The sequence below is a fragment of the Streptomyces aureocirculatus genome, from assembly GCF_000720475.1.
GTDB lineage: Bacteria > Actinomycetota > Actinomycetes > Streptomycetales > Streptomycetaceae > Streptomyces > Streptomyces aureocirculatus.
On the sequence record NZ_JOAP01000059.1, the window covers coordinates 1 to 44,770 of the forward strand.

Below are 44,770 nucleotides of genomic sequence, written 5' to 3' on the forward strand. Positions count from 1 at the left end.
ACTTCCTGCACACCTACAACCACCACCGCTGCCACACCGCACTCGGCGGCAAACCGCCCATCAGCCGTGTGAACAACCCTGCGGGTCAATACACCTAGGCCGCTGTCGCCGCTGCCCGACGCGCCCCCGGCCGTGCGCCTTCGCCCAGGGCGAGGCCCTGCGCGAGGTCCTCCGCGAGCAGCCGCTTGGCGATCGTGTCGACCGCCTCCCACAGCTTCCCGTCGCCCTCGGCCGCGATGTCCTCAAGGGCGCTCCAACCGGCCCCGCCGTCCTCGCGCAACTGCCCGCGCAGCCAGGACGCCCACGCCCCGCCGATCACCTCGGCCTCACGCGCACCCGCGGCCGTGTGCTGGAACATGGTGCCGGTACGGGTCACATAACCCTCCTCGACCATCCGGTCGAAGACCGGCACGAGCACTTCGGGCGGCAACTGACGCCGGGCCGCGATCAGATTCAGATTGGCGTGCCCGACGAGGCGGGTGAACAGCTCCACCTGCATCACCGCCCAGGCGCCCGCCATGTCGAGGCGTGTGTCGGACCCCTGGACCACGGCGCGCGTGGTCCCCGGCCCCTTGGACCGCAGGATGTTGCCGACGGCGAGTTCGAGCAGTTGGGCCGGGTCGCCCGCCTGCGGTGACGCGAAGCCCTCGCCCAGGTCGGACGAGCTCATCCGCGCGCTGTCGCGCAGCTCGATCTGCTTGAGGAACAGGGCCACGACGAACCCGACGAGGGCGACGGGAACCGTCCACAGGAACACCGTCTGCAACGTGTCCGCGTACGCCTTGATCAGAGGCGCCGCGGCCGCGCCCGGCAGGTCGTGCAGCGACTGCGGGCTCTGCGACGCCTTCGCGACGACGTCCGGCGGCGCGGCGCCGGTGCGGTCGGCCGCCGCGACCCCGTCGCGCAGGTTCGGCGCCAGCGTATTGGCGTAGATGGTGCCGAACACGGCCGTCCCGAAGGAACTGCCGAGGGTCCGGAAGAAGGTGACACCGGACGTCGCGGTGCCCAGGTCCGCGTACGCGACGGTGTTCTGCACGGCGATGGTGAGCACCTGCATGGAAAGACCGATGCCGATGCCGAGCACGAACATGTACAGGGACTCCAGCCACGTACTGGTGTCGCCGCCCATCAGCGACAGCAGATACAGGCCGAGCGCCATCACGAGCGAGCCCACGATGGGGAAGATCCGGTAGATGCCGGTCCTGCTGACGACGTTCCCGCTGAAGATCGAGGCGATGAGCAGCCCGACGACCATCGGCAGCGTCCGCACCCCGGAGGTGGTGGCCGAGTCCCCGTCGACGTACTGCAGATAGGTCGGCAGGAACGTCATCGCGCCGAGCATCGCGAAACCCACGACGAAGCTGAGCACCGAGCAGACGGTGAAGACCGGGTTCGCGAAGAGCCGCATCGGCAGCATCGGCTCCGCGGCCCGCGTCTCCACCACACAGAAGGCGGCGAGGGCGAGCAGCCCGCCGACGAACAGACCGATGATGACGCCCGAGCCCCACGCGTACTGGTTGCCGCCCCAGCTCGTGGCCAGGATCAGCGCGCTCGCCCCGCTCGCCACGAGGGCGATGCCCAGATAGTCGATGACGGGCCGCGACGCGGACTTCACGACGGGGATGGTGCGCGCCGCCGCCACGACCACGAGGATCGCGATCGGCACGTTGACATAGAACGCCCAGCGCCAGGTCAGATGATCGGTGAAGAGCCCGCCGAGCAGCGGCCCGATGACCGTCGACACACCGAAGACCGCGCCGATCGCGCCCTGGTACTTGCCGCGCTCACGCAGCGGAATGACGTCGGCGATCAGCGCCATCGCCGTGACCATCAGACCACCCGCGCCGATGCCCTGGAGCGCGCGCCAGGCGATGAGCAGGGTCATGTTCGTGGCGAGACCGCACAGGAACGAGCCGGTGATGAAGACGACCGCAGACACCTGGAACACGATCTTGCGGCCGAACAGGTCGCCGAACTTGCCGACGAGCACCGTCGCCACGGTCTCCGCGAGCAGATACGAGGTGACGACCCACGACATGTGCTCGGCGCCGCCCAGGTCCGACACGATCGTCGGCAGCGCGGTGCCCACGATCGTCTGGTCGAGGGCGGCGAGCAGGACACCCAGCATGATCGTCACGAAGACGACATTGCGTCTGCGCTTGTCGAGGACAGGCGGCCCCTGCTCCGGCCGATCGGGTTGTTCCGCCGCGGCCGCGGGCTGATCGGTAACGGTCACAGCCTCACCCTCACACCGGGTCCGCCGCGGTGCATGCGGGGCAGTCCGGTCCGGTGACAGCCCGAGCCGGTGACAGTCCGGCCCGGCGGGGTGCCGACCGGTCAGCCGTCGGTGGCGCTGGTGTCGCCGCCTCGCCGCAGCAGATACGTGTCCATGATCCAGCCCTTGCGCTCGCGGGCCTCCGCGCGCAGCCGCTGGATGCGCGGGGCGGCCTCGGCGAGCGGGCCCGAGACGAGGATCTCGTCGGGAGTGCCGAGGTAGGCACCCCAGTAGATGTGGAGGCCGAGGCCGTCCCGGCCGTCGGCGAAGCGCAGGAAGGCCTGCCGGGCGTCCAGCATCACCACGACGTCGTCCACCCCGTCCGGGAAGCCCTCCTCGGCGAGGCGGCGGCCGGTGGTGACCTGGAAGGGCCGCGCGACGCGGTTGAGCCCGATGCGGTGGCGCGCGGCCAGCGAGGACACGCTGCTGACGCCGGGGACGACGTCGTACGCGAACGTCACCGCTCCGCGCCCGAGGACCTCCTCCAGGACCGCGATCGTGCTGTCGTACAGCGCCGGGTCGCCCCACACCAGGAACGCCCCGGTCCCGTCGGGGCCCAGCTCGTCGCCGATGAGCCGCTCGAAGACGACGGCGCGGCGGGCACGCCACTCGTCCACGGCGCCCGCGTACCGCGCACCCTCCGCCGCCCGGTCCCGCTCCGGGTCCCGCGCCTCGACGACGCGGTACGCCCCGTCCGGGCGGTGCGCCTCCAGCATCCCCCGGCGCAGCGCCACGAGGTCGTCCTTCTCCTCGCCCTTGCCGACGAGGAAGAACACATCGGTGTCCCCCATGGCCCTGACCGCCTGCAGGGTGAGCTGCTCGGGGTCGCCCGCGCCGATGCCGATGACATGAATCTTTCGCACGGGGTGAGTGTGCCGTACGCGGGGCCGGGGCCGCAGACACGGTGCCCCCCCTCCGGCGCCGCCAACCCTGCCGGTCCCGTCGGATGCGCCCTGCCGATCCCCTCGGCCCCGTGCTCCTGCCGGTCCCGTCAGTCCTGCGCCCTGCCGATCCCCTCGGCCCGTGCTCCTGCCGGTCCCGTCAGTCCTGATCACCAGGGGCGAGGCGCGGGGCGCACGCGGCCGGGTCCAGGGCCTGCTCCGCCCCCGGGTGCGCCTCCCGCTCGATCCGGGCGGCCAACTCCCGCGCCCACGCCACCACTCCCGGAACACCGATCCCGTACGGCCACTGCCGCGCGGGCTCGTCCCCCGCCCAGCCCGAGAGGGCCCCCGCGCCCCGCAACAGCAACCGGGCCCCGCCTTTCGTATTGCCACGGGCGGCGTGCGTGAGCCCGACGGCGACCTGCGCGAGTCCTTGCCACAGCTCGCGCTCCTCCTCGGGCCCCGACTTCCAGGCGTCCTCGAACACCTCGTGCGCGTGGAAGGGCCGCCCGGCGTCGAGCAGCGCCTGGGCCTCCGCGACGGTCTCCCGGGGCGAACGCACCACACCCTCCGGCTGCCGCTCCACCCCGTTGGCGCCGTGCGGCAAGGGCCGCCCGAGCCCGTCACGGGGCCGGGCGTTACGGGCCCGCCCCTCCGCGTCACGATCCCGCCCGGCCTGCTCACGGGCCCTGCCGTCCGGTCCAAGTGCACGACTCATGCCCTGATTCTCGCGCGCCCCGCGCACCGGGGCAGGCCGGGGCATCCACGAGACCCGCTACCGCACCGGACCACCCCGTGACGTGCGGTAGAGTTCTACCTGCGTGATCACGCGGGACACCGCAGGGACACGCACCGGGACGTGGCGCAGCTTGGTAGCGCACTTGACTGGGGGTCAAGGGGTCGCAGGTTCAAATCCTGTCGTCCCGACTGGAGACAGTCGCAGGTCAGGGCCGGTTTCGGAGATATCCGAAACCGGCCCTCGGCCATTGCCGGGCCAGTTTTCAGCCAGTTCGTCCGTGCGGCTACGCGCTGATCTCAGCGTCAGCGATCCAGTTGCCGTGGAACCCGAACGGAACACGTCGCGGCAGGTGTACGCGCGCGACAGGAGGGGCTTCGACGTCGGCGGCGTCGAGCACGACGAGTTCGCTGCGGCGGGTGCCGCCGTCGTACACGACCGACAGGATCCAGCCGTCGTCCTCGGCCTCGGCGCCGGGGCGTGCCACGAAGACGGGCTCCTGTGTCACGCGCCCGGCTCCGAAGTGGTGTACCAGGACCTCGCCGGTCGTGGTGTCGAGTTTGACCAGAGGTCCGGGTTCGAAGCTGCCGCCGCGGTCGCGCTCGACGTCGTCGGAGAGGCGCAGGCTGTGGGGGCCGATCCCGCCGAACCAGCCGTAGCGGTGGGAGCGCCCGGACCACGCGTGGTTGATCCGGGGCCATTCGACGCTGTAGTCGGAAATGATCTGCTCGGACACGGCTCCCCGGCTCGCGGGGATGGTCCACCGGGCCAACGCGGGCAGTCCATCGGCAGGCCCGCGGAACACATCGCGGAACACCGTGTCGTAGCGGATGACGTCCATGACGATCGAGCCGTCCGGGGTGTCGTACGCGTTGAGGACATGGAACACGTAGCACCGAGGGGCGTCGAACCACCTGATCTGTTCCGCCGTGCCCATGCGCGGGAGTACGCCCACCCGCGACGGATGCTCCTCGTTCCAGCGCATCGGGAGTGCGTCGCCGCTCTCCGGCTTCCCCGCCGCCATGCGGCCCGCGGCGTCCGTCGACAGGGTCACCGGCAGGTCGAGCACCACGATCCGGGTGGCGGTCATCGCCATGTCATGGATCATCGGCACCCCGGGGACGGGCAGTTCGGCGGTGTGCGTCGCCTTCCCGGTGGCGTCCAGGACGACGTAGCGCAGAGCATCCGCGCCGGGCCTGATCAAGTAGTTGACGGCATGCATCTCTCCGGTGACCGGATCGATTCTCGGGTGGGCGGTGAAGCCGGCGCGCAACGCTCCGTCGGCGTCCCAGGTCGACATCCGGTCCAGGTCGGGGGCGACCGAAACCGGAGCCCCGCCCCCCTCGACCAGTGCGAGGAGCCGGCCGCCCTGGGCAAGGATGTTGGTGTTGGGCACGTCCTCGGGAGCGTCGCCCTGGACGAACCGGTTTCGGTACCACTCGGCGCGCCCGTCGCGCAGGCGGACGCCGTGCACCATGCCCCGGCCGACGAACCAGTGGTGGGCCGCGCCGGTTTCAACGGGCCCCGTGGGGTTGGGGCCGATCCGCAGATAGCGGCCGGTCAGCTCGGGAGGCAGAGTCCCCGTCACCGGCAGGTCGTTGACGCTCACCTCGTCGGGTACGGGGGCGAAGTTGCCCTCCAGATAGGGATTGCGGACTGTCTTGGTCATGGACAACTCCGGTCGTCGGATCTGAACGTGCAGCCTGTACTGTTCAGATGCTCCGGCTTCGGAGTCGGGCCCGCAACGCTGAGACTCAGACCGTCCGGATCGGGGTATGAGATGCCGACCTTCTCCGCGAGTGCTTACGTCGTGCTTGGACTTCTGGAGCAGTCGGGCTCCGCGACGCCGTATGCACTCGATCGCGAGATCCAGGAAAGCGTCGGACATTTCTGGGACTTTCCGCGGTCTCAGATCTACGCGGAGGCGGCCCGGCTCGTGCGTCACGGACTCGTCCTCGAAGAGCGGGAGGGTTCCGGACGCCGTCGCCGCAGGTTGTCGATCACCCAGGCCGGACGGGACGTGCTCGCCCAGTGGCTCAACGGCCCGGCCGATCACGGCACGCAGATCCGCGACGAAGGTCTGCTGCGGCTCTTCTTCCAGCAGGACGGCTCGTCCGGTGCGGGACAGGTGCGTCAACTCGCCGCGCAGCAACGGGAAGCACACCGCCGCAAGCTCGCCGAGTACGAGGCGATCCTTGCCTCGGCCCCCGGCCCGGGCGGGCCCGCGGCGGACGCTGTCGGGCTCGGCCTGCGGTTCGAGGCCCCGCAGGCGGCCGCGCTGGCATACGGTCTGCGGTTCGAGCAGTTGGCCATCGCCTTCTGGACGGAGATCGTCGAGCACGGCGCCGACGCGGTGGATCCCCGTTCCCTGGCAGCCCCGACAGTGCGGGATGTATGTCCCGAAGGGGACAAGTCGGCTGACGACTGACGTGGTCCGTGGCATTGCTCCACGCGCGGCCGATGAGTTTGTGGCTCCGGGCCGGTCCGAGCTCCTGACACCCTGGGAAAGGACACCACCATGTCAGAGCTTCTCGTCGACTTCATCACCTCCCTCGACGGTTACGCGTCGGGAGAGGGATGGCCCGGCTTCTGGGGCCTCGAAGGCCCGGAGTACCTCGCATGGCTCGGCGAGCAGCCCGAGGCCACCTATCTGATGGGGGCGAACACCTACCGCCTGATGTCGGGTTTCGCCGCAGGCCAGGTCCCGGCCGGCCAGGACGAGTTCAGGCCCGAGGAAGAAGCGTCCGTCGACGAGCTCACGCAGGCGTCCAAGGTGGTCTTCTCCTCCTCACTCGATGAACCACTGACGTGGGCCAACTCCACGCTCGTCCGCGACGACGCCGTCGAGGCGGTCCGCGCCATGAAGGGGAGTGGCTCGGGACTCCTCAGCACGATCGGCAGCCTCAGCCTGTGCCGGTCCCTGCTGCGAGCCGGACTCGTCGACCGCTTCCGAGTCGTGATGTTCCCGGTGATCACCGGGGCCACGGGCGAAGAACGCATCTACGACGGCTATCCGGACGTTGCCCTCGAAATGATCGGGCACCGCACCTTCGACGACCGCATCCAACTGGTCGAGTACAAGCCCCGCGTGCTCGAACACCCGCCGCTCGGCGCCCCTGCGTGACGTCGCCCCGTCCACCGGTCCGGACGGGTGCCAGGACAAGCCCCCCCGGACGGTGGTGATGGCACTTCCGGCGCCCTCCGGCGCACACGCCGCGCCGTGTCGCGCACGTCGCCGCACGCCGGAGCACGCGGCACCCCGCCGCACACCACGCGCCCCCGCGCCGCACCACCGGCCCCTGGAAATGTTTGGCCGGAACTCCCCTGCCGTATAGGCAAGATGCCGCTCGGACAGAACCGGTCACCGGATCGAAAGCTCCGCGCGACGCGCCCGACCACCGGCCGACGGATCGGTGGTGATCACTTGAGGCGCGGGCCGTGCACGTACGGCCCGCGGCACGCCCCCACGTTCGTCTTCGTGCACCACTCAACGGGAGGACCCCCACCCATGCGTCGTCGACTTTCCGCCCTCGCAGTAAGCGCTGCCGCCCTCACCCTCGGGACCGGGCTCGCCGCGTCCCCGGCCGCCGCCGTCCCCGCGGACAAGGGCCGGGTGCTCAGCAGTTGGACCCAGACCGACGCGGGCAGCTACAACGCCTGGGCCGCCGCGAGGAACAACCAGGGCGCGTGGAGCGCGTACCGGTTCAACTGGAGCACCGACTACTGCTCCTCGTCCCCTGACAACCCGTTCGGCTTCCCCTTCGAGATGTCCTGCGCCCGGCACGACTTCGGGTACCGCAACTACAAGGAGGCGGGCTCCTTCGACGCCAACAAGGCGCGCGTCGACAGCGCCTTCCACGCCGACCTCAAGCGGGTGTGCGCCCGCTACACCGGCGTGCAGAAGACCTCGTGCGACGGTCTCGCCTGGACGTACTACCAGGCCGTCGACAAGTTCGGACGCTCCTCCGCCGTCGACGGCCACGCGGCCGCCTAGGTTCCGGCACGGCTCCGGCCGCCACGCGCCGGGGGCCAGGTGTGGTCCCCGGCGCCATAGGGCGATGCCCCGGCCGCTTCTACAGTCCCTCGGCATGACCCTGTCCCTCGGCATGACCCCTGTCCCTCGGCACGACGACTCCGCGCGCGTGTACGTCACCGAGCTCTCCGCGGGCGGCGGCATGACGGCGGTGCTGATGGCGACGTACCCGGAGAAGTTCGCTGCGGGCGGCGTCGTCGCGGGGCTGCCGTACGGGTGCGCGCAGGCCGCCGGTTCGCCGTGGGTGTGCATGAGCGCCGGCGGCGGGCAGAGCCCGCGCCAGTGGGGCGACCGGGTACGTGCCGCGCGTCCCGGGTACGGCGGCCCGTGGCCGCGGCTCACCGTGCTCCACGGCACCGCCGACGCGAAGGCCGGTCCCGTCAACATGACCGGGCTGCGGGACCAGTGGACCGACGTCCACGGTGCCGACCGGACCCCGGACGTGTCCGACACCGTCGCCGGCTTCCCGCACCAGGTCTACCGCTCGCCCGGTGGCGCGCCCGTCGTGGAGACGTACGGCATCACCGGCATGGCACACGGCCAGCCCGTCGACCCCGGCTCCGGCGCCGAGCAGTGCGGCACCGCGGGCGCCCACCTGCTGGACGCGGGGCTGTGCGCCGCGTACCGCCTCGGCTTCGTCTGGGGGCTCGGCGACTGAGGCGGCACGTCTCCCACCCTGTGGCGGCGCTCCCCATGGCGGCGCACACCATGCCATCCGCCCCAGCTATGGCTCCCGCCCACATGGGCACTCCCGCCCGTCGACCCTATGTTTCCCGCCATGACAAGCGCACCCGACCACCCCATCCCTCCGGCGTCCGGCACCGATCTGCGCGGGCGCGTCGCCCTCGTCACCGGCGGCGGCAGCGGCATCGGCCGGGCCTGTGCGCAGGCCCTGGCGGCGGCGGGCGCCGAGACGCACGTCGTGGACATCGACGCCCCGTCGGCCAAGGCCGTCGCCGACGCCGTCGGCGGACACGCGCACGTCGCCGACCTCGCGGACGCCGACGCCGTCGCCGCGCTGCCCACCGGTGTCGACATCCTCGTCAACAGCGCGGGGCTCCAGCACGTCGCCCCGCTCACCGAGTTCCCGCCGGCGCGGTTCGCGCTCATCCAGCAGGTCATGGTGACCGCGCCGTTCCTGCTCCTGAGGCAGAGCCTGCCGCACATGTACGCGCGCGGCTGGGGCCGCGTCGTCAACATCTCATCCGTGCACGGACGGCGTGCCAGCGCCTACAAGAGCGCGTACGTCGCCGCCAAGCACGCCCTGGAGGGGCTCAGCAAGGTCACCGCCGTCGAGGGCGCCCCGCACGGTGTGACCAGCAACTGCGTCAGCCCCGGCTACGTCCGCACCCCGCTCGTTCAGGGCCAGATCCACGACCAGGCCGCCGCCCACCGCATCAGCGACGAAGCGGTCGTCTCCGATGTGCTGCTCGCCCGCTCACCCATGAAGCGGCTCATCGAACCCGAGGAGGTCGCCGCGGCCGCCCTGTGGCTGTGCGGCCCCCACTCCGGCTTCGTGACCGGAACCTCCCTGTCGATGGACGGCGGCTGGGCGGCGAACTGACCGTCCCCACACGCCCGCTCGCCCATCCGTCCGCCCGCTCCGTGAATGAAAACTCCGGCCCACGACCGAGAACACGGTGAACCCCATGGCGCGTCCCCAGCACGGCACCGGCGAACTGCACGGCTCCGGTCGAAAGAACGGCATCGGCCGGATCGTCGGTGCCAGCCTCGTCGGTACCACCATCGAGTGGTACGACTTCTTCCTCTACGGCTCCGCCGCCGCCCTCGTCTTCAACGACCTCTTCTTCCCCACCGCCGACCCGCTCACCGGCACCCTCATCGCTTTCATCACGTACGCGATCGGCTTCCTCGCCCGGCCGCTCGGCGGCGTCGTGTTCGGACACTTCGGCGACAAGGTCGGACGCAAACAGCTCCTCGTGCTCAGCCTGCTCCTGATGGGCGGCGCCACGTTCGCCATGGGACTGCTGCCCACCTACGACGCCATCGGCGTCGGCGCACCCGTGCTCCTGACCGTGCTGCGGCTCGTGCAGGGCTTCGCGCTCGGCGGCGAGTGGGGCGGCGCCGTCCTCATCGTCTCCGAGCACGGCGGCGACAAGCACCGCGGCTTCTGGGCCTCCTGGCCGCAGGCGGGCGCACCCGGCGGCAACCTCCTCGCCACCGGCGTCCTCGCGCTGCTCGCCGCCGTGCAGTCCGAGAGCACCTTCCAGTCCTGGGGCTGGCGCGTGCCGTTCCTGCTCTCCGGCGTCCTGGTCGTGGTCGGCCTGTGGATCCGGCTCTCCGTCTCCGAGTCGCCGGTCTTCCTGGAGGCACAGGCCAAGGCCGAGGCGGCCGCCGCGCGGGGCGAGAGGGAACAGCCGCCCGTCGTGGAGGTGTTCCGCAAGAGCTGGCGGCAGGTCCTCACCGCCATCGGCACCCGTTTCGGCGAGAACATCTCGTACTACATCCTCACCTCCTTCGTCCTGGTGTACGTCACCAAGCACCTGGACCTGCCGAAGAGCACCGCCCTGAACGCCGTCCTCATCGCCTCCGCCGCGCACTTCGCCGCCATCCCGGCCTGGGGCGCGCTCTCCGACCGGGTCGGGCGGCGCCCCGTGACGCTCGTCGGCTCGGTGGGCATGACGCTGTGGGCCTTCGTGTTCTTCGCGCTCGTCGACTCCGAGTCGTTCGCCGTGATCACCGCGGCGGTGACGGTGGGGCTGCTGTTCCACGGAGCCATGTACGGGCCGCAGGCGGCGTTCATCTCCGAGATGTTCGACACCAGGGTCCGTTACTCCGGCGCCTCGATGGGCTCCCAGCTCGCCTCGATCGTCGCGGGCGCGCTCGCCCCGATCATCGCCGTGGAACTCCTGAAGGAGTACGACTCGTCCGTGCCCGTCGCGGTGTATCTGGCCCTGGCCGCCGTGGTGACCACCGTGACCGTGGCCCTGGCCCGCGAGACCCGGGGCCGGGACCTGCGCGCCGCCGCGACGGAGGCCGAAACCCCGGGGCCGGTGGCCTCCGGCGCCCCCACCGCGCGTACGGGTGAAGCGGCAGTACGCTCCGGCGAACCCTCCTGAGCAGCGCGCGAAAGGTGACAGTCCGCATGGCCACCGCCCGCCCCCGCACCGCGCCGCAGGCTCCCGGCGCCACCCCGCAGGCCTCCGGCAGCGCGCCGCAGGCCCCCGGCAGCCCCGCCGTCACCGCCCTGCGGCACCTGCTTGACCTCCTTGGACGGCAGGCACCCGCCGAGGAGTTCACCCGCACCGCCGCCGCGGCCAGGGAGGCGGGGGCGGACCCGGCGGAGCTGGCCTGCGTGGAGGAGGCCACCGAGGCGGCACTCGGCATCCGCCGCACCCTCGACCAGCACCGGCGGCGCGAGGCCGAGCTGTCCGCGCTGTTCGACACCGCGGGCGACCTGGCGGCGCTCAGCGACCTCGACGCGGTCCTGCGCGCCATCGTCCACCGCGCCCGGCTGCTGCTCCGTACCGACGTGGCCTATCTGACGCTCAACGACCCGGCCGCGGGAGACACGTTCATGCGGGTCACCGACGGGTCCACGTCCGCGAGGTTCCAGGAGCTGCGGCTCGGCATGGGGGAGGGGCTCGGCGGTCTCGTCGCCCAGACCGCCCGGCCCTACGCCAGCGCCGACTACCGCAGCGACACCCGCTTCCGGCACACCGCCACCATCGACGCGGGCGTCGGCGAGGAGGGCCTTCGCGGCATCCTCGGGGTGCCGCTGCGCGTCGGCAGCCGCGTCATCGGTGTCCTGTACGCGGCCGACCGGACGCCCCGCGACTTCGCCCCCGACCAGATCGCGCTGCTCGCCTCCCTCGCCGACCACGCGGCCGTCGCCATCGACAGCGCCCGCCTCCTGGAGGAGACCCGGGCCGCCCTGGTGGAACTCAACGCGGCGACGGCCACCGCCCGTGCGCAGAGCGAGGCCATGCGCCGCGCCGCCGAGACCCACGACCGCCTCACCGACCTGGTGCTGCGCGGCGGCGACGTCTTTGACCTGGCCGAAGAGATCGCCGCACTCCTCGACGGAGGCCTGGTCGTCCAGGACGCCGACGGCACCGAACTGGCCCGCGTGGGCGCCACGTCCCCGAACCCGCCCGCGCGCGGTGTGGCGGCGTCCCGCGCCGCGGGGCGTGCCGTGCACGTCGACGGCGTCTGGGTGTCCGCCGTGCTCGCCGGGCCCGAACCACTCGGCTCCCTCGCGCTGAGCGGCCGCCCCGGTCTGCCCGACAGCGACCGCCGCCTCTTCGAACGGGCCAGCAGGGACACGGCGTTGCTCCTTCTCCTGCGCCGCTCGGTGGCCGAGGCGGAGGACCGCGTGCGCGGGGAACTCCTCGACGATCTGCTCACCGCCGCGCACGCCACCGACCCGCGGCGCGGCCCGAGTCTGACCCTGCGCGCCCGCCGCCTCGGCGTCGACCTCGCCGAACCCACGTCCGTCCTCGTCCTGCACTGCGACCCCGGCCTGCGCGGCCGCCTCACGACGGAAGCGGCCCGCCGGGCCCGTACCCTGCGCGGTCTCGCCGGACCCCAGGGCGGCCAGGTCGTCCTGCTCGCCCCCACCGCGGCACCCGGGCCGCTCGCCGAGCGCCTGGCCGCCGACCTCGGCCGGCGCATCGGGGCCCCGGTGACGTGTGGGGCCGCCGGGCCCGCGGCCGCCCCCGCCGGGCTGCCCGCCGTGCACGCCGAGGCCCTCCGCTGCCTGGAGGCGCTCAGGGCCCTCGGCCGCACCGGCCACGGCGCGAGCCTGTCCGACCTCGGCTTCGTCGGTGTGCTCCTCGGCGACCGCGGGGACGTCGACGGCTATGTCCGCCGGGTCCTCGGGCCCGTCATCGACTACGACGAGCGGCGCGGCACCGAACTCGTCCGCACCCTCGACGCCTACTTCGCCGCGGGCGCCGGCCTCGCCCGCGCCAAGGACGCGCTGCACGTACACGTCAACACCGTCGTGCAACGCCTCGATCGCACCGCCCGGCTCCTCGGCCCCGACTGGAACACCCCCGAACGGGCCCTGGAGATCCAGCTCGCGCTGCGGCTCATCCGGTTGTGCCGGCCGCCGGGGACTGGTCCGGCATAGCGTCGCGGGAACGGGTCCGCTGCGTGGGTACGCCGTCCAGGGTGTCCGTGCGGTACTGGTGCGACTGGAGCTCGAACAGGCGCCGGAACAACTGCGGCCCGTCGGCGGACATCAGGGTCGCGAAGTCGCCGTGCTCCACCAGCCTGCCCTCGTCGAGCACATAGATGACGTCGGCCTCCTTCACGCTGTGCAGCCGGTGCGTGACCAGGACGATCGTCTGGTCCTTCGACGCGAGGGCGCGGATCTTCTGGAAGGCGTCGATCTCGGCGGCCGGGTCCATGCTGCTGGTCGGCTCGTCGCAGATGAGGATGTCGGCGTCACGGAAGTAGGCGCGGGCCAGGGCGAGGCGCTGCCACTGCCCGCCGGACAGATCGACGCCGCCCTCGTAGCCCTTCTCGCACAGGGTGTCCCAGCCGTGCGGGAGGTCCGCGAGGACGCTGTGCGCGTCGGCGTATGCGGCGGCGGCGTTCAGGCGGGACGTGTCGTGGATGTCACCGGGCCTGCTGATGGCCACGTTCGCGCGGGCGGTGAACGGCCACTGCTGGAAGTTCTGCAGGACCAGGGAGACATGGGCGAAGACGTCGTCGCGGCACAGCGCGCGCACATCCGTGCCGTCCCAGCCGATGGTGCCCGACGTCGGCAGGTACAGGCCCGCGAGGAGCTTGCTCAGGGTCGTCTTACCCGATCCGTTCGCCCCGACCAGGGCGATGACCTGGCCCTTGCGGACGGTCAGGGACACATTGTCGAGCGCGGGGGCCGTCCGCTCGGGGTAGCGGAACGTCACCCGGTCGAACTCGATGACCTCGGGCGGCTCGGGCACCGGGGCCCCGGTGGTGGGGATGGCACGCCGCCGCGCCTCCTCGCGGGCGCGGATCAGGTCGTTCATGAACAGGCTCTGTTCGTAGAGGTGGTGGATGTGCGTCACCATCCGGCGCAGCCCCGCCGTGCCGCTGGTCAGGGCGAGCGCGGCGGTCGCACCCGCGGCGAGGGGCAGTTGGCCGTGCGTGAGCAGCCAGGCGAGGACGGCGTACGTGGCGCCCGCCGTGAGGCCCGACAGGGCGGACGTGCCAAGGTCGGTGCGGGCCTCCAGGAGCGCGAGGCGGGTCTGCTCGTCCGCGGCCTGCGCCGCCATCTGGTCGAACTGGTCGAGCAGGAACGGACCCGCGCCGTGCACGCGCAGCTCGGGTGCCGCCTTCTGGGAGATGAGCAGGCGGCGCAGCGCCCCTTGCTGACGCACGTGTTCCAGCCAGATCTGCACCGACTCATAGGTGCGGCGCGCCGCCCGGACCGTGCCCCAGGCCTTCGGCACCACCACGGCGACCAGGAGCGGCAGGAGCACCGGGTGCAGCACCGCGAGGACACCGCTGACGGCGATCAGGGCCATGAGGGCCTCGACGATGCCGAGGGTGTGCTCGATGAGTCGGCGGGCGGCGGTCTGGCCGTGCTGGCCCGAGTCCAGGGCCGCGTGGAAGTCGGAGCGCTCGATGTGCTCCATCTCCACGCGGATGACCTGCTCCATCATGGACAGGCCCGCGAGCCGCTCGACCTTGGGCCCGAGGCGCCCCGTGGCCGCGAACGACACGGCGCGCAGCGTGGCGGCGAACGCGCTGGCCGCGGCCACCCACATCAGGGACGGCAGCGCCTCGCGCACCCGGTCGGCGGTCGGGCCCGCGGCGAACAGGGAGACAAGGACGCGGTTGGTGGCGAGCAGCCCGAACGCGGTCGCCGCGGCCTGGCCGAGCTGGGCCGCCGCGACCACCACGAGCGTCCATGGGTCGGCGTGCCAGGCGAGCGACACGGTGTGCCGGAAGAGGGTCGGGATCTGCCGGAGGATCGAGAGGAACGAGGCGTTCAGGCGCGCGCCCTCGTGCGCGGTCCAGCCCCACGAACTGCGCAGCCGCCCGCCGAAGAGCAGTTGTTCGGGCGGCGACGGCGGGGCGTGCCGCCGCTCCTTGGCCGGTGGGGGCTCCGGCGGGGGGCCAGAGGGGCGAGCCGGTGACGGGCCGGGCTCGGCGGGGGGACGGGGTGCCGGTCGGGGATGACGTACCAAAGTTCCTCCCAGGTGACGCCGGCCGTCCGGCACGGTTGCCCGGACGGCCTGTCGCTTCTGTCGATCCTGTCGAGGAGACCGGCGTAACGGTGCAGGGCGGACGAAAATTTCGTACGAATGTCTGAAAGAGCCCTGTATTGACGGTAGTTGATGATGTGGCCGGAATCGTTTCACCGGTCCGTCGACGGGGCTTCCTCGTCCGGTACGAGGACGACCTTGCCCGCGACCGTGCCGGACTCGGCGAGGCGCAGAGCGTCGGCGGCCCGTGAGAGCGGGATGCGCGCGGCGACCTGCGGCTGGATGCTGCCCGCTGCGAGCAGTGCGAACACCTGCCCGAGGTCGGTGCGCAGTTGGGCGCGGAAGGCGTCGGCGTTCCGCAGTCCGGCCCAGATGTTGTAGAAGTGCGCGTGCCGGGAGTTGGGCAGCGCGTTCCACAGCATCAGGCGCGCGAAGAGCTTCAGGACGGGGGCCTTGGCGGACCCGGTGGCGTCCCGGGTGGACGCGGTGCCGTACGACACCAGGGTGCCGCCCGGCGCGAGCAGTTGGAACGAGTCCACGACGCCCTCGCCGCCCACGTGGTCGAAGACCGCGCACACCCCGCCGGGGGCGAGGCCGCGCAGCCGCCCGTGCAGGTCCGGGTCGCGGTAGTCGACGGGGGTGGCGCCGAGGTCGCGCAGTTGGTCGTGGTGGCGCCGCGAAGCCGTGCCGATCACGCGCACCCCGGCGATCCGGGCCAACTGGACGAGGGTGGAGCCGACGCCGCCGTTCGCGCCGAGCACGACGATCGTGTCGCCCGCCTCGACCTTCGCCGTGCGGTGCAGCATCTGCCAGGCCGTGATGCCGTTCACGACCAGCGTCTCGGCGTCGGCCGACGCCACGGACTCAGGCACCTCGACCAGGTCGGCGGCGGACACCACGACGTGGCTCGCCCAGCCGCCGGTCTTCGTCAGGGCCGCGTACCGCCGTCCTCTCAGCGCGGGGTCCACTCCCGGGCCGGTCTCCGTGACCCGTCCGACGAGGTCGTATCCCGGCACGAAAGGGAACGCCGGCTGGTCGTAGTACTTCCCGCGCCGCATCTGCTGCTCGGCGAACGAGACGCCGGTGGCCTCCATCACGAGCAGCACCTCACCGGGGCCGGGGGTGGCGGCGCCCACGTGCCGGACCTCCAGGCCCTCGGGCCCGACGACGCCGGGCAGGACGATCTGGGTCGTGACCGTGGCCGCCCCGCGCTCGCTCACATTCTGGTGCGTGTAGGTCTCTCGCATGACTAACCCTTTCTCGTATGGTTGCTGCTATCGCTCTAGTTAGAGGGTCTAACCAGATCTCACTGGAGCATGCGCCCCCTCGGCGACGCTTGTCAAGGGACCTCTTTCTCAAGTTAGAATCTCTAACCGAAGTGATAGGCGGAGAGTGGAGCAAGGAGCCGGTGCCATGGCAGACGACAGCAGGACCTCCTCACCCCGCCGCCGCTACCGCGACCAGGTGCGCGCCGAGATCAAGGAGGCCGCGCTGGAGCAGATCAGGGCGGGCGGCGCCCCCGCGCTCAGCCTCAACGCCGTGGCCAAGGGGCTCGGCCTCACAGGACCGGCCCTCTACAAGTACTTCCGCAGGCGTGACGACCTCCTCACGGAGCTCATCCGCGACGGCTACGACGCCGCGGCCGCCGCCATGAGCGACGCCGCCGACCACACCGCCGGCGCGCCGCCCCGGGAGCGGCTGCACGCCCTCGCCACCGCCTTCCGCACCTGGGCCACCGGCGCGCCGCACGTCTACCAGCTCCTCGCGGGCACCCCGTCCCCCGGCTACCAGGCGCCGCCCGAGACCGTCGCCCGCGCCCGCGCCGTGCTCGGCCCGCTGCTCGGCGTGCTCGGGCAGGGCGACTGCCGGGGCGCGGCCCTCGCGCTGCGTGCGGAGATGCGGTTCTGGCTGAACGGGAGCCCGCCCGTCGAGGAGTGGGTCAGGAGCTGGGCCCCGGACGCCGACGCGGCCACCGCCCTCGCCGGGACGGTGACGGCCTGGGCCCGGCTGCACGGCGTCGTCGGCCTCGAAGTGCAGGGCCTGTTCCAAGGAATGGGGCACCGCCCCGGCACGCTCCTGCACGCCGAGATGGAGGACCTGGCGGACGCGATGGGACTGCCCGCCGCCTGACGCGGGCGGCTCGATCGGTTCGGTGGACCCGGCGGCCCTCGCCCCGTCCGCACAGGACGGGTGCGGGAGCTCGCCGAGGACAAGGTGTTCGGGGCGACCACGCTGGAACGGGGCTGAGCCCCGGCTCAGGTCACCGTCAGCGTCCCCTTGGCCTTGGCCGTGGAGCTGTTGCCCACGTACAGGTCGAACCTGCCTTCCTCGACGAGGAACTCGCCGTGCGGGTCGTTCGTCCAGAAGCCCAGGTCCTCGGCGCCGACGCGGAAGCGGACGACGGTGGAGCGGCCCGCGCCGAGCGTGACCCGCCGGAAGCCGCGCAGCTTGCGCACCGGCTGCGTGATGCTCGCCGCGAGGTCGTGGACGTACAACTGGACGACCTCGTCGCCCTTGCGGTCGCCGGTGTTGGAGACGGTGACCGACACCTCCAGGGTGTCGCCCGCGCGCAGGGCGCCCGCCGGGACGGAGGTACGGCTGAGCTTCGGCGCGCCGAGCTCGAACGCCGTGTAGCTCAAGCCGTGGCCGAAGGGGAACTGCGGGTCCGGCGGCAGGTCCAGATACTTCGACGAGTACTTGTTGTCGGCGTCGTAGGGGCGCCCGGTCGACTCGTGGTTGTAGTGGACCGGGATCTGGCCGACCGTCCGCGGGAAGGACACGGGCAGCTTGCCACCGGGGTTGACCTTGCCGAACAGCACGTCGGCGATGGCGTTCCCGGCCTCGATGCCGGGGTGCCAGGCCTCGAGGACCGCGGGCGTGTCCGCGAGCCAGCCGCCCATCGTCAGCGGGCGGCCGTTCACGAGGACGACCACGAACGGCCTGCCGGTCCTCGCGATCGCCCGTACGAGCCGCTCCTGCCCGCCCGGCAGGCCGATGTCACTGCGGGCCGCCGCCTCGCCGCTCATCGCGGGCGGCTCGCCCACGACGACGACCGTCACATCGGCGGCCTTCGCCGCGGCGACCGCGGCCGGGATACCACCGGTGTCCCCTCTCTCGGGGCTCTCGGGGCTCTCGGGGCTCTCGGGGCCGACGCCGCGCGCGTACGTCACCCTCGCGTGCGGTGCCGCCCGCCGCACCGCGTCGAGGACCTTCACCGAGGGGTACTTCTCGGCGGCGGCCGGGACCACCCAGGTGCCCAGCAGATCGTCGGAGTTCCCGAACGGGCCGACGACGGCGATCGAGCCGACCGAGGTCTTGAGCGGCAGGGTCCCGCCCTCGTTCTTCAGGAGCACCATCGAGCGGGCCGCGGTGTCGCGGGCGGCCTCGCGGGCGGCGGCGGTCGGCCCGCCGATCGCCTCGTCCTCGTCCACGTACGGGTTCTCGAAGAGACCGAGGGCGAACTTCAGACGCAGGACGCGGGCGACCGCGTCGTCCAGGCGGTGCTCGCTGATCCTCCCCTCGCGCACCAGCTTCCTGCCGTGCTCGCGCAGACTGGTGCTGACCATCTCCATGTCGACGCCCGCGTTCAGTGAGAGCCGGGCCGCCGCCGCGCCGTCCTCGGCGAAGCCGTGCGCGATCAGCTCCTGGACACCGTTCCAGTCGCTGACGACGACGCCGTCGAAACGCCACTCCTCCTTGAGGATGCCGGTCAGGGTGTGGGAGTTGCCGTGCGCGGGGACACCGCCGACGGTGTTGAAGGACGCCATGACCGTGGCAGCGCCCGCGTCCAGGGCCGCCTTGAACGGCGGCAGATAGAGATTGCGCAGCCGTGACTCCGACACGTCGACCGTGTTGTAGTCCCGCCCGCCCTCGGCCCCGCCGTAGGCCACGAAGTGCTTGGCGCAGGCGGCGAGCCGGTCCTTGGCGCCGTACCCGTGCCCCGGGCCCTGGTAGCCCTCGACCTTGGCGGCCGCGAACACGGACGTCAGATACGGGTCCTCGCCCGAACCCTCGGCGATCCGGCCCCAGCGCGGCTCGCGCGTGACGTCCATCATCGGCGAGAACGCCCAGTGCACGCCGTTGGACCTGGCCTCCTTCGCGGACACCTCGGCGTCCTTCCGCGCCACGTCCGGATCGAAGCTCGCGGCCTGCGCCAGCGGGATCGGGAACGTCGTCCAGAAACCGTGGATCACATCGAGGCCGAACAGCAGCGGGATGCCGAGACGGGACTCCTCGACCGCGATGCGCTGCAGGGCGTTGCTGCTCCGCGCGCCGAAGATCGAGAGCACCGAGCCGAGCCGCCCGGCCCGTGCCGCGTCCTCGGCCTCCTTGGTCCCGCCGCCGCCCGGACCGGTGTCCCAGGACCAGGCGAGCTGCTGGAGCTGGCCGAGCTTCTCTTCGACAGTCATACGGTCGAGGAGCCGCCGGACCTTTCGGTCGTACGGGGTCCCGCGGTCCTCGGCGGCGCGGCCCGGAGCCGGAGAAGCGGGTGCGGCCTCGGCGGTCGTGGAGCTCAGGGCACCACCCGCGACGGCGGTGGAGCCCATCGCGGTCAGCAGAGTACGCCTTCGTACATCACGCATGCGTTCGCCTTCTCACGTTCAGGACACGAGTAACCGGAGTGGTGCGCTCAAGAGTTGAAGCGAAAGTACGTGCCGGTTACAGGCGGGTCAACAGACACGACAGAGGTACGGGGGACGGAGGGAACCGGGGAGTGCGATCGGATGGTGTCGTGCTTGACCTCGACATAACTTGAGGTTCTACGGTGCTGCACATGAGCATGGAGACGACAGCCTGGACCCAACTGCACAGCGTCATGAACGCAGAGCAGGAACGCCGACCCTTCGCCCGCGCCACCGTGCGCCGCATCGCCGCCTTCGCCGCCCCGCACCGGCGCCGCATCATCCAGTTCGTCCTGCTGAGCGTCGTGACCGCGCTGCTCGCCGTCGCGACTCCCGTGCTCGCCGGGCGGGTCGTGAACGCGATCGTGTCCGGCGAGCAGTCCTCGACCGTCGTCCGCTACGCGGTGCTCATCGCCGTCATCGCGGTCGCCGAGGCCGGACTCGGGCTGCTCGGCCGCTGGCTGTCGGCCAACCTGGGCGAGGAGTTGATCCTCGACCTGCGCACCGCCGTCTTCGACCACGTACAGCGCATGCCCGTCGCCTTCTTCACCCGCACCCGCACCGGGGCGCTCGTCAGCCGCCTCAACAACGACGTGATCGGCGCGCAGCGGGCGTTCAGCAACACGCTCTCCGGCGTCGTGTCCAACTTCGTCACGCTGCTCCTCACCCTCGGCGTGATGCTCGCCCTCTCCTGGCAGATCACGCTCCTCGCCCTGGTGCTGCTCCCGGTGTTCGTGGTGCCCGCGCGCCGCATGGGCACCCGGATGGCGCAATTGCAGCGTGAGGCCGCGCACCACAACGCGGCCATGGGCACCCGCATGACCGAACGGTTCTCGGCGCCCGGCGCCACGCTCATCAAGCTGTTCGGGCGGCCCGCCGACGAGTCCGCCGAGTTCGCCGCGCGGGCCCGCCGGGTACGGGACATCGGCGTCCGCACAGCCATGGCACAGTCCGCCTTCATCACCGCCCTCACCCTGGTGTCCGCCCTCGCGCTCGCCCTCGTCTACGGCCTCGGCGGCTACTTCGCACTCGAAAACACCCTGGAGCCGGGCGCCGTCGTCGCGCTCGCCCTGCTCCTGACCCGGCTGTACGCGCCGCTGACAGCCCTTGCCGGTGCGCGCGTCGAGGTGATGAGCGCCCTGGTGAGCTTCGAGCGGGTCTTCGAAGTCCTGGACCTGAAGCCGCTGATCGACGAGAAGCCGGACGCGCGCAGGGTGCCCGAGGGGCCGGTCGCCGTGGAGTTCGAGGACGTCCGCTTCGGCTACCCCGCCGCCGACAAGGTCTCCCTCGCCTCCCTGGAGGAGGTCGCAACCCTGGACGGCCGCGGTGGCGCCGAGGTCCTGCACGGCGTCTCCTTCCGGGCCGAGCCCGGCCAGACCGTCGCGCTCGTCGGGTCCTCCGGCGCGGGCAAGTCGACCGTCGCGCAACTCCTTCCGCGCCTCTACGACGCCGACTCCGGTGTCGTGCGCGTCGGCGGACACGACGTACGCGAGCTGGCCGCCGAATCCCTGCGCGACACCATCGGCATGGTCACCCAGGACGGCCACCTCTTCCACGAGTCGGTACGGGCCAACCTGCTCCTCGCCCGCCCCGGCGCGGACGAGGACGAGCTGTGGGACGTGCTGCGCCGGGCCCGCCTCGACGCGCTGGTGCGCTCGCTGCCCGACGGCCTGGACACGGTGGTCGGGGAGCGCGGCTACCGGCTCTCCGGCGGTGAGCGGCAGCGGATGACCATCGCGCGGCTGCTGCTCGCCCGGCAGCGCGTGGTGATCCTCGACGAGGCGACGGCGCACCTCGACAACACCTCCGAGGCCGCGGTGCAGGAAGCCCTCGCCGAGGCGCTCTCGGACCGCACGGCCGTGGTCATCGCACACCGCCTGTCGACGGTGCGCTCCGCCGACCAGATCCTCGTGGTGGAGGAAGGGCGGATCGTGGAGCGCGGCACGCACGAGGAACTGCTCGACGCCGGGGGCCGCTACGAGGAGCTGTACCGGACCCAGTTCGCGGGCAAGGCGGAAGGCCGGGCGGACGGTGACGGGGTGGTGGTCGCCGCGTAGGCCCCCGGGCCGGATGGTGGCGCGGGCGCCGGGTCGGATGGTGGCGCGGGCGCCGGGCCGGATGGTGGCGACGGCGCCCGGCGTGGCACTCTGTTTGCAGTGGTCACATGGCAGTACTGCGGATGAAGTAGCAGAGGGAGAGGACCCCCATGCGGCAGAACCCGGCCCGGCGCACCGCGCTCCTCGACGCCGCCATCGAGGTGCTCGCGCGTGAGGGGTCCCGCGGCCTCACGCTGCGGGCCCTGGACGCGGAGGCCGCGGTGCCCAAGGGCACCGCGAGCAACTACTTCCCGCACCGCGCGGAACTCCTCGCGCAGGTCATGCGGCGCATCCTGGTACGGCTCACGCCGGAGGAGAACGCGCTCGCCGACACCATGCGCGCCCAGGTGTCCACGGAGCTCGTGAGCACGCTCCTCAAGCAGCTCGTGGAGCGCACACGCGCCGACCGCAGCAGCCATCTCGCGCTCCTGGAGCTCCGCCTGGAGGCGACGCGCCGCCCGGAACTGCACGCCGAGCTGACGCGGTTCATGGCCGAGCAGCTCGACGCCAACATCGCGTTCCACCTCGGCGCCGGACTGCCCGGCGACCGCACCGGAGTCGTGCTGCTCTACCTCGCCATGCTGGGCCTGATCGTGGACGACCTCACGGTGCCCGACCTGCTCGCGCCGCACTCGACCGACAAGCTCATCGAGGAACTCGCGCAGCGGGTGCTGCGGTGACCGTCGAGACCAGGGACGAGCGGTCACGGATGACCCTGGCCCTGCTGCACACCTCACCCGTCCACATCCCCGTCTTCGACGCGCTGCGCGACGCGGACCACCCCGGCCTCCGGCTGCGCCACGTCGTCCACGAGGACCTCCTGGCCCGCGCGAGGACCCTCGGCGTGGACGCCGTCGCGGACGACGTCCACGCGGCGCTCGCCGAGGCCGCCACGGGCGCCGACGCCGTGCTGTGCACCTGCTCGACCATCGGCGGCGTCGCCGAGTCGGGGGCTGTTGCCGGGGTGCCCGTGCTGCGCGTCGACCGTCCCATGGCGGCAGCCGCGGTGCGGGCGGGGCCTGCCGTCGCCGTCGTCGCCACGGTCGCCTCCACCCTGGAGCCGACCGCCGCCCTGGTCGCGGAGGAGGCCGCCCGCGCGGGGCACCCCGGTGACCGGCTCGACCTGCGCACCGTTCTGGTCGAGGGCGCCTGGGAGCGGTTCGCTGCGGGGGACCGCGAGGGGCATCTGCGGCTCGTCGCCGACGCCGTCGAGCGCGTCGCGGGAACGGTCGACGCGGTGGTCCTCGCCCAGGCGTCCATGGCCGACGCGGCCGACCGCGTGTCCGTCGCCGTACCAGTGCTTGCCAGCCCCCGTACGGGACTCGCGGCGGCGGCCCGGCTCAGCGGCTGAACCCGGGCCGGGACACCCGCCCACCGCCCGCCACCCGGCCCAGGCCCTAGGGTGCGACCATGACCACATCCGGAGAAGCCGTGCTCAGCCCGACGGGCTGGGTGGCCCAGCAGGCCCGTCGCTACGAGGAGTCGGGCGGGACCGAGGGCACCACCATCCAGGGTGCCCCCTGCCTGCTGCTCGACTACAAGGGCCGTCGCACGGGGCAGTGGCGGCGCACCGTCCTCATCTACGGCCGCGACGGTGACGACTACCTGGTCGTGGCGTCCAACGGCGGCGCCGACGAGCACCCCCTGTGGTATCTGAACCTGCGCGACGAACCCGACGTCCGGCTGCGCGTGGACACCGAACGGTTCGACGCCCGCGCGGAAACCCTTTCGGCGCAGGACAAGGAACGCGTCTGGCCGCACCTCGTCGACGTCTTCGCCCCGTACGCCGAGTACCGGCTCAAGACCCGGCGTGACATCCCCGTCGTACGCCTGAGCCGCACCGACGGCTGACCGCCCGCCTGCGCACCGCCTCCGCGCCGTCCCCGCGAGGACTCCGCGGGGACGGCGCGCCGCGGGTCCGTGGGCCGCGCGGACGCGTGGAGTCGCCGGGCGTGGGCACGCGAGGCGGGAGAGAGTGGAGCGGCCGGGCCCCGGCGCACGCCGTCCCCCGACGTGAGCCGACCCCGGCCACGAGCCGCCTCCGACCCGCTGGAGGAACCATGACCCATCCGTTCCCCGACCCCGTACCACCGGCACCCACACCGGGCCCAGGTCCGAGCCCGGCACCGGGCCCGCCGCCCGACCCCTCGCAGCCCCCGAACCCGGAGCCGGACCCCGTCCCGCTGCCCCCGCCGGCACCGACGCCGAGGCCGCCGGGCCCTGACCCCGTGCCGCCACCGGAGCCGGAGCCCTCACCCATGGGACGGCCCGTGACGCCGGGAAGCGACACCCCCGGCCTGACGTAGCGAGGCCCGGCAGTTGGGCGGCGACGGGCCCGGGCGGCCATGCGCGACGCCCGGCCGCCCGGAGGCACGCCCGGGCCGGGGCCCGCCCCGGCCCGGGCGCCGACAGCCGTGGACGGCGACCCCCGCCCGCCGGAACCCCTACGCCGGGACCTCGGAGCGGTCCCCGCCCCACAGCGTGTGGAACGCGCCGTCGCGGTCGGTGCGCCGGTAGGTGTGCGCGCCGAAGTAGTCGCGCTGACCCTGCGTGAGCGCGGCGGGCAGCCGGTCCGCGCGCAGCGCGTCGTAGTACGCGAGGGCCGCGGCGAAGCCCGGCGCGGGCACGCCCTGGCGGGTCGCGGCGACGAGCACGGCACGCCAGTCGTCCTGTGCCTCGCCGATCTCCCGCGCGAAGCCCTCGTCGGCGAGCAGGCTCGGCAGGTCGGACCGCGTGTCGTAGGCGGCCCGGATGCGGTCGAGGAACGCGGCCCTGATGATGCAGCCGCCGCGCCAGATCGAGGCCACCGCGCCCAGGTCGATGTTCCAGGCGTACTCCTCGCTGCCCGCCGCGATCTCGTGGAAGCCCTGCGTGTACGACACGATCTTCGAGGCGTACAGGGCCTGCTCGACCTGGTCGGCGAACGCCGCCGCGTCCTTCTTGCCGAGCGGCTCCGCCTTCGGGCCCACCAAGTCGCGTGACGCGTCACGCAGCTCCCGGTGGCCGGAGAGCGAGCGGGCGAACACCGCCTCCGCGATGCCGGAGACGGGCACGCCGAGATCGAGGGCGATCTGCACGGTCCAGCGTCCGGTGCCCTTCTGCTCGGCCTGGTCCCGCACGACGTCCACGAACGGCTCACCGGTCGCGGAGTCGACGTGGGCGAGCACCTCGGCCGTGATCTCGATCAGATAGGAGTCGAGACGCCCGGTGTTCCAGGTGCGGAAGATGTCCGCGATCTCGGTGGGGGAGTAGCCTGCGACCTCGCGCAGAAGCTGATAGGCCTCGGCGATCAACTGCATGTCGGCGTACTCGATGCCGTTGTGCACCATCTTCACGAAGTGGCCCGCGCCGTCCGGGCCGATGTGCGCCGTACAGGGGCTGCCGTCCGCGGCCTTCGCGGAGATCTTCTCCAGCATCGGACCGAGCGCCGCGTAGGACTCCTCGGAGCCGCCCGGCATGATGCTCGGGCCGTTCAGCGCGCCCTCCTCGCCGCCGGACACGCCCGTGCCGACGAAGTGGATGCCCCGCTCGCGCAGCGCTCGCTCGCGCCGCCGGGTGTCCGCGAAGTGCGCGTTGCCGCCGTCCACGATCATGTCGCCCGGCTCCAGGAGGGGCGCGAACTCCTCGATGACGGCGTCCGTGGGCTCGCCCGCCTTGACCATCACCACCAGGCGGCGCGGCCGCTCCAGGGCCGCGACGAATTCCTCGGCGCTCTCGGCGGCGACGAAATCGCCCTCCTGTCCGAATTCCTCCACCAGCGCGCGGGTCCGCGCCGCCGTGCGGTTGTGGACCGCGACCGTATAGCCGTTGCGGGCGAAATTGCGGGCGAGATTGCGCCCCATCACCGCGAGTCCCGTGACACCGATCTGCGCCGAAGCACTCATGCTGCCGCTCCTGAGTTCCTGGGTAATCCGATCCGAGGTAACGCGTCTGTGCGCCAGTATCATCCTGCGGCGTGGCGTGACATCCCGACACCGCGTCCGATGTCAGGAGCCGTCCGCGCCCCATTTCGAGCTGCCTCTCGACGAACTCCGCCGCCACCGTCCGCAATTCCCCGAGCCGGACGACTTCGTCGCGTTCTGGGAACACACGGGGGCAGGGCTTTCCGGCGGCACTGGAGGACGGGACATGTCCGCCGTCGACCGTTTTCGTCGCCTTCCATGCCTGTGCGGGGGCGAAACGGTCGATGGAGGTGTACTCCTTCAACGGCCACGAGGGCGGTGGCCCATTTCAGCGGGATGTCCAACTGCGGTGGCTCAAGCGGCATTTGTGTGACTGAACGGCCGATGACGAGTTCAACGCCCCCGCCCGGGCCCTGCTCTTGTCACACCCATGGCCGACCGGCTAGCTTGCGGCCTTGTCCTGTGGCTGACGTGTGACGTCGAATTCGACGAGTTCGACGTGTGTCTGAGGGGGCTTTCATGGCCTTACGAGGCCGGCATCGCCGGTACCAGCCGAGCCGGATCAACCGTGCCTCGCTCACGGTCACGGCAGGTGGCGCCGGAATGGCCCTGCCGCTGATGACCGCGGGCACGGGCCACGCCGCGGACGTGGACACCTGGAACAAGGTCGCGGCCTGCGAGTCCACGAACAACTGGAGCATCAACACCGGCAACGGCTTCTACGGCGGCCTCCAGTTCACCCAGTCCACCTGGCAGGCCTACGGCGGCACCGCCTACGCCCCGCGCGCCGACCTCGCCACCAAGGACCAGCAGATCGCCGTCGCCGAGAAGGTCCTCGACGGACAGGGCCCCGGCGCCTGGCCGGTGTGCTCCCAGCGCGCCGGGCTCACCCGCGGCGGCGACAGCCCCGACCTGAGGCCCGCGTCGGCCCCGCAGCAGAAGTCGGCCCCGCAGCAGCAGAAGGCGACGGGCGGCGCGAAGACCGAGGGCGCCCCCAAGGCGCCCAAGCGCACGGTGCGGGACGTCAAGCCCGAGGTGACCCCGCAGTCCACGGCGGGCACCGCCCGGATGTACACGGTCGTCCGCGGCGACACCCTCTCCGGGATCGCCGACGAGCGCCGGGTGCGGGGCGGCTGGCCGCAGCTCTACGAGAGCAACCGCCGCACCATCGGCACCGACCCCGACCTCATCACGCCCGGCCAGCGCCTGTCCCTGCGCGCCGCGGAGCGGGGCAAGGCGCCGGTGCGACCGCCCGAGCGGCGCGCCGACCCCGACCGGCAGAAGCACCCGGAGAAGCGGCCCGCGCGGCACGACGAGAAGCGCGACGAGAAGCACGTCGAGAAGAGGGCGGAGAAGAAGCCCGAGAAGAAGCAGGAGCGCAGGCCCGAGCGGTCGCATCCGCCGGCCAAGGAGACCAAGCCCGCGCCCAAGCAGAAGCGCGACACCGCGCCCGCGGGCAGGCAGCGCGCCGAGGCCGCCACCTCCGCCGGCGCCGCGGCGCCCGTCACCGGCTCCATCGGCACCCCGTACCACGCGACCGGCAGCTCCTGGTCGAAGGGCTACCACACGGGCGTCGACTTCCCCGTGCCCACCGGCACATCGGTGAAGGCCGTCGTCGCGGGCACGGTGGTCTCCTCCGGTTGGGGCGGGAGCTACGGCTACGAGGTCGTCATCCGCCACACCGACGGCAGGTACTCGCAGTACGCCCATCTGTCGGCGCTCACCGTGAAGGCGGGGCAGAAGGTCGGAGCGGGCCAGCGCATCGGCCGCTCCGGTTCGACGGGCAACAGCACGGGCCCGCACCTGCACTTCGAGATCCGCACCGGGCCCGGCTTCGGCTCGGACGTGGACCCGCTCGCCTATCTGCGGGCCCGTGGGGTGCGCATCTGACGTACGTGACAGATGCGCATCTGATGTACGCGATGTACGCGATGTACGCGGGAACGCCCCGCGCCGGGGCGCGGGGCGTTCGTCGGGAGCGGGGCGTGCCGAGGAGCTGGGCGCGCTTCAGGACACGCTGTGCTCGGGCGTCGGCCGCGGCAGGGGCATGCGCGTGAACGCCATCGGCTGCAACGGCAGCGCGGTCAGGACATCGGCGACCAAGGCGTCCGGCACGGTCTCCGGCAGCGTTTCCGACGGGCCCGGGGCAGGGTCCGGGGCCGAGGCCTGTGGGGCGGTGGAGGCGTCCGGTGCGGACGGCTCGTTCGGCAGCGGGCTCGACGGTGGGCGGCGCCCGGTGTCGGCCGGTGACCGCTCGTCGTGCGAGGGGGCGCGCTGCTCCACGACCCGGCCCTCGTCGCCGGTGAGGAGGACGGCCGCCTCGCCGGTGCCCGACGGAGCCGCACGGTCGCGGGACCCGGCGCCCGCGGCCGCGACCTGCTCACCGGCACCGGAGGGCGCGGAGGGCGCGGCGCTCGCGTGCGCACCGCCGATGCGCTCCGTCGTCAGCAGGATGAGACCGCCCCCCGCGACGACACCGCAGGCCAGGGCGAGCGCGGTGCCCGACGTCCCGTAGCGGAAGGATTCTCCGAACAGGGTGAGTCCGACGGCGGCCGCTATCACCGGGTTCACGACGGTCACCGCCGAGAGCGGAGCCGTGAGGCCCGCGCCCTTGTACGAGGCCTGCGAGAGGAGCAGTCCGCTCACCGCGAGGACACCGATGACCGCGAGACTCGGCGCCTGCCGGGCCAGCGAACCCTGCATGTCCCAGTCCACGGCGACGGTCTTGGTGAACACCGAGGAGACGCCGAAGGCGATGCCCGCCGCGGTGGCGAGCAGCATGCTGCGCACCGCCGGGTGCCGGTGCACGGCGTGCGCGAGCAGCATCAGCGCGACGACGGCGCCGCCGGTGCCGAGCCCGAGCACGACGCGCTCGGTGTCGGCGAGCGACTGCGAGGCCGTGGCCTGCGTCAGGGACAGCATCCCGGCGAGGCCGACCGTCGCCATGATGGCGCCGCGCCAGGCGGTGGCCCCGGCCCGGCGGCGCACGAACATCGCGGCCATCGGCAGGGCGAACACGATCGTGAGGGCCCCGAGCGGCTGCACCAGGCTCAGCGGGCCGAAGGCGAGCGCCACCACGTGCAGGAGCCCGCCGAGGCCGTTGAGCGCCACCGCGACCCACCATGCGCTGCTGCGCAGCGGCGCGTACTGCTGCTCCGCCGCCCGCGCCGCCACCTGCTCCTGGATGATCGCCCCGCCGGCGTACGCCACGGCGGAGACCAGGGAGAGCACGATGGACAGCGCGAGGGCACTCATGAGGTGCTCCGCGGCGCGCGGCACGACCGGCGGGTGCGGTCGGCGGGGTCCCTGTGCACCCGGGGCGACGAGTGCGGCGAGCGGTCGGCTTCCATGTTCACCACGATGTCGCGCGGAGCGCGTTTCGTCGTCGTCCCTGAGCAGTCAATGTGTCCTACTCCCGATGGAGTATGGCTGCGCACATGTCCTCCCCAGGTCTGGTTACGCACCGAAAACGCTCTCCTGCTGTACTTCTGCGATGACTGCGCACACCTCTGCGATCGACTGGGACACCGTCGGGACCGTCGGCGGCTTCTTCACCGTCAGGACGGGGGAGCCTTCTGGTGACAACCATGTTCCGCTGGCTCTCGTGTATACGGCAAGGCCACCTGAAGTGGGGCCCGACCAGGGCTCCGCCGGGCTGCGACCTGGTCTCCACCAGGACTCAGGCGATCCGCTGTGTTTCCGTGTCGCGAAGGTCGCGGGACGCCTCGGCGCCCCCGAGGAACGCGTCGCCGCGTCCGTGGCGCAGCTCGGGCTCGCCGCCCGGCTGTGGTCCCTCGCGCTCGGCCCTGCCGCGCTGTACGGACGGGTGCCCGACCTCGACCCTGCCCTGCTGCGCTGGGACGCGGACGCCACCTCGCCCGAGGACCTGTGGCTCGCCGGAACCCGGACGTACCCGGCCGACGCCGCCCGCGTCCTCGCGGCGGTCCAGGACGCCCACCTCACCCCGCTCGCCGGGGCCCTGCGCGCCCGCTTCCGCGTCTCCCCGGCCCTGCTGCGCGGCAACGCGGGCTCGGCCCTCGCGGGCGCGGCGCGCGAGCTGCACGCCTGGGCGGCCCGCGAAGGCCGCCCCGAGGTGGGCGGGCGCGCCCTCGCCCTGGCCGCGGAACTCTTCGCGGACCCCGCCCTGAAGGCCACCGGCACCCTGGAGGGGACCGCGTTCCGGCGCCGAAGCTGCTGCCTCTACTACCGCTGCCCGGGCGGCGGCCTGTGCGGCGACTGCTGTTTCGACCGGCCGCCGCAGCGGTCTTCCCACGGGGCGGCGTCTGGGTGACCATGAGGGAGCCGGCCGACGACGGGGGGCTCCGCTCGTGAAAGTGGGACTGCTCACCCGCGAGTTCCCGCCGGACGTCTACGGCGGCGCGGGCGTCCATGTCGAGTTCCTGGCGCGGGAGTTGCGCGCGCTCACCGACCTCGACGTGCACTGCTGGGGCGAAGGCGCGGGCGAGGGCGTGGTGCGCCACCACGCCTGGGCCGACCTCGACACCGCCAACGACGCGCTGCGCACCCTGTCCGTGGACCTGTCCATGGCGGCGGCGCTCGACGGCCGTGACCTCGTGCACTCCCACACCTGGTACGCCAACCTCGCGGGCCACGTCGGCAAGCTCCTGCACGGCATCCCGCACGTGCTGACCGCGCACTCCCTGGAGCCCCTGCGCCCCTGGAAGGCCGAACAGCTCGGCGGCGGCTACGCCGTGTCCAGTTGGGCGGAGCGCACCGCCGTCGAGGCGGCCGACGCCGTGATCGCCGTCTCCCACGGCATGCGCGAGGACATCCTGTCCTGCTACCCGGCCGTCGACCCGGCGAAGGTGCACGTCGTCCACAACGGCATCGACACCGACCTGTACCGGCCCGACCACGCCACCGACGCCCTGGCTCACCACGGCATCGACCCGAGCCGCCCCTACGTCCTGTTCGTCGGCCGCATCACCCGCCAGAAGGGCGTGTCCCACCTGCTGCGCGCGGCCCGCGCCCTGGACCCCGGCATCCAGCTCGTGCTGTGCGCGGGCGCCCCCGACACCCCGGAGATCGACCAGGAGTTCCGCACCCTGCACGAGGAGCTCGACCGGGCCAGGGGCGGCGTCATCTGGATCCCGCGCATGCTGCCGCGCCTGGAGGTCGTGCAACTCCTCACGCACGCCACGGTGTTCGTGTGCCCCTCGGTGTACGAACCGCTCGGCATCGTGAACCTGGAGGCGATGGCGTGCGGCACCGCCGTGGTCGCGTCCCGCGTCGGCGGCATCCCCGAAGTCGTCTCGGACGGCACGACGGGGCTGCTCGCCCCCTACGACGCGCTGCGGCCCGACCGCTTCGAGCACGACCTGGCCGTGCTCCTGAACCATCTGGCCGCGGAACCGCAGCGGGCGGCCGCGATGGGCTCGGCCGGACGGCACCGGGCCGTGCGCCAGTTCGGCTGGGACACGGTGGCACGGCGCACCGTGGACGTGTACGAGGAAGTCATGGCGTTACGCAAGTCCGACTAGCGGCTAAGGGGCGGCCATGCGCGGTGGACCTTCGGTGCTCGGGATCGTGCTCGCGGGCGGGGAGGGGAAGCGGCTGATGCCGCTCACGGCCGACCGGGCGAAACCGGCGGTGACCTTCGGCGGCACCTACCGCCTCGTCGACTTCGTGCTCTCCAACCTCGTCAACGGCGACATCACGCGCATCTGCGTCCTGACGCAGTACAAGTCGCACTCCCTGGACCGGCACGTCTCCACCACCTGGCGGATGTCGAGCCTGCTCGGCAACTACGTCACCCCCGTCCCCGCCCAGCAGCGCCTCGGCCCCCGCTGGTACCTGGGCAGCGCCGACGCCATCCTGCAGTCCCTGAACCTCGTACACGACGAACAGCCGGACCACATCGCGGTGTTCGGCGCCGACCACGTCTACCGCATGGATCCGCGCCACATGCTGGCGCAGCACATCGAGTCCGGCGCGGGCGTCACCGTCGCCGGGATCAGGGTGCCGCGCGCGGACGCCGGCCAGTTCGGGATCATCACGCCCGCCGGGGACGGCGCCCGGGTGCGGAGCTTCCTGGAGAAGCCGCAGGACCCGCCAGGCCTGCCCGGCTCCCCGCACCAGGTGTACGCCTCCATGGGCAACTACGTCTTCGCCACCAAAGTGCTCGTCGACGCCTTGCAGCGGGACGCGGAGGACCCCGACTCGGTGCACGACATGGGCGGTTCGATCCTGCCGTCCCTCACCGAGCGCGGCCTCGCGCAGGTCTACGACTTCGCCGACAACCACGTCCCCGGCGAGACCGCCGGCGACCACGGCTACTGGCGCGATGTCGGCACCCTCGACGCCTACTACGAGGCCCATATGGACCTGATCTCCGACCGGCCCGCCTTCAACCTCGACAACCGCCGCTGGCCCATCTACACCCACGCGGGGCAGTTGCCGCCCGCCAAGTTCTGCGCGGGCGGCATCGCGGGGGAGTCCGTCGTCAGCCCCGGCTGCGTGATCCGCGGGCAGGTCACCCGTTCCGTCCTGTCGCCCGGTGCGATCGTCGAGGAGGGCGCCGTCGTGCAGGGTTCGGTGCTGCACGACAACGTCCGTGTGGGCAGGGGAGCGGTGGTGCGCGGCGCGGTCCTCGACAAGAACGTCGACGTCCCGCCCGGCGCCACCATCGGCGTGAACCCGGAGCGGGACGAGGAGCTGTACACGGTGTCGAAGGGCGGCGTGATCGCCCTGGGCAAGGGCCAGCAGGTATCGGTGGACGGGACATCGCTCACGTACCCCTAGCGCCCGCCTCCGCGCGACTGGGAGCGCCCCGCCCCCTGCGGCTACAGGGCACGCCTCCTGCGGCTACAGGGCACGCCTCCTGCGCCTACAGGACCCGCCTCCTGCGGCCCAGCCACGTCTGCGCCACGACGACCACCGCCAGGAAGCCGCCGCTGACGACCTGCTGGTAGGCGGAGTCCAGGGAGCCGATCTGGTTGATGACGTTCTGGATGACCTTCAGGAGCAGTACGCCGAGGAGTGAGCCGCTGAGGAAGCCGAAGCCGCCGGACAGCAGGGTGCCGCCGATGACGACCGCGGAGATCGCCTCCAGTTCCATGCCGGAGCCGAGGATCGTCACGCCCGACACCAGCCAGGCCGCGTTCAGGGCGCCCGCGAGGCCCGCGCACAGGCCCGACAGGGTGTAGACGGCCGTCTTCGTGCGGGCCACGGGGACACCCATCAGCGCCGCCGCGTCCTCGTTGCCGCCGACCGCGTACACGTACTGCCCGAAGCGGCTGCGGCGCAGCACCACCGCGCCCGCCACGAACAGACCGACCGTGATCCACACCGGTGCGCCGACGCCGAGCACCTTGCCCTGCCCGAGCGTCGCGAAGAACGAGTCCTTGTCGACCAGATAGGTCCTGGAGCCCTCGTCGGTGGCGGCGAGGAGGATGCCGCGGGCGCCGAGCATCGCGGCGAGGGTCACGATGAACGGGGCGAGCCGGGAGCGGGAGATCAGCAGACCGTTGACGAAGCCGATGAGCCCGCACACGGCGAGCGGCAGGAGCAGTGCGACGGTGCTTCCGTACTGCGACCCCCACGCGGCGAGGACCCCGCCGAGCGCGAACAGCGAGCCCACCGACAGGTCGATGCCACCGGTGACGATCACGAACGTCATGCCCAGGGCGACCACGGCGAGGAACGCCGAGGACACCGCCATGTTCTGCGTGTTGTCGGTCGTCATGAAGGTGTCGAAGCTCAGCCAGGCCGCGAGCACCGCCACCACCAGGGTCACCAGGGCGCCGTGCTGCTGGGCGAACGCGCTCAGGCGCTCCGACCGCGCGGGACCCGGCGGATCCGCGTCCATGGCACCGTCCACGGGCCGCACCGGGCTCCGTGGACTCCGCGGACTCCGCGGACTCCGCGGACTCGGTGACTTCTGTGTGCCGACCGTCATCGCCTGCCCCTCTCGCGTGCCGCGTACACGGCCAGGATGATCACCACGGCCTGGGCGATCTGCGTCCACGACGGGGGCAGATCGTGCTTGATGAGCGTGGCCGTGAGCAGTTGGATGAGGACGGCGCCCGCGACGGTGCCGCCGACGCGGACCCGGCCGCCGCTGAGCGGGGTGCCACCGACGACCACCGCGGTGATCGCGGACAGCTCCATCAGAGTGCCGAGCGACGTCGGGTCGCTCGCGGTCAGGCGTGCGGTGGCGAGGACACCCGCGATCGCGGCGAGGGCGCCGGAGCACACGTACACGAGGATGAGCACGCGCCGTACGGGAAGGCCCGCGAGCTTGGCCGCGGGGCGGCTGTCGCCGATCGCGAGCAGTTGCCTGCCGAAGGTCGTGCGGCGCACGACGAACGCCACGAGGAGCGCGAGCGCCGCCGCGATCAGCACGAGGTAGGGGACGCCGAGGACGTCGCCGGAGCCGAGTGAGGCCATGGTCGGATCGCGGACGTCCTTGAGCTGGGGGAGCAGGACCAGGGCCAGCCCCCGGCCCGCGACCATCAGGGCGAGCGTCGCCACGATGGGCTGCACCCCGATGAACGCCACGAGCGCCCCGTTCGCCACCCCGACGGCGACCCCGCCGAGCACGGCGACGATGAGCGCGATCCACATCCCGTACCCGAGATACAGCGAGAGCAGCGACGTGGACAGAGCCATGACCGAGCCGACCGACAGGTCCACGCCCTCACTGCCGATGGCAAGGGCCATGCCGAGCGCCACGATCAGGACGGGTGCCACCTGCACGGCCTGCGTGCGGAAGTTCTCCGCGGACAGGAAGTGCGGGGTGAAGGCGATGTTCACCAACAGCAGGACCGCCACGCCCAGATGAACGCCGTAGTCCTGAAGGAGCCGCAGCAGACGGTCGCGGTCCACGCGGGAGCGGCCGAGGCCGATGTCAGTCATGGTCGTCTCCGGGGGCCTGGTCGTCCCCGGGGGCGTCGCGGGCGTCCGGGGAGTCGGACGGGGCGGCGGACGGGGAGTGGGTCGGGGCGGCGGGCGCGGCGGCGATGGCGCGCAGCAGCCGGTCCTCGGTGACGGCGTCCCCGCCGAGTTCCTCGACGACCGCGCCGTCCTTGAGGACCACCACGCGGTCGCTGCCCTCGATCAGTTCCTCCATGTCGGAGGAGATGAGCAGTACGCCGAGCCCGTCGCCTGCCAGCTCGTCGATGAGCTTCTGCACCTCGGCCTTGGCGCCGACGTCGATGCCGCGCGTCGGCTCGTCAAGGAGCAGCACCTTCGGGTTCATGGCGAGCCAGCGTGCGAGGAGCACTTTCTGCTGGTTGCCGCCGGAGAGCTCGCCGACCTTCTGGTGCGGCCCCGACGCCTTGATGTGCAGACGCTTCATGAAGGTGTCCACGACCCGGTCGACGCGGGCCTCGTCGACCAGGCCGAAGCGGGACAGGCCCGGCAGCGCCGCGAGCGCGATGTTCTCGCGCACCGACAGGCCCGGCACGATGCCCTCGGCCTTGCGGTCCTCGGGCAGCAGGCTCACTCCGGCGCGGATGGCGGCGGGCGTGGAGCCGGTGCGCACCGGCACCCCGGCGACCACGACCCGCCCCGAGTCCGGCGGCAGGGCGCCCGCGATGGCTTTCGCGGTCTCGCTGCGCCCCGAGCCGAGCAGCCCGCCGAGCCCCACGACCTCCCCGGGCCGCACGGTCAGGGACACGCTGCGCAACAGGTGACGTACCGTCAGTTCCGCTGCGCGCAGGACGGGTTCGGCCTCGGCGTCGTGGCCGCCGCTGAACTTCGTCAGGCCTTCTTCGCGTACGTCGCCGATCTCCCTGCCGAGCATCAGCGAGACGAGCCGCAGTTGGTCCAGGGCTGCGATCGGTCCTGTGTGCACGGCCTTGCCGTCCCGCAGCACGGTGACCGTGTCGCACACCTCGTACAGCTCGTCCAGACGGTGACTGACGTAGATCACCGCGATGCCGCGCTCGCGCAGCATCCGGATCACCCCGAACAGCGTGGCCACCTCGCGCGGCTCCAGGGACGACGTCGGCTCGTCCATGATGACGACCCGCGCTTCGACGGAGACCGCACGGGCGAGCGCCACCATCTGCTGGGCGCCGACACCGAGTTCGCGCAACGGCCTGCGCACGTCGACGCGCATCCCGAGGCCGCGCAGGGCGGTGTCCGCCTCGCGGTGCATCCGGCGGAAGTCGATCAGGCCGAGGCGGCCCCGGGGTTCCCGGCCGAGGAAGAGATTGCGGGCCACGCTCATCAGCGGGACCAGATTGACCTCTTGGTAGATGGTGGAGATGCCCGCGTGCTGGGCTTCGAGGGGAGTGGCGAACTCCACCTCGCTGCCGTCGTACGTCAGGACGCCCGTGCCCGCGGCGGTGGGCGGATCGGGCCGGTACACGCCCGTGAGCACCTTGATGAGCGTGGACTTCCCGGCGCCGTTCTCACCGATCAGGGCGTGCACCTCGCCCGCCCTGGCCGTGAAGTCGACGCCGTCGAGGGCGCGTACGCCCGGGAACGTCTTGCTGAGCCCGGCCACCGAGAGGACCTCGGCCGACCGCACCGGGAGCGCCGGCACGTCAGTACGCCTTGCCGAGGTCCGACTCCGCGTTGTCCTTGGTGTAGGCGCTGTCCTCGATGACGATGTCCTGGTCGACCTTGCCGCCCTTGGTGAAGGTGTCCAGGGTCTTGAAGGCGAGCGGCCCGAAGCGCGGGTTGGACTCCACGACGCCGTCGATCCAGCCGTCGACGATGCCGCGCACGGCGTTCCTGGTGCCGTCAATGGTGACGATCTTGATGTCACCGGCCTTCTTGCCCGCGCCCTTGAGGGCACCGACCGCGCCGAGGCCCATCTCGTCGTTCTCCGCGTAGATCCCGTCGATGCCCGGCTTGGACTGGATCAACTGCTCGGTGACCTGCTGGCCCTTCTCGCGGGCGAACTCTCCGGTCTGCTTGAAGACGACCTTCAGGTCCGGGGCCTTCTCCTTGATCCGCTCCTCGAAGCCCTTGGTGCGGTCGGTGGTGACGTTGTTCCCGGCGGCACCGAGCAGGATCGCCACCTCGCCCTTGCCGCCCGTCGCCGCGATCATGCGGTCGGCGGCGCGGCGGCCCTGTTCGACGAAGTCCGAGCCGATGAAGGACACATAGTCCTTGCAGGGTGCCGCGTTGATCTCGCGGTCGATGGTGACGATCGGGATGTGCTTGGCCTTGGCCTGGCGCAGGACCGGCTCCCAGCCGTCGGAGTTGAGCGGGGCGATGACGAGCAGGTCGGCGCCCTTGGCGATGAGGTCCTGGACGTCGCTGATCTGCTTGGAGAACTGCGACTGGGCGTTGGCGGTGAGGAGTCTGACGCCGCGTCTGTCCGCCTCGGCCTTGATGGAGGCGGTCTCGGCGATCCGGAACGGGTTGGCTTCCTTCTCCGACTGCGAGAAGCCGACGGTCGCGGACTTCAGATCGAGCTTCTCGGCGCCGTAGTCGCCGATCACACAGGTCTTGCGGTCGCCCGCGCCGGGCGAGGAGACGACCTGGCCCGCGTCGCCCTCGGCCGCGGACTTGTCGCCGGAGCCGGAGTCGCCGTCCTCCGACTTGGCGCATCCCGATGCGGTCAGGGCGAGCGTGGCGGCGAGGCCGACGGCGAGCAGGGTGCCGGGCGCGGTGCGGCCCGAGGTACGGCGGAGAAAAGTGTTCGGCTTCATGGGAGTCCCCAAACGGCACGGCCCCGGCGCACACTGAGAGCGCTCACGGGAGATACGGGTTTGCGGTCAACTCAGCGGTACGGGGAGCTTTTTACATCGTTGAAAGGAGGCTGTAAACCCTCCGCGCACGCCGGTCGGGCCCGCCGCCCCCGTCCTGCCCCGCCCCCGAAGCCGTGCCGCCCCCGCCTCGCCGCGCCCGCACCGGTCACCGCCGCCCGAGCGTGCTCTCCCGCTCCACCAGCCGGAACTCGGCGGTGAGCGTGCGCCCGCCGACCTCGCCATCGCCCTGAAGGCGGCGGAGCAGCGAGGACACCGCGAGCCGCGCGATGGCCTGCTTGTCGGGCGCGATGGTGGTCAAGGTGACGGCGCCGAACTGCCCCTCCGCGATGTCGTCGAAGCCGACCACCGCCACGTCCCACGGCACTCTGAGGCCCCGCTCGTGCAGCACCCGCATCGCACCGATCGCGACCAGGTCGTTGTACGCGAACACCGCGTCAGGGCGCACCCCGGAGTCCAGCATCCGCGCCATCGCCTGCGCGCCGTCGTCGCGGTTCCAGCCGCCGACCGGGCCGACCAGGGACTCGGGCGCCGGGACACCGGCCTCGGTGAGCTCCGCCCGCCAGCCCTGAAGACGCAGGTGGGCGGGGCGGTTCGCGGAGTCCGTGCGGGCGCCGAGATAGGCGATGGTGCGCCGGCCGCGGCCGATGAGATGGCGCACCGCGACCCGGGCCGCGGCGACGTTGTCGATCGCGATGTGGTCGTAGGGCAGGTCGTACTCGCGCTCGCCCAGCAGCACGAGGGGCACATCGTCATTGTGGGGCTCGCTGCCGTTGCCCCCCGCCCCGTCGCGGCCCCGCAGGTCCTCGGCCTCCAGCTCGAGCGGGCTGAGGATCAGACCGTCGATGACGTGCGCCCGGAATCCCTGGCTGACCAGGAGCTCCTGCTCGCGCTCACCGCGGGTGTGGTCGAGCAGGACGGTGAAGTCGTGTTCGGCGGCGGCGTCGATGACGGCGCCCGCGAGTTCCGCGAAGTACGGGTTCTGCAGCTCGGGCACGGCCAGGGCGATGATCCCGGTGCGGCCCTTGCGCAGATGACGCGCGGTCAGGTTGGGGCGGTATCCCAGCTCGTCGATGGCCTGCTGCACACGGGCCCGCATCGCCGGGGTGACGTGCTGATACTTGTTCACCACGTTCGAGACGGTCTTGATCGAGACGCCCGCCCGTTCCGCGACATCCTTGAGGCTCACCCGCACGTGCCACTCCTCGCGTCGATGTGCGCCCCGGATGGCCGGGGCGTCCGGCGGCGGTCGCCGCGGACCCTGGACAGCACGCCGGAGCCGTGCTGTCATGCCAACTGCCGTTCCTTCCAACGTTGTACAGACTCGTTGTACCGACTGGAGCGACGAGCCGCCACCCTTCCTCGGCAAGGAGGATCCGTGCGCCTTAGACGATCCGGAAAACTCCGGCACCACCTGGCTTTGCTGCTCACCGCGGCCCTGATGTCCTCGGGGCTCGCCGCCGCGTCCACCGCGACGGCAGCAGGAGACGGCAGCGCCGCCGCCTCGGCCGCGAAGGCCCCCGAACCCCATGGCCTCAAGGGCGAGTACTACAGCCAGTCCGCCCCGGGCGCCTTCGACTTCCACCAGCTCAAGGCCATCGGCTTCGACCGGAACATCGACTTCGACAACCTCGAACCGCGCCTCGGATACGCCACCGGCAAGTCCGACGACGCCACCGTCCGCTGGACCGGGAAGATCGTCCCGGAGAAGTCCGGCGCCCACACCTTCTCCATGATCGGCGACAACGGTTTCCGGCTCTGGATCGACGGCAGGACGGCCATCGACCACTGGGTGGACGACTGGGACCGCGAACAGCAGTCCGCGCCGGTGGAGTTGACCGCGGGCAAGGCCTACGACATCAAGGTCGAGTACTTCGAGCACTTCGGCGGCTCCAACCTCCATCTGCGCTGGACCGAGCCCGGCGGGGCCAAGGAGGCGATCCCGCAGTCCGCCTTCCGCCTCCCCGACGGCTTCGACTACGACGGGGCGACCGCCGCCACCGTCCAGCGCGACGGCCGCTTTCTGAAGCTGGAGTTCGGCCAGGAGCTCGCCGCCCCTCCGGCCGGCCTCACCGACCACCTCGAAGCGGTCATCGGCGGCGCGAAGTGGCCGCTGGACAAGGCCAGGCTCGACCCGGCGGACCCGCGCGCCCTCCTCGTCGGCCTCAAGCAGCCCGTCGTCGGCAACAAGACCGGTACCGCCCGCGGCACCGCCGAACTGCGCTACGACGGCAAGGGCGGCCTCAAGGGCACCGACGGCGACCAGGTCGACGCGTTCTGGAGCAGCGGCTCCAACAAGTCGACGTACGAACTGCGCTCCAAGTGGGCGGACGAGGTCGGCCCGGACAACGCGCTGCCGGAGTACCCGCGCCCGCAGCTCAAGCGCGCCGACTGGCGCAATCTGAACGGCAGTTGGCAGTTCGCCGCGGCCGCGGCGGGGGAGCAGCCGCCGGTCGGCAAGAAGCTCAAGGAGAAGATTCTCGTCCCGTACCCGGTGGAGTCCGAGCTCTCCGGCGTCCAGCGGCACGAGGACCGCATGTGGTACCGCCGCACCTTCACCGTACCGGCAGGCTGGAAGGTCGGGGACAAGCGCGACGACCAGCGCCTGAAGCTGAACTTCGGTGCCGTGGACTGGCACGCGAAGGTGTACGTCAACGGCGCCGAGGTCGCCGACCACAAGGGCGGTTACGACAAGTTCAGCGCCGACGTCACCGACGCCCTCAAACCCGGCAGGACCCAGGAGCTGATCGTCGGCGTGTACGACCCGACCGACTCCCCGAACGGCGAGAACCCGCCGGTCGGCAAGCAGCGCCTGGACCCCTCGGGCATCTGGTACACGCCCTCGTCCGGCATCTGGCAGACGGTGTGGATGGAGCCGGTGGCCCGCGACCACGCCGAGTCCCTGAAGATCACCCCCGATGTGCGCGGCAAGCAGGTCACCGTCGAGGCCAGGGGCGTCCGCGCGGGCGTGCCGGTGCGGGCCGTGGCGTACGAGGGCGGGAAGCGGGTCGCGGTGGCGAGCGGCCGTAGCGGCAAGCCGCTGAGGCTCACCCTCAGGAAGCCGCACCTGTGGTCTCCCGACGACCCGTTCCTGTACGACCTGCGCGTCACCGTCGGCCAGGACAAGTGGGGCAAGCGCGGTGACAGCGTGCGCAGCTACTTCGGTATGCGCTCGCTGTCCGTCGAGAAGATCGACGGCACCCCGCGCACGGTCCTCAACGGCAAGCCCACCTTCCTGATGGCCACGCTCGACCAGGGCTTCTGGCCGGACGGCCTGCACACCGCGCCGACCGACGAGGCCCTCGCGTACGACCTGAAGATGCACAAGGAGATGGGCTTCAACTCGGTCCGCAAGCACATCAAGGTCGAACCCGACCGGTGGTTCCACTGGGCGGACAAGCTGGGCCTGATGGTGTGGCAGGACATGCCGTCCATGCGCTCGGACCGCAATCCGTCCACCGCCGCCCGCGCCCAGTACGAGCACGAGATGAAACAGATGATCGACGAGCACGCGAGCAGCCCGTCCGTCGTCATGTGGGTCACGTTCAACGAGGGCTGGGGCCAGTACGACCACGCCCGCATCGCCGATCAGGCCAAGGCCTGGGACCCGACGCGCCTGATCAACGGCATGTCCGGGCTCAACCTGGGGGCCGACGGCGGCAAGGGCGACATCATGGACGAGCACGGCTACCCGAGCCCGGCCATCCCGCCGAAGCCGGACGGGCGACGGGCCCTGGTCAACGGCGAGTACGGCGGCCTCGGGCTCGCGGTGCCGGGCCATGCCTGGTCGGTGCAGCAGAGCTACGTCGACGTCGACGCCGCCAAGTACACCGAGGAGTACCTCACCAAGCTCCGCGAGGTGCACGCCCTCGCCTGCAAGGGCGGCAACGGTGCCGTCTACACCCAGATCTCCGACGTGGAAGGGGAGCTGAACGGTCTGCTCACCTATGACCGCAAGGTCGTCAAGCCCGATGTGCCGCGCCTTCGCGCCGCGCACGAGGCCCTGATCAGGGACGCCTCACAGGCACCTGTGCGGGGCTGCGACTGACTGACCGGCACGCTCCGGTCCACCTCCGAGGGGGGGGGTGGGCCGGGGCGTGCCGCCGTGCCCGCGGCCCGGTGCGGATCACCGCGGCGCCGTCCCCCGGCCGACGCGGCGTCACCCGGGGTTGACTGAGCGTAGCCGGATCGTGGGCCCTCGGCGTCTTCGACGGCGCCGGGGACGACCGTTCGGGTTTGGTGCCGGGCGCCCGCTCTACGTAAAGTTCCGCTTTTGGAGCTTCCGCGGTCACATCAGACGAGCCGCGGTACGAGTGCGGTGAGGAACGACAGCGCGATGACGGTGACAGAGGACAGCCCGCGGCAGAGCGCCTCGCCGGCTTCGAGCGGGGCTCCGTCGGGGGCTTCGGCGGACACTCCCACGGGGGCTTCGGCGGACACTCCCACGGGGGCTTTGTCGGAGACTCTCGCGCACGGCCCCGGCATCGACCCCGAGCGGCTCGCCGTCTGCCTCGCCGTGCTCGCGGAGCTCGACGAGCTCGACGTCGACCACCCGGACGCGATCACCGTGCGCCGCGCCACCGCGGGCATCTACCGGACGGTGAAGCAGCGCCGCCGCCAGGAGCGCCGCGCCGCCAAGACCGCCCACGACAAGGCCGTCACCGAAGCCACCGCCACCGGCTCCGCGCAGCGCATCGACGACGAGACGGAAGGCATCCTGCCCTCGTCGCCGACGGAGAAGGGGGAGATCGCGGGGATACTCCAGCGCCCCCGCTCCTGCTACACCTGCAAGACGCGGTACGTCGAGGTCGACTACTTCTACCACCAGCTCTGCCAGGACTGCGCCGCCGAGAACCGCGCCAAGCGCGACGTCCGCGCCGACCTCAGCGGCAAGCGCGCCCTCCTCACCGGCGGCCGCGCCAAGATCGGCATGTACATCGCGCTGCGGCTCCTTCGCGACGGCGCGCACACGACCATCACCACCCGCTTCCCCAAGGACGCCGTCCGCCGCTTCAAGGCCATGGACGACTCGGCGGACTGGCTGCACCGCCTGGAGGTCGTCGGCATCGACCTGCGCGACCCCGCGCAGGTGGTCGGCCTCGCCGAGCAGGTCGCCGAGCAGGGCCCGCTGGACATCCTGATCAACAACGCGACGCAGACCGTGCGCCGCCTGCCCTCCGCCTACGCCGCGCTCGTCGAGGGCGAGAGCGCCCCGCTGCCCGCCGGGGAACTGCCCGCCCACCATGTGATCGGCGCCTTCAACTCCGGCGCGGTCGGTGATCTCGGCGGACCCGCCGCGCTGCCCGTAGGCGTCAGCGGGCTCGACGCGCAGCAGGTCGCCGATCTCGCCCTGGTCGCGGGCAACGCCAGTGTCGAACGGCACCGCGACGGCAGCGCCATCGACGCGGGCGGTCTGGTGCCGGACGTTGTGGACAGCAACACCTGGGTGCAGACCATCGAGCAGATCTCGCCGGTGGAGCTGCTCGAAACCCAGCTCTGCAACTACACGGCGCCGTTCATCCTGATCAGCCATCTGCGGCCGCTGATGGCCGAGGCCGCGAAGAAGGCGGAGAGCGGGCGCGCCTACGTCGTCAACGTCTCGGCCATGGAAGGCGTCTTCGGCCGCGGCTACAAGGGTGCGGGACACCCCAACACCAACGCCGCGAAGGCCGCGATGAACATGGTGACGCGGACCAGCGCCCAGGAGATGTTCCAGACCGACGGCATCCTGATGACCTCGGTCGACACCGGCTGGATCACCGACGAGCGCCCGCACTTCGACAAGCTGCGCCTCGCCGACGAGGGCTTCCACGCGCCGCTCGACCTGGTCGACGGCGCGGCCCGCGTCTACGACCCGATCGTGCGCGGCGAGGTGGGCGAGGATCTGTACGGCGTGTTCCTGAAGGATTACAAGCCCGGCAAATGGTGACGATTCCATAGCAGAGATGTCCGGATTCCTCCTCTTGAGTGAGCGCCATCGAGCGCAACCGCGCTCATTTGGTTAACCTGGTGCGAACGGACGGCCACAGGGCGCACACCGGCGCCCTCCCCGCCGTCCCGGGACAGGCTGCGACCCACGGCCGCGATCCCGCCCCGACACGGCGCCACCGCGACCGCGAAGACAGTGCGGCAGTGCTGCCGCACTGGCAGGTTCTTCCGTTACGCGACACAGAGGAGTGCGCGGTGACACCAGATCCGACCAAGCAGGAGAAGCGACCGGCCGATCGTGGCGGCGAGCGGGGCGGGCGGCCCCACAAGCTCCGCAACCTGGAGGCGTGGGCCAAGGCGGCACCCATCAGGCTCGCCGGGTACGAGGACGACCTCGCCGAGCCGCACATCCTCCCCGGCGTCGACTGACCCTGCACGTACGCCCCTGCGCCCCCGTCGCTTCCGCGGCGGGGGCGCGGTGCTTTTCCCGTACTGCTCCCGTACTGCTCCCGTACTGGCCCAGTGGTGTGGCCCGGGGCGGGGCTACTTTCCCAAAGAAAGTCTGCAAAAATACTTTTGCAGAGTGCGCGGGTCGTCCTACGCTCCCGCCATGACCGACGAAGGATGGCGCCTGCGGGTGCTCGACCCCGAGCGTGAGCCCGCCGCGATCAAGGCCCTCACGCACCCACTGCGGATCAGTCTGCTCGGCCTGCTGCGCAGGGACGGTCCCGCCACCGCGAGCGAACTCGCGGCGAAGACGGGTGAGTCGTCCGCTGCCACCAGCTATCACCTGCGGGTCCTCGCGAAGTACGCGTTCGTCGCCGAGGCGGAGAACCGGGACGCACGGGAGCGGCGCTGGCGTGCGGTGCACGAGGTGACCACCTGGGACCACGCGGCGATGGAGGCGTCCCCGGTAGGCAGGGACTTCGCCGCGACCATGGCCCGGCGGCAGGTCGAGCAGTTGGCGGCGTCGCTCGCGCAGCACGAGACGGACATGGCATCCGGACAACTGGGACCGCAGTGGCTCAGGCACTCCGGCATCACCGACCTGCTGCCACGCCTGACCCCCGAATCGCTCGGGGAGCTCCAGCAGACGTTCGAGGAGAAGCTGGCGGAGCTCAGGGCACGCGACGCGGGGGACGCCCGCGCCGAGCAGGTCATGGTGCTCCTGGCGACACTGCCGGTCGCGGACCGTACGGGGGCGGGCGGTTCGGAGACCGCCGGGGGAGCGGGGGCGGTGGGGTTGCCGGGGGCGGCGGGTGACGCCGACGGTGGCCCTGACGGCAGTCAGGGCGGTGGGTCCGACGGGGGGTCGGCCGGTGGGTCCGGCGGCAGCCTTGGCGGTGGTCCTGGCGGCGGCCTTGGCGGTGGACCTGGTGGCGGACCTGGCGGTGGTCCTGGCGGCAGGCCGGACGGCGGTCCTGAGGGCGGCCCGGGCGATGGGTCC

General features: G+C 71.9%; 35 protein-coding genes, 1 tRNA gene and 1 pseudogene. 22 read left to right on the forward strand and 15 right to left on the reverse strand.

Annotation, left to right across the window (positions count from 1 at the left end; all coding sequences use genetic code 11):
• Window positions 1-94: 94 nt before the first annotated feature.
• The 3 genes from IG78_RS0136025 to IG78_RS0136035 all read right to left on the reverse strand — a co-directional run bounded on the left by IG78_RS0136025 (window position 95) and on the right by IG78_RS0136035 (window position 3,874).
• Window positions 95-2,236, reverse strand: coding sequence for an MDR family MFS transporter (locus IG78_RS0136025; RefSeq protein WP_030572118.1), 2,142 nt, complete (start codon window positions 2,234-2,236; stop codon window positions 95-97).
• Window positions 2,237-2,337: 101 nt separating this feature from the next.
• Window positions 2,338-3,138 (reverse strand): precorrin-6A synthase (deacetylating), encoded by an 801-nt coding sequence (gene cobF / locus IG78_RS0136030; protein ID WP_030572121.1) that lies wholly within the window; start codon window positions 3,136-3,138, stop codon window positions 2,338-2,340.
• Between the two features lie 178 nt (window positions 3,139-3,316).
• Window positions 3,317-3,874: a DUF309 domain-containing protein gene (locus IG78_RS0136035; RefSeq protein WP_037687232.1), complete on the reverse strand. Its 558-nt coding sequence runs from the start codon at window positions 3,872-3,874 to the stop codon at window positions 3,317-3,319.
• A 135-nt stretch (window positions 3,875-4,009) separates the two neighbouring features.
• Here IG78_RS0136035 and IG78_RS0136040 point away from each other — a divergent pair.
• Window positions 4,010-4,083 (forward strand) — tRNA-Pro (locus IG78_RS0136040).
• Window positions 4,084-4,178: 95 nt separating this feature from the next.
• Here the strand turns inward: IG78_RS0136040 and IG78_RS0136045 are convergent.
• Window positions 4,179-5,561 carry a carotenoid oxygenase family protein gene (locus tag IG78_RS0136045; RefSeq protein ID WP_030572127.1) on the reverse strand — a complete coding sequence of 461 codons (1,383 nt, stop codon included), beginning with the start codon at window positions 5,559-5,561 and terminating at the stop codon, window positions 4,179-4,181.
• A 141-nt stretch (window positions 5,562-5,702) separates the two neighbouring features.
• On the opposite strand from IG78_RS0136045, the gene IG78_RS0136050 reads away from it, so the two are divergent.
• From IG78_RS0136050 to IG78_RS0136080, 7 genes are all read left to right on the forward strand, one after another.
• Window positions 5,703-6,320, forward strand: a complete 618-nt coding sequence (locus tag IG78_RS0136050) for a PadR family transcriptional regulator (RefSeq protein ID WP_159398280.1) — start codon at window positions 5,703-5,705, stop codon at window positions 6,318-6,320.
• A gap of 90 nt (window positions 6,321-6,410) precedes the next feature.
• Window positions 6,411-7,016, forward strand: coding sequence for a dihydrofolate reductase family protein (locus IG78_RS0136055; protein WP_030572134.1), 606 nt, complete (start codon window positions 6,411-6,413; stop codon window positions 7,014-7,016).
• A 384-nt stretch (window positions 7,017-7,400) separates the two neighbouring features.
• Window positions 7,401-7,886 (forward strand): phospholipase, encoded by a 486-nt coding sequence (locus IG78_RS0136060; RefSeq protein ID WP_030572137.1) that lies wholly within the window; start codon window positions 7,401-7,403, stop codon window positions 7,884-7,886.
• Between the two features lie 94 nt (window positions 7,887-7,980).
• Complete coding sequence (locus IG78_RS0136065; RefSeq protein ID WP_225882351.1) at window positions 7,981-8,583, forward strand: PHB depolymerase family esterase; 603 nt, start codon at window positions 7,981-7,983, stop codon at window positions 8,581-8,583.
• A gap of 120 nt (window positions 8,584-8,703) precedes the next feature.
• A complete protein-coding gene (locus IG78_RS0136070) occupies window positions 8,704-9,489 on the forward strand; it encodes a 3-hydroxybutyrate dehydrogenase (protein ID WP_030572142.1) in 786 nt (261 codons plus the stop codon).
• Between the two features lie 85 nt (window positions 9,490-9,574).
• Complete coding sequence (locus IG78_RS0136075) at window positions 9,575-11,005, forward strand: MFS transporter (protein ID WP_051853287.1); 1,431 nt, start codon at window positions 9,575-9,577, stop codon at window positions 11,003-11,005.
• A 26-nt stretch (window positions 11,006-11,031) separates the two neighbouring features.
• Entirely contained in the window at window positions 11,032-13,020 is a 1,989-nt protein-coding gene (locus tag IG78_RS0136080) for a helix-turn-helix domain-containing protein (RefSeq protein ID WP_030572148.1), read from the forward strand.
• Here IG78_RS0136080 and IG78_RS0136085 read toward each other — a convergent pair.
• Window positions 12,980-15,070 carry an ATP-binding cassette domain-containing protein gene (locus IG78_RS0136085; RefSeq protein WP_063760847.1) on the reverse strand — a complete coding sequence of 697 codons (2,091 nt, stop codon included), beginning with the start codon at window positions 15,068-15,070 and terminating at the stop codon, window positions 12,980-12,982. The genes IG78_RS0136080 and IG78_RS0136085 overlap by 41 nt on opposite strands.
• A gap of 170 nt (window positions 15,071-15,240) precedes the next feature.
• Window positions 15,241-16,335 (reverse strand): medium chain dehydrogenase/reductase family protein, encoded by a 1,095-nt coding sequence (locus IG78_RS0136090; RefSeq protein ID WP_051853288.1) that lies wholly within the window; start codon window positions 16,333-16,335, stop codon window positions 15,241-15,243.
• 166 nt (window positions 16,336-16,501) lie between these two features.
• On the opposite strand from IG78_RS0136090, the gene IG78_RS0136095 reads away from it, so the two are divergent.
• A complete protein-coding gene (locus tag IG78_RS0136095) occupies window positions 16,502-17,218 on the forward strand; it encodes a TetR/AcrR family transcriptional regulator (protein ID WP_030572158.1) in 717 nt (238 codons plus the stop codon).
• Between the two features lie 125 nt (window positions 17,219-17,343).
• Here the strand turns inward: IG78_RS0136095 and bglX are convergent, their stop codons facing one another.
• Window positions 17,344-19,671: a beta-glucosidase BglX gene (gene bglX / locus IG78_RS0136100; protein WP_030572162.1), complete on the reverse strand. Its 2,328-nt coding sequence runs from the start codon at window positions 19,669-19,671 to the stop codon at window positions 17,344-17,346.
• Between the two features lie 197 nt (window positions 19,672-19,868).
• Here bglX and IG78_RS0136105 point away from each other — a divergent pair, with 197 nt between their 5' ends.
• The 4 genes from IG78_RS0136105 (at window position 19,869) to IG78_RS0136120 (ending at window position 23,657) form a co-directional block, all read left to right on the forward strand.
• Window positions 19,869-21,767: an ABC transporter ATP-binding protein gene (locus IG78_RS0136105; RefSeq protein WP_199813348.1), complete on the forward strand. Its 1,899-nt coding sequence runs from the start codon at window positions 19,869-19,871 to the stop codon at window positions 21,765-21,767.
• Window positions 21,768-21,916: 149 nt separating this feature from the next.
• Window positions 21,917-22,486, forward strand: coding sequence for a TetR/AcrR family transcriptional regulator (locus IG78_RS0136110; RefSeq protein WP_030572168.1), 570 nt, complete (start codon window positions 21,917-21,919; stop codon window positions 22,484-22,486).
• Between the two features lie 29 nt (window positions 22,487-22,515).
• Window positions 22,516-23,157, forward strand: a complete 642-nt coding sequence (locus tag IG78_RS0136115; RefSeq protein WP_030572172.1) for an aspartate/glutamate racemase family protein — start codon at window positions 22,516-22,518, stop codon at window positions 23,155-23,157.
• Between the two features lie 59 nt (window positions 23,158-23,216).
• Entirely contained in the window at window positions 23,217-23,657 is a 441-nt protein-coding gene (locus tag IG78_RS0136120) for a nitroreductase family deazaflavin-dependent oxidoreductase (RefSeq protein WP_030572175.1), read from the forward strand.
• 593 nt (window positions 23,658-24,250) lie between these two features.
• Here IG78_RS0136120 and gndA read toward each other — a convergent pair.
• Window positions 24,251-25,690, reverse strand: coding sequence for an NADP-dependent phosphogluconate dehydrogenase (gene gndA, locus IG78_RS0136125; RefSeq protein WP_030572177.1), 1,440 nt, complete (start codon window positions 25,688-25,690; stop codon window positions 24,251-24,253).
• 218 nt (window positions 25,691-25,908) lie between these two features.
• Here gndA and IG78_RS51880 point away from each other — a divergent pair.
• Together IG78_RS51880 and IG78_RS0136130 are read left to right on the forward strand one after the other, a co-directional pair.
• Window positions 25,909-26,085 (forward strand): annotated as a pseudogene (locus IG78_RS51880) (acetylxylan esterase); the annotation flags it as partial.
• A 142-nt stretch (window positions 26,086-26,227) separates the two neighbouring features.
• Window positions 26,228-27,598 carry a transglycosylase family protein gene (locus IG78_RS0136130; RefSeq protein ID WP_030572180.1) on the forward strand — a complete coding sequence of 457 codons (1,371 nt, stop codon included), beginning with the start codon at window positions 26,228-26,230 and terminating at the stop codon, window positions 27,596-27,598.
• A gap of 117 nt (window positions 27,599-27,715) precedes the next feature.
• Here the strand turns inward: IG78_RS0136130 and IG78_RS0136135 are convergent, their stop codons facing one another.
• Entirely contained in the window at window positions 27,716-28,963 is a 1,248-nt protein-coding gene (locus IG78_RS0136135; protein WP_030572183.1) for a DMT family transporter, read from the reverse strand.
• A gap of 238 nt (window positions 28,964-29,201) precedes the next feature.
• On the opposite strand from IG78_RS0136135, the gene IG78_RS0136140 reads away from it, so the two are divergent.
• The 3 genes from IG78_RS0136140 to glgC are packed head-to-tail and all read left to right on the forward strand — an operon-like array spanning window position 29,202 to window position 32,470.
• Window positions 29,202-29,999, forward strand: a complete 798-nt coding sequence (locus IG78_RS0136140) for a (2Fe-2S)-binding protein (protein ID WP_225882352.1) — start codon at window positions 29,202-29,204, stop codon at window positions 29,997-29,999.
• Window positions 30,000-30,036: 37 nt separating this feature from the next.
• The gene (glgA, locus tag IG78_RS0136145) at window positions 30,037-31,209 is read left to right on the forward strand and encodes a glycogen synthase (RefSeq protein WP_030572187.1); all 1,173 of its coding nucleotides are present in this window, start codon (window positions 30,037-30,039) and stop codon (window positions 31,207-31,209) included.
• A gap of 16 nt (window positions 31,210-31,225) precedes the next feature.
• Window positions 31,226-32,470, forward strand: a complete 1,245-nt coding sequence (gene glgC, locus IG78_RS0136150; RefSeq protein ID WP_030572190.1) for a glucose-1-phosphate adenylyltransferase — start codon at window positions 31,226-31,228, stop codon at window positions 32,468-32,470.
• A gap of 85 nt (window positions 32,471-32,555) precedes the next feature.
• Here the strand turns inward: glgC and IG78_RS0136155 are convergent, their stop codons facing one another.
• The 5 genes from IG78_RS0136155 to IG78_RS0136175 form a co-directional block, all read right to left on the reverse strand.
• Window positions 32,556-33,536 carry an ABC transporter permease gene (locus IG78_RS0136155; protein WP_051853293.1) on the reverse strand — a complete coding sequence of 327 codons (981 nt, stop codon included), beginning with the start codon at window positions 33,534-33,536 and terminating at the stop codon, window positions 32,556-32,558.
• A gap of 86 nt (window positions 33,537-33,622) precedes the next feature.
• Window positions 33,623-34,585: an ABC transporter permease gene (locus IG78_RS0136160; RefSeq protein WP_030572196.1), complete on the reverse strand. Its 963-nt coding sequence runs from the start codon at window positions 34,583-34,585 to the stop codon at window positions 33,623-33,625.
• The gene (locus IG78_RS0136165) at window positions 34,578-36,221 is read right to left on the reverse strand and encodes a sugar ABC transporter ATP-binding protein (RefSeq protein ID WP_225882353.1); all 1,644 of its coding nucleotides are present in this window, start codon (window positions 36,219-36,221) and stop codon (window positions 34,578-34,580) included. Before IG78_RS0136165 ends, IG78_RS0136160 begins: the two co-directional genes overlap by 8 nt.
• A 1-nt stretch (window position 36,222) precedes the next feature.
• Window positions 36,223-37,338, reverse strand: a complete 1,116-nt coding sequence (locus IG78_RS0136170; RefSeq protein WP_030572203.1) for an ABC transporter substrate-binding protein — start codon at window positions 37,336-37,338, stop codon at window positions 36,223-36,225.
• A gap of 205 nt (window positions 37,339-37,543) precedes the next feature.
• Entirely contained in the window at window positions 37,544-38,590 is a 1,047-nt protein-coding gene (locus tag IG78_RS0136175) for a LacI family DNA-binding transcriptional regulator (RefSeq protein ID WP_030572205.1), read from the reverse strand.
• A 183-nt stretch (window positions 38,591-38,773) separates the two neighbouring features.
• Between IG78_RS0136175 and IG78_RS0136180 the strand changes: the two genes are divergently transcribed.
• On the forward strand, window positions 38,774-41,443 hold the full coding sequence (locus IG78_RS0136180; protein ID WP_030572208.1) for a glycoside hydrolase family 2: 2,670 nt from the start codon (window positions 38,774-38,776) through the stop codon (window positions 41,441-41,443).
• 245 nt (window positions 41,444-41,688) lie between these two features.
• Here IG78_RS0136180 and IG78_RS49725 read toward each other — a convergent pair whose 3' ends face one another.
• Complete coding sequence (locus IG78_RS49725) at window positions 41,689-41,841, reverse strand: hypothetical protein (protein ID WP_157855993.1); 153 nt, start codon at window positions 41,839-41,841, stop codon at window positions 41,689-41,691.
• Window positions 41,842-41,848: 7 nt separating this feature from the next.
• Between IG78_RS49725 and IG78_RS0136190 the strand changes: the two genes are divergently transcribed.
• From IG78_RS0136190 to IG78_RS0136200, 3 genes are all read left to right on the forward strand, one after another.
• Window positions 41,849-43,324, forward strand: coding sequence for an SDR family NAD(P)-dependent oxidoreductase (locus IG78_RS0136190; protein WP_030572211.1), 1,476 nt, complete (start codon window positions 41,849-41,851; stop codon window positions 43,322-43,324).
• A 254-nt stretch (window positions 43,325-43,578) separates the two neighbouring features.
• Window positions 43,579-43,752 (forward strand): hypothetical protein, encoded by a 174-nt coding sequence (locus tag IG78_RS50350; protein WP_169749740.1) that lies wholly within the window; start codon window positions 43,579-43,581, stop codon window positions 43,750-43,752.
• Window positions 43,753-43,933: 181 nt separating this feature from the next.
• Window positions 43,934-44,770 (forward strand): helix-turn-helix domain-containing protein (locus tag IG78_RS0136200; protein ID WP_078968727.1); only part of this gene is annotated, 837 nt, incomplete at its 3' end.

Bases quoted from the DNA above. Each gene is read 5' to 3' on its own strand.
- IG78_RS0136035 (WP_037687232.1), bottom strand. From the start codon at position 3,874: ATGAGTCGTGCACTTGGACCGGACGGCAGGGCCCGTGAGCAGGCCGGG.
- IG78_RS0136045 (WP_030572127.1), bottom strand. From the start codon at position 5,561: ATGACCAAGACAGTCCGCAATCCCTATCTGGAGGGCAACTTCGCCCCC.
- IG78_RS0136055 (WP_030572134.1), top strand. From the start codon at position 6,411: ATGTCAGAGCTTCTCGTCGACTTCATCACCTCCCTCGACGGTTACGCG.
- IG78_RS0136060 (WP_030572137.1), top strand. From the start codon at position 7,401: ATGCGTCGTCGACTTTCCGCCCTCGCAGTAAGCGCTGCCGCCCTCACC.
- IG78_RS0136065 (WP_225882351.1), top strand. From the start codon at position 7,981: ATGACCCTGTCCCTCGGCATGACCCCTGTCCCTCGGCACGACGACTCC.
- IG78_RS0136070 (WP_030572142.1), top strand. From the start codon at position 8,704: ATGACAAGCGCACCCGACCACCCCATCCCTCCGGCGTCCGGCACCGAT.
- IG78_RS0136075 (WP_051853287.1), top strand. From the start codon at position 9,575: ATGGCGCGTCCCCAGCACGGCACCGGCGAACTGCACGGCTCCGGTCGA.
- IG78_RS0136080 (WP_030572148.1), top strand. From the start codon at position 11,032: ATGGCCACCGCCCGCCCCCGCACCGCGCCGCAGGCTCCCGGCGCCACC.
- IG78_RS0136090 (WP_051853288.1), bottom strand. From the start codon at position 16,335: ATGCGAGAGACCTACACGCACCAGAATGTGAGCGAGCGCGGGGCGGCC.
- IG78_RS0136095 (WP_030572158.1), top strand. From the start codon at position 16,502: ATGGCAGACGACAGCAGGACCTCCTCACCCCGCCGCCGCTACCGCGAC.
- bglX (WP_030572162.1), bottom strand. From the start codon at position 19,671: ATGCGTGATGTACGAAGGCGTACTCTGCTGACCGCGATGGGCTCCACC.
- IG78_RS0136105 (WP_199813348.1), top strand. From the start codon at position 19,869: ATGGAGACGACAGCCTGGACCCAACTGCACAGCGTCATGAACGCAGAG.
- IG78_RS0136110 (WP_030572168.1), top strand. From the start codon at position 21,917: ATGCGGCAGAACCCGGCCCGGCGCACCGCGCTCCTCGACGCCGCCATC.
- IG78_RS0136115 (WP_030572172.1), top strand. From the start codon at position 22,516: ATGACCCTGGCCCTGCTGCACACCTCACCCGTCCACATCCCCGTCTTC.
- IG78_RS0136120 (WP_030572175.1), top strand. From the start codon at position 23,217: ATGACCACATCCGGAGAAGCCGTGCTCAGCCCGACGGGCTGGGTGGCC.
- gndA (WP_030572177.1), bottom strand. From the start codon at position 25,690: ATGAGTGCTTCGGCGCAGATCGGTGTCACGGGACTCGCGGTGATGGGG.
- IG78_RS0136130 (WP_030572180.1), top strand. From the start codon at position 26,228: ATGGCCTTACGAGGCCGGCATCGCCGGTACCAGCCGAGCCGGATCAAC.
- IG78_RS0136135 (WP_030572183.1), bottom strand. From the start codon at position 28,963: ATGAGTGCCCTCGCGCTGTCCATCGTGCTCTCCCTGGTCTCCGCCGTG.
- IG78_RS0136140 (WP_225882352.1), top strand. From the start codon at position 29,202: ATGACTGCGCACACCTCTGCGATCGACTGGGACACCGTCGGGACCGTC.
- glgC (WP_030572190.1), top strand. From the start codon at position 31,226: ATGCGCGGTGGACCTTCGGTGCTCGGGATCGTGCTCGCGGGCGGGGAG.
- IG78_RS0136155 (WP_051853293.1), bottom strand. From the start codon at position 33,536: ATGGACGCGGATCCGCCGGGTCCCGCGCGGTCGGAGCGCCTGAGCGCG.
- IG78_RS0136160 (WP_030572196.1), bottom strand. From the start codon at position 34,585: ATGACTGACATCGGCCTCGGCCGCTCCCGCGTGGACCGCGACCGTCTG.
- IG78_RS0136170 (WP_030572203.1), bottom strand. From the start codon at position 37,338: ATGAAGCCGAACACTTTTCTCCGCCGTACCTCGGGCCGCACCGCGCCC.